We start from the raw sequence: 55703 nt of genomic DNA, 5'->3' as shown, positions 1-55703 counted from the left end.
ACTCTCACGAGATGTCACTCCTTGTGACGATGGAGCAGAAGGTGGCGGGCGTCACGCATGCTATTCAGCGCTTTGCGCAATGTCAAAGGATTTTCGAAACTTGGATGGTGCGTCGAGTATCGCCGTTGGTGTTGAATGGGAGGCATGGGAGCCAACACTCGAGCGCACGATGTGCTGAGCCGACTACGAAGCGACATTCTCAACGGGCGTCTGGCCCCCGGCACCAAGCTTGGCTTCACGGAGATGGGCCGCAGGTACCAGGTCTCGACCGGAGTGTTGCGCGAAGTGTTCACACGTCTCGCTGACCAGGGCCTGGCAACCTCGGAGGCCCAACTGGGGTTTCGCGTCGTCGATGTCTCGCTACCGGCACTGTCAGAGCTCACCGAAGCGCGCGTCTTCCTCGAGCGTGGGCTCATGCGGCAGGCAATCGATCGGGGCGACGTGGAATGGGAGACGTTGGTGGTCGCCACTCATCACACCCTGAGCCGCACACCGATGGTGCTCGATGGCGGCGAGACGAATCCGCGGTGGATCGAGGAGCATCAGGCCTTTCACGAGGCCCTGCTCAGCGGCGCCGGAAACCGCTACCTGTTCGATATCGCCTCGAGACTGCGGCTCATCTCCGAGGTGTACCGCTGCTGGACCCGGGCTCGTCGGCCCGAATCAAAACGCGACGTTGCCAGTGAGCATCGTGCCATCATGGAGTCGGCGATCGCCCGAGATCCCGACCACTGCGCCTCCTTGGTCGAGGCGCACATCCGGACCACGACAGCTCTCCTGGTCTCGACCCAGGCCGCGACCATCGATGCGTGACACGCGCGGCGACGACCAGCCCGCTGGCACCAACCGTTAGGTCGGCGCCGTCGATCGGCTGACAACGAGGGGCGGCCCGAGCACGAGGTGCCGATAGCGAGCGCTTTACTCCACCCGGGGAAGGTGGTGTCGAGCGCTTTGGCGCGGTTGGAGAAGCCTCGACCTCGCGGTGCGGGTTCGGGACTTCGCATCGGTCTCGGTTGTGTTGCGGGTCGATCGGAGGCGTTGTGGCGACGGATTCATCGGGGCTGTGTTCTCGGCGCTGGTTGAGCGTCGAGCACGCCTTGGTCTCGCCGTGACTGGCTCGGGGTGCGACCGAAGTGTTCATGGAATGCGGCGGTGAATGCGCTCGGGCTGGCGAACCCGTGGTCTCTGCCGATCTGCGCAATCGACACTGAGTTCGCGGAGGTGTCGTGAAGGACGGTTCTGGCCCTCTCCAGTCGCTCAGATCGAATGAGCGCCGTGACCGTAGTGCCTGCTCGTTGCATCTCGTGTTGTATGCGCCGCGGTGACCAGCCGAGTCGTCTGGCGATCTGGGTCGTGGCGAGATCGGTTTCGGCGAAGTGATGTGACACGTACTCACGAACGAGTTGCGCGAGTGTCGGCTCGGGACTGATTGCGCCGTCGTCATCGCCCAGCAGGCCGATGACATACCTGCAGGAAGAATCGAACTGCGTCACCGACAGTTCGAGGGCGTGATCGGCGAGCGCGTCGATCGTGCGGGATGCGACGGCGACTGCGGCTGTCGGAGACGCCCATGCGGTCGGCCGAAGCGCCCGGTCTGAGACGTCCGATCGGCGGATGGTGAGATAGGCCGCTTCGAAGCCATGCGAATTTTCGAGGACGACGGGTTCGTCGAGCCGGTAGATGAGGAGCGATCCTGCGGCGAACGTGCGCGATCGACGGCGGGTGGTCACGGTGCAGAAGCCGCGACGGATCACTTTGATCTCCCACGCCCCGGTGAGGTCCGACGAGATGTGGGGCTCAGTTCGGGTGATCCGCAGTGGCGAGCTCGCACATCGGGTGACGTGAAAGGCGGGTGTGGTCCGCTGTGCGATCGAGCCGACGAATCCAACGTCGATGTCGACGTCGAAGTCACCGTGGAGTTCTTTGGCTTGGTCGCTCCAGGATGCGAGTCCCGATGCACCCGTGTACGTCACGTTCTGCCGCACGACTCGAACTTAGCTCCACCCGGTCGGGTGAGTCGCGGCGATGTCGCAGAAACGACGGGAACTGTCGACGTTGCGCCCGACAGATCGACACAGCGGTATACATCCCGAACGTCGTTGCAGAGTGGGTGGATGCTCGACCCGCACGATCTGAAGACGATGGATGCCACCGAGATGGGTCGCCGACTCGCCACCCGGCAGCTCCGGTCAGAGGACCTGGCCGCGGCCCACCTCGCGCTCATCGAGGAAAGGAACCCGCCGATCAACGCATTCGCCCTTGTCCGACCGGAGGCGACGCTCGACCGCGCACGTCAGATGGACCACGAACTGGACAACGGCGTCCGTCGCAGCGCGTTCCACGGTGTTCCGTTCACCGTGAAGGACTCACTCGACACAGCCGGATGGAGAACGGCTCGCGGATCGCGCATCTTCGAAGACCGCGTGCCCGACGCCGATGCGACGGCCGTGGCGAGGATGCTTGACGCCGGCGCCGTTCTGCTTGCCAAGACGAACGTGCCCGAGTTCTCGTTCTGGACCGAGACGGACAACGACCTCGCCGGCCGGACGAACCACCCCGACGACGAATCTCGGACCGCGGGAGGATCAAGCGGTGGAGAGTCCGCAGCGATTGCGTCGCGAATGTCACCGGCAGGACTCGGCAGCGACGTCGCCATCTCCGTTCGCGGTCCCGCTCACTGCACCGGCATCGCTGCCCTGAAACCGAGCCGGTCGCGCATCCCAATCACCGGCCACTGGCCGCCCGTACCGGCGAAATTCTGGCATGTCGGCCCGATGGCGCGAACTGTCCGAGATGTCGCCGCGATGTTCGACATACTCCACGGCCGTGACGGCATCGACGAGAACGTAACCGAGCAGCGCCTCGCCCGAACCCCCACCGTCGACACGTCGAAGTTGAAGGTCGGCTGGACATCGCAACCCGCGTTCGGACCCGTCAGTCGACAAGTCGATCGGGTACTCGAGAACGCAGCAACTGCCGTCACCGACCACGTTGCCGTTGTCGAGCACACCAAACAGCTCGACTCGCTTGCCGAACTCGACGGCACGCGAATCAGCGCCATCCTGTTCATCGCCGAAGTGGTGCCCCTCTTCTCGAAGTACAGAGGCCAAGCCCACCTTCTGACCGACCGCGTGCGTCGCATGCTCGACCTCGACATCGCCTCGACTACCGAACAACAAGACGCTCTCGACTCGATCGACCTAATCGAGCGCATCCTCGACCGCTACTTCGGTGACTTCGACATCCTGTTGTGTCCGGTGTGCCCGACCACCGCACCACCGCACAACCGATCACATCTCCAGATCGACGAGGAGTCGGTCCCCGCTCGTGCCGTCATGCGCGCCACAGTCCCGTTCAACCTCACCGGACATCCTGCGGTCTCGCTCCCCTTCGGTACCGCCGACGACGGACTCCCGATCAACGTTCAGATCGTATCCCGGCCCAAGCACGATGAGGTCGCCCTCTCCTTCGCGGCCGCCCTCGAATCGAGGAGACCGACGTCAACGACGAGCGCGAATCGCGGGCTCGACTACGACGTTACGCCTATCCGCTCGAGATCGGTCGGTCGGAGGTCTCGAATGCGTATGCCGCGTCGACTGCGTCTTGGTGGGTCGAGTACTCGCCCACCTTGATCCGTCCGGACCCCAACACTGCCCAGCACGCTTTGCCACCGGCAATCCGCGGCAGAATCAGGACGACGTGGAAGCCGTTGACGTAGTCGGACATGGCAACTCCGTTCCTCAGCACAAGCCTGGGCTGGCGGAGGGCAGCGGACCGAATCAACGGAGGCGTGTGCGGCAGACGTACCCGTGTGAGTGGCTTAGCTATCCACAGTTGAGTGCCGGCCGGGCCGGGGTGGGGTCCGCCCGGCCGACTGTCGCGGGCCGCGGTGGGTGGAAAGCGGCCGCCGGGTGCTCACAACGCTATGCCCTCGGCGCTCCGGCGTCCAGAGCCGCCGCCGGCGGCGGGAGCCCCACGTACCCCCGTGCCGGCTGACGCTGCCGGTCCCCATCCACGGGGACACGGCTTGCGCTCAGCGAATCGTATGGCATTCTGTCATCCAGTTCATGTGATCGAAGCGAGCAGCTCGCCGGAGCGATGTGCCCAACGACACGCCGCCACGTCATACATGGCGAGCACTGACTGGCGCATGATTGGCCGTCGCCCTCGATCCGCGGTTCCCCGACCGATGCGAGTCAGGGCGACCAACCTCGCGGACACCGCACCAGCGGATGCGCCCATCAGCCGGTCATCCGCCCGGGTCAGTGCTCCTCGACGGTGGAAAGCCGGTACCAGATCGGAGAGCGGCGACCCCTGAGGACTGGCGCCGACGATTGATCCGTGACCCACACCTCGCTGTGGCCAGAGGTGAGGTTGACCCGGTCGACGGACGGGTTGGTTGCGCGGCGAGACGGTCGCCGTGCCGGTTGAAGATAGCTTCGAACTCGACGGGTGCGTTGTAGTCGATCGTCGAGTGCAGGCGGCGCTGGTTGTACCAGTGGGCCCATGACAGGGTGGCGAGCTCGAGCTCGTCGACGTCGTTCCAGGGCCGTGGGGCGTCGGGCCCGTAGACACACTCGGTCTTGTAGAGCCCGTTCGTCGTCTCGGCGAGGGCGTTGACGCCCCTATAGGTCAAGACCCTGGTTTCGGGCGCGTCGAAGCAGGCCGGCGGTGGTGTCCGGCCGGGCGCTGTCGGTCAGTGAGTGGTCAGGCGCTGCGCGTGGCGTGGTCGGTCATGACGCGTTGGTAGACCTCGCGGGCGAGGAACCGCTTGAGGCAACGGATGATGTCCTTCTTCGACAGCCCTTCGGCGGTTCGGCGGGCTGCGTAGTCGATGGTGGGCTGGTGGAACCGCATGCGCACGATCACGGTGCGGTGGAGCGCGGCGTTGGCCTCGCGGTGGCCGCCTCGGTAGAGCCTGTGCTTGTTGGTCATGCCCGATGACGCCGGGATCGGGCACACGCCGCAGAGCTTCGCGAACGCTGCCTCAGAGCGGATCCGGTCGGGGTTGTCGCCGAACACGATCAGCATCTCAGCGGCGGTATCGGCACCGATCCCATAGCCGTCACGAAGCGTCGGGGACGTCTGTGCGGTGAGCCCGTCGAGGAGCCGATCGTGACTGGTGATCTCGGCGTCGAGATCGAGCCAACGCTTCGCCAGCGAACGCAGCGCGTGCTTGGTCGAGCCAGTGGTGTCGGTGATTTCGCCGGGCCGGAAGCCGGCGCACCGATCGAGCAGCGCCTTGTCCGGCAGCCCGGAGAGGGACTCGCGCAGCTCTGCGGGAGCGTTCACGATGATCGCCTTCAACGTGATGATCGCTGAGGTGCGGCCCTTGCGGGCGGTGTCTCTGGCCACCTTGATCTGGCGGATCATCTCCACCGTGCCGTAACCGGTCTTCGGGACGATCGTGGAGGTCCCGGCCAGCACCGAACGGGCGGCCGCTTCGGCATCGACGGTGTCGGACTTGCCGTTGCGGCGACGAGCCCTTCGGTCCTCACGGTTGCACTCGACGACGCGATGACCGCAACGCCGCAGGAAGCTCGAGAGCCCGGCGCCGTAGCTGCCGGTGCCCTCGATGCCGAACCGGTCGATCCGACCGAGAGCTTGAGCCCACTGCTCGAGCTCGGTGTAGCCGCCCGTGTCGGCCGACACGGTGACATCGCCGAGACGGGCGCCGTGCTGGTCGATCGCAACTGCGACATGGATGTGCTTGTGGGTGTCGACACCGACGATGACCTTCCGCGTCGGCGCGTCGACTGTCATGCTGGACATTGCTGTTCTCCTTCGTTGGGATCGCAGCGCGCCAGCTGGTCGGGTGGGCGGACAGGACTGTGACGGGCCGATCTGTTGGAACGGGCAGGCCCCTATTCGGTCACTGCCCTCCCGACCAGCCAGCAGCACTCCGGATAACGGAGTCGACAGGCCAGGCCGACAGATCAACGCAAAGGCACGTCACGGCCTGTCGGAGCAAGAGTCAGACCCGACCCGCCGACCCCACCAACATCTCACAGTCGTAGCTGTCAGCGACGGTGCCGATCGATGGTCGGGCGCCGATCTCGTCGAGCCGTTCAGTGAATCTCACCGACGTGAATTGCGACCCCGCATCCGAGTCGGCAACGAGACCGACGAGACGGCGGCCACCGCGGGAGCGGCGGGCCATCTCCAAGGCGTCGAGGACCATGTCGGTGCGCATGTTCGACGCGACGCGCCAGCCGACGATGCGGCGGGAGAACGCGTCGACGATGAAACAGACATAGGCCATCCCGGTCCGTGCCGCCACGTAGGTCAGATCGGTGACCCACAACGCGTCAGGCCGATCCGCTGTGAAGTTGCGGTTCACGAGATCCGGCGCCCTCAGCGCGTCGGGATCGGCTCGGGTGGTGAACACCTTGCGCCGCTGCCGGCTCACACCCTCGATCTGCATCTGGCGCATCAGCCGGGCGACTTGATCCCGGCCGACGTCGTGACCGGCCTTGCGCGCCGCGATCCACAGCTTGTGAGCGCCGTAGACCTTGCGGTTGGCGACCCACAACACCATCAACGCCTGCATCATCACGACATCACGGACAGCCCGCGGCGACGGCGCGGTCTGGCGCCGCTTCGCGGCGTAGTAGGTGCTCGGAGCGATCTGCAACGCCCTGCAGATCGGCTCGACTCCGAGCTCACGATGATCGTCGATGAACCCGACGACCACATCTACGGGCGGTCGAGCTAATGGCAGACGTGGGGCCGGTCCGTCGGGCAGGCTCCACCCGGCGGCCATCGGGTCAGCACTCGGTCGAGTGGAACGTCGAGTTCTTGGCGGAGATCGTGCGCCCGAGGGCTGTCGGGAGACGTGAATGGCTGGTGGGATGACGTGCCGGTTCGAGCACTGGACCATTAGCAAGCCGCATCGTCTCTCCCGCCACCACCGTCGGAAGCAAGGAGCAACGCATGACGACCGTGTTCGTCGGACACGACTGGGCCGAGGACCACCATGACATCTACCTCGAGAACCTCGAGGGTCGACGCCTCTATCGCGGCCGCGTCGACGACGGCCTTGCCGGAGTCGCCGCGTTCCACGCGATCGTCGCGGCGCACGCGGATGATCCCGCCGATGTGCTGATCGCATCGGAAACTGATCGAGGACTGTTCATCACTGCGCTCGTCACCGCCGGCTACGCGGTCATCGCGATCAACCCGATGTCGACCGCGCGCTATCGCGAGCGGCTCTCGACATCGGGCGCGAAGTCCGACCAGGGCGACGCCCGGACACTCGCGGACGTCGCGCGACTCGATGGACACAACCACCGCCGGGTCGAGCCGGACAGCGCGCTCGCTGATGCGATCAAGATCACCGCACGCGCGCACCAGACGCTGATCTGGACCCGCCAACGGCAGCTCAATCAGCTCCGCTCGACGCTGCGCGAGTTCTACCCCGCTGCGCTCGAGACCTTCCCTGAACTGGCCCATCGCGACTGCCTCGCCACACTCGCAGTCGCCCCGCACCCCGCTGCCGCGCACGCGCTCACCGTCGACGAGCTCGCCATCGCCCTCAGCGAAAGCGGGCGCAAACGCAGCATCACGACCCGAGCCGCCGCGATCCTCGAGACGCTCACCGGTGACCAGCTCCGCGCACCACAACCGGTCGAGGCAGCAATGGGATCCCACACCGCTGCGATGATCGCGACCGCGACCGAGCTGACCCGGCAGATCGATCGGCTCGAGGTCGAGCTCGACGAACTCCTCGACGAACACCCGCACGCACCGATCATCCGATCGATCCCCGGCCTCGGCACCAAGCTCGGTGGCCGCGTTCTCGGCGAGTTCGGTGACGCGCCATCACGCTTCGCTGACGCCCGATGCCGCAAGAACTACGCCGGCACATCACCGATCACCAAAGCGTCCGGGCGAAGCCACGTCGTGCTCGCTCGCCGCACCCGCAACCTTCGTCTCGCTGACGCCTGCTACCAGTGGGCATTCACCTCGATCACCCACAGCCCCGGCGCTCGCGCGTTCTACGACCAACGGCGACAGCGCGGCGACAGCCACAGCCGCGCCCTGCGCGCGCTCGGCAACCGACTCGTCGGCATCCTCCACGGCTGCCTCACACACGGCACCCGCTACGACGAACGCACCGCTTGGGGACACCGCGCGACGAACGCCGCTTGACAACTACCTCGGGTGGGATGTCTCCGCCTGGGCGAAATACGCCGAGGCCTTCCGCAAGATCTCGTTCGCCCGCTTGAGCTCACGGTTCTCCTGCTCCAACCGTCGGATCCGCTCAGCATCATCGCTACTCAACCCCGCCCGGTCACCGGCATCCACCTCGGCCTGGTTCACCCAGTTCCGCAACGATTCCGTACCGATCCCGAGCTGATCAGCGACCCGCTTGACCGTCCCGTGATCGCTGCCGAGCTCCTTACGCAACTGGCGCACCGCCCGCACCGCCCGTTCCTTCTCCGCCTCGCCGTAACGACGCGCGTTCGGCTTCCCCGAAGGGCCCTCAATCGGCATGACTCCATCCTTGTTTCCAAGATCAGGAGCCTCCAACCAACCCAGGGCGATTCACACCATCGACGGCGCCGTGGTCCCGTTCCGCAATCACACCGTGCCGATACGGCTCGACCAGCCGGTCCCGACCCAGACCGCGCAACAGGTGCCCGGCCTTGCCACCTGGCCCGCCGGGGCGATGTTCGCCAAGAACAACGGCACCGCTGCTGACACCCGCTACCACCCGACCAGCGACCCGTTCCTCACGATCACCGCACACGACACGACATCGCTCGCAGCCATCGACAGCCACGGCCCCGTCCGCCTCAACGACGTCCGATTCCGCATGCTCACCGTCGACGAGATCCGCAAGACCATGGGCCACCCCGACGACTGAAGAGCCGTCGGCCCCGACCCCACCAGCACGCCATCCAAACGTGACCAGGTCCGCCTCCTCGGAGACGGCGTCACCCCACCAGTCCTCACCTGGTGCACCCGCCAAGCCCTCACGATCGCCGCCTGACGACACAAGCCGACGCCGCCACGCCCGACCCGAACCCGCAGGTCAACGCCCTGATCGGGTCACGCCCCTTCCCGCCGTTCGGCATCGCCACACTCGGCGGCCGGATGACCCGAACCCCCAGGTAGACGCCACGATCGGGTCAGACCCCTCAACCGGCCGGCACGGCACACGCGCCGGAGCCGGCCGACCCGAATCCCCAGGTCAACGCCCAGATCGGGTCCAGGGGCCCCGAAGCACACCGGTCGGCGACCCCTTCGCCGACCATCGATCCACTGCTCGGATGTCGCGTTCGATGCCTCGACCGGCGCTTTACACCGACATGAGCGACGCCTCCGACCTCGGGCTCGACCTCGGCGAGGTCCGACCCACCACCCGCCTGCAGCTGATCGCGATGCCGCGCACCGTCGAGCAACGCTGGTCGCTGCTCGACCCGTACGTCGAGCTGGTGTGGATCGAACCGCTCGGCGTGACCGCCGTCGCCGTCGCCCGTCGCCTCGCCCTGCTCGCCACGGCGACACCAAAGACGCATGCGACGTCGCTGTCGGCGTTGGCCACGCCGCTGCGGGTCCCGCCGGCCAAGGTGCTGCGCTCGCTGCGTCGCCTCCATCATCACGGTCTGATCGTGTGGCGCGAACGCGTCGGCGTGATCGGCCTGTCAGGGTTCGCCCGTGGCCTCGACGAAGCCGCCGTCGCCGGCCTGTCGCCCTACGGCGCCCGGCTCCATGCGGGGTTGACCGCCGGGCCGTCGCCGTCGCCGCTCTCACCCGGCGCCGTATCGCCCGTCGCCGGTGCCGAGATCGAGGTCGACGTCGAGGTCGAGCGATGAGCCGGCCCCCGGCGCCGCCGACCAGCGCTGTCGCCGGTCGCTGCCGCCGTCCCCGTCGCCGGCTCGGTGGCGGGACGGCGAGGCGCTCTTTGGTCGCCGTGGCGGGCGGGGAGGGGCTGCGGCGTGGCGGGTCCGAGGCCGTGTCCGGCGGTGTGGACTCTGGCCGCCTGGCGTCTGGCGGACCCGCGGTGTGCCGGCTCCGAGGGTTCGGGTCGACCCGTTTCTCCGAGCGAGGCACCTTTGCAGGTTCCCCTACGGGGAACCTGCAAGACGGGCGGGGCCTCCGGCACCCGGCGGGTACGACCGTTCGAGATCGGGTCGACGGTTCGGGCCAGGTGGCCGTGCAACGTCGGCCGACTTGAGGAACGTCGCCGGGTCGCGCTGAACGTCGTGGCCGCTTTCTCATTGACGATCCGCTATAGGATCGGCGAGATGGTTCACGAGGCTGCTGCCGTGCTTCGCGACGCGCGACGTCGCGCCCGGCTGTCGCAGACAGACCTCGCACGCCGCTCGGGAATCGCCCAGTCGGTCATCAGCGCCTACGAATCAGGCCGGAGAGAGCCCGCCGTCCCCACCCTTATGCGACTGATCCAAGCCACAGGACACCAACTCGTCCTCGAGATCACACCCACCGACGACCAGAGCTTGGGGTTGCCCGACACCCCGATGGGACGCCGGCTGCGTCGACGACGGCGAGCGATCATCGACGCCGCGTCGAAATGCGGCGCCCACAACATCCGCGTGTTCGGAAGCGCAGCTCGCGGTGACGACACCGAAGGCAGCGACGTGGACCTGCTCGTAGACCTCGACAGCGGCGTCGGGCTCGTCACCCTCGCAGGACTTCGCCGAGAACTCACCGAACTGCTCGGCGTCGACGTCGACATCGTCCCGGCCGACACACTCAAACCGCGCATCCGTGACCGCGTCCTCGCCGAAGCAGTCTCGCTGTGAGTCGCCGCGACGAGGAGCGCTTCACGGACATCATCGCCTCGGACGAGGCCATCACTACCCACCTCGAACGAGGCCCGCTCAACGATGGGCTGGTCTTCGATGCCGTCAGCGCCCGACTGATCGAGATCGGCGAGGCAGTCAGACACCGACCCGCGACTGCTCCACGGCGAGCCCGCCATCCTGGCGACGTCTGCCCTATGCTCGCCTCACAGCCCGGGCTGAACACGGCGGAGTCGTCGCTGGATGACGTAGCTGCCAAGTTCGCCGCAGCTGCCGCGGCGCTCCCTGACTACGGCTGACGCCAGGCGACGCCGCCTGGCGCTCGGCTAGGCACATCGGCGAACTCTCATGTGGCGGCAGACGCTTGGGCTGTCCGACATTTGTCGATCCGGAGCACGCATCGGCGCCCCGCAAGCCGGCTCGCTGCCGGGTCTGGACACAACCCGGCGGGCGCCAGTTCATTGCGGTTCGGCGTCACTGGGTGTGTGTTCGGTGTCTCCGCAGCGTGCCGTCGGCCACCGCGGGATGTCACGTCACGATGGTGGTAGGAATTCCGACCTGCGACGCCACCGGGGTCCACAGATCGGCGGTCTCGACCGGGGTTTCGATCGAGATGACGAGCGCGTACCTCACGCCAAGATCGCTTCGGTCTCGGGCAGGTCGTTCCTTCCACCAGCCCGTGACCGGAAACACAGCGGTGCGGCCCCGCGACGCCAGTTCGATGGCGGTGCCTTCCCAGAAGTCCGCGTGCAGCGAGCCGCGGCTGCGAGCCTGACTGCCGAGCAGCCACCCGGCCGTGTCGCCGCCTGTCGGTCGGCCTTCTTCCTCATCGAGTGCTCGCTTGTTGATCCTCTTGAGAAAGTCCTCGTTGGTCTCGCTGGGTTCCTTCAACTCGAACCGGAGGCCGTGCGACGCGTAGCGGTAGCGGAGCTTCCAGCCCTTACGGGCCGGGTATGGCTCGATGAAGTACGACAGCGTCACCCGGAGCCGGACGGGCGCATCGGCGAGATCTTCGAGTGCTTGCGTTGGCCATGGAAGATCGTGGGTGTGCATCTCGCGCAGGCGGCCGTCGTCGAACGGGTGGATCGTGTCTTGGAGCACGAGCGTGAGCGCGTCTCCGGCGCTACGAAGCGCGCGTTCCTCGCTGGGGACGCCGAACCCGTAGCGGCGCACGAGCGCCTCTCGTTCGCGTCGACCCACACCCGCCGCGGTGATTCGCGCTCTCATCGCCGGAGTCCACTCGGCGGAGTGCACAAGAAGTGCTCGGATCGTCTCTGGCCAAAAGCTCGGGTACTCCGCCGCAATGACGCCGGCAAGCTGGCTCGCCTGGGCTGTGGCCGCGCTGGTGGCGTTGGTCGTGGTCAGCATTCGTCGTGCGGGCTCGTGGTGGGCAGTGAGGAGTTGCAGCGAGTCGGGCCAGTCGATGTCACCGCCGGGTGAGCGGGCGGTGTTGCCGCCTTCCATAACGATCTCGGGCTTGATTGGCCACTGGCGCGGGAAGGTCACGGAGGTTCGGCTGTAGGGCGACAACTCGCCCGCCGCTGCCGTCGGCGTCCAATCGTCGAAGTCCGCGCCAGAGGCGCCGACATCAACGAGTTCGGTGTACGCGCCAACTGTCAACGCGTTCCATGATTGCGCCGGGTCCTCGATCGGTTCGAGGTCGCTGCGGTCAAGGTGCCCTTCGTCGCCGTCGAACTCGCGGATGTTGCCGGCTGAGACCAGGAACAGGCGGTGGTCATCCATACTGGATTCGTCGAGGTACTGCAGTTCGCCGTTGGTCGTCTCGAATGCTCGGCCGACCGCAAGTGCGTCGAGCGAAGCGGACCAGGATGTCGGTGTGCCACCCAGGCCGTTCGTGTCCGCCGTGATCGCCATTGAGAAGGAGCGGCGCCTCAGCGGTGCCTGAATCTCGACTCGATGCACGGCGTCGGCCGTCACCGCCCCGTACAGGTCGGGGTCGTTCGCCCGCGGCGGTGGCGGCAGCAGCTTCACCGATTCCAGGCGATGACGCAGGCGCACAGCACCGGGTGTCTCGAGCGCGGCGAGCAGGTCACCATAAAGCGCGAGGCCGGCCTGGCCGGTGCCGTGACCGTCGTGATCCGTGGCCCCCCAACTCGGTTCGCATGCGTGCGTGTCATCAGAGTCGAGTGAGGCGCTGAGCAATGGGTGCCCGCGATTGACGCCGGTGTCGAGCACGCACACTGCTGGTGCGCCGTCGCCGGCGGGTTCGGTGCGGTCTGCGAGATCGGTGACCCATTCGACTTGCTCGGCCGGCTCAGCCGCGGTGAAGAACTCGGCGGTAAGACGAGCACGGCGAACCTCCGCGAGGTCGTCCAATAGGTCGATCGCCGAGCCAAGCTGCGTGGCTGTCGCCCACGCGAGCACGATGGCGCGGTCGTCGAAGACGAGATGCCGCTCGCCGAGCCGGACGCCGAGTCGTTCGCTCAGGGCGGCGAGCCGATCGAGCTCCCCGCCGTCGCGGTGGCGGAGCCACAGCTCCCACCACAGGAACGCGTCGTCGGCGGGGAAATCGTTTGGGTCGTCGGTCCAGAGGGCCTCGATCGTCGCCAAGCGCACGGACGCGACACGGTCGACGAAGTTGGCATGCTTAGGTGCGCCAGTCGGCGTGTTCTCCGAGGCGTACTCCTCGAACCGCTTGACGAAGTAGCCGATCTTGCCGTCCGGAACGAACACGGTTGCTCGCTCAACAGCTTCGCCGCCGACTACCACTCGCTGGACTGCGACCAACTCGGGTTGGTCGCCGGCTATCTGCGGATCGAGTGTCGTGAGGACGAGGTCGAAGCCGGGAACGCTGTCGAACACCACGTACACGCCGTCGCTCGCCGGTGTCATGCCCAAAACCTCGCTGGTCTGGCGTCGACGCATCTGGCCCTCGCCGAGCGCCGACTCTGCAGCACGCGCGAGCGCGTTCCCGTGCCTAAGACGGTCGATCGGCGCTGCCGGACGCGGCGAATCGCGGCCCGAGACGTGTGACGTGTACGGGTCGGTCTCGGGCCGCCGAGCAACGACGATATGAGGGCGGTTGCGCGGCGCCATGAACGATGGAAGGACTCACCCGCCAGCGGCGTGACGGCGCCCCCTCAAAGCCGCCACGAGCATCCCGGTCGTCACCCGATCGAGCCCCGACAACAACGCCTCCTTCGCCGCGTGCTCGCACGCCAGCGTCAGCTCGGCATGGCTCAAACCCGCGGTCACCTCATCGATCTGCTTCCACACCACGCCCTTCGTCCCCAAGGTCGACAGGCGCTGTTTGATCACCTCACGCGCGATCTCCCGTGTCGGTAGCGGGTACTCGACAACAGCGTCGAACCGGCGGAACACCGCGCGGTCGAGCAATTGCGGATGGTTCGACGCTGCCACGATCAGGCTCGCCGAGTCGTCTGCGTCGAGGAACTGAAGGAATGAGTTGAGCACCCGCCGAATCTCCCCCACGTCGTTGGCCGACGACCGATCACCCGCCAGAGCGTCGACCTCGTCGAACAGATAGACGCCGCGGGTGGCCTCGACCGCGTCGAACACCATTCGGAGCTTTGCCGCCGTCTCGCCCATGAATTTCGTGATCAGCACCTCGAGCCGAATCAGAAAGAGCGGCAGTCGCAACTCGCCTGCCAGCACGCCCGCGGTCATCGTCTTGCCGGTTCCCGGCGAACCAACGAGCAACAGCCGGTGCATCGGCCGGAAGCCGTGCTCGCGCAGCCGCTCGGCCTGGTGCTGTTCGGTCAGCACGCGCTCGAGTCGCTCGCGCACCGTCGGCTCGACGGTGAGGTCCGACAGCCGCAGGTCGGGATAGCTCACCGCCAACAATCCGGCAAGTTCACCGCGTGGCTGAGTCACCGGCACCGGCCGCGCTGTCCGACTCGGCCTTCCGGCCGCCGATTTCGCTTCGTCGATGAGTTCGCGGAGCTCCTGAGCGAACTTGCTCTGTCCGCTCCGCGCGGCGCGCGCTGCAACTTGCAACGCGACCGAGTAGAAGCGACTCTCGTCGCCGGCGGCATGGCTACGCACCAACGCCTTCACTTGGTCTGCCGTAGCCATCGCACCTCCTCCCGTCGCGTCCGCCGTCATTCTTATCGGTCCTGCCGCAACACGTCCGACTCAAACCGTCCGCCGCTCACGCCGCACCAGCCTCGAGGAGCCGGCTGACGGATCATCGCGGCGCCGTCCCGTCCCGGGCTGCGTCAGCCGCCTCGCTTGGGAATCCGGTAGATATCCGGCCTCTGACCAGGCCCTAAGCCCTGGCCGCCCGGCAGGAGTGGAGCCTGCGCTCTGCGCTCTGCGGGGTTCCGAGCCTGACGACCAGACCTGAGGGTCTCGAGTCATCGGCGGACGCTCTCGACAGGCGAGCGGGCGTGGCTGTGCCAAGGGCCGGATCGCTTCCCCCGACGCACAACGCACCGAAGGCGGCGAGCCGCGACCCCGCCACGCCCGGTGTCGGGTCCGGCGTAAGCTGAAGCGGCCTGCCGGCGCTCACAAATGTGCATGAAAAGACGTGGTGCTCGGCCCGGACCAGACCGGCGTCTAGAGTCGCCGTCTTGCGGCCGAGTACCGAATGACAGGCGCCAAACGCCCCAGCCGGTCGAGCGCTGAGCCGGCGATCGGAGCGCCTAGAGGCTGTGGGCACGTGTCAGCGGGCGAGTACCGAATGACCAGCGTCGGTGCCGTTCCCGTCTACGCATCGAACAACTGAACCGGCGTTCGGTATCCCGAGGTCGCACGCCGACACCTCCGTGGCCACCCGCTCCGAGAGATGAACCAGGGCGTCCTTCGTGGTCGCTGGCACATGGAACGATCCTTGGAGACCCCGAACGTTGGCCGGCTCGCCGGCCGGCCTCAATCCGTGATGGTCGTGACGGTGAAGTCGGACCAGGTGCCGACAGCGCCCTGGCCGAAGAGCCGCTCGGTCAGCGGGATCGACACGCTGAGGTCGGGACGCTCGGGGTGCTGGTAGGGGAACACGTCGAGCAGGCTGAACAGCCCGTGGCCGATCGAGAACTCGTCCAGCTGATCCGCCAACTCCTCGCCGGCGCCCAGCGACGGCGCGTACCCGGCGAACGGCGCGTCCGCTTGCTTGTCGACGGGAATGCCGACGTGGTCGACACGGACGAAGAGCTCGCCGTCGAGCAGGTACTCCACGTACGACTCGCCCGGACGGCGCGTGTAGCGGATGCCGACGTTGTGCGTCTCCCCTGGCGTGACGTCGGCGACCTTGACGATCTGGGTGTAGGCCAAGTCGAGCCCCACCTCCCCAGCGCCCGTGACGTTCGACGGCAGACGTTCGATCAACGCGAACACCTGGTTGTCGGAGACGAACCAGTCGAAGAGCTGGCCGGTCGCGAAGCTGACCATGTTCAGAACCACGCCCGCCTGCTGGCCCTCGAGCACCTGATGGCTATATGGAGCGTCGCACGGGCTCGACGTCGTCTCGAAGCTGAGCGATTCTCCGTAGCAGCCACTGATGGCGCGATCCGGGTCGGTGCCGCTCGTGTCGGCGGTGATGTCGACCGAGAACTCGAGCGAGCCCGATTCGGGAGTCGCGAAGGTTTCGCTGCTGATGCGGATGTACTTCAGGTGGTCGAACACTGATTGGTCAGCCGCCGTCGTGAACGTGGTGGCGTCGACGGTCACCGAGTTGGAAGCAAGCGTTCGCGTCCCCTCACCCGGCCCGTACGGCGCGCTCCACAGAGCGTCATACGACGCATCGTCGCCGTCCCAGCCGTACCTCACGACATCGCCATCGCCGGGGTCTGACCCGGCCTCGACCGATATCGCTCCGAACGCGAGACACGACGTCGCAGCGAGGAGCGCGCACGAGGAAATCGTGCCAGTACCCATGAGATCTCCCATCCCTGCACCGGAACTCCCCCGAGGCGGTGCTGTTGCCCGGCAGCAGAGTACCCCAGGCGCGCCCGGCGCGACGCAACGGCTGTCCGCTCGGCGAGCGAGGCGCTCGCCCGCCGACGCGCCAGCCTCTTTGCGCGATCGATCGCGATCAGACGCCAATCGGCGCCGAGTTTCGTGCCACATTCGTGCCACAACGAGACAGAACGGGTCGACACGGATCGATAACGCTCGAACGGAATTCTGTGCTTACGCTGGGCCTTCGCGACGTAACGCCAGGTCCGAGCTCTGCCCGAGGCTGCTTCCCAAGCTGAGAACGGGGGTTCGATTCCCCTCATCCGCTCTCTGCGAAACACCTGGTAGTCCTCCAGGTTCGGTGGGTCGCACGCTCCGAGCGTCTCGATCTGAGCTCCGTTGTGCCACAACGGAGGCGCACGCCCGCCTGTTCGGACCCGGTTCATAGTGGACAGCGTGGCCCGGGACTGTCAGTTCCTGACAGACCCGTTGTCGGTGAAGCGGTGGGTGATGTGGATCATGACGGTGACCTCCCCCGTCGGGTACCTGGGTGCCTCCCGCCACAAGAACACGGGCCCTACTCACGACCGGTGCATGGTCACTCTCCGCGCACTCTCTCTCGCCGCGAGGACACCTCAGGGACGAACGGGAGGGTAAATACCCCACCGAAGCGTCCGGTATTTACCCTCCGGTTGGGACGGCGACCAGTGGACGGCCCTCCGCCTCCCACGCCCTTCCGCTCACCGGCCCGATGACCGCAACCAGACGCCGTCCGGTGCCACCGGGTGCAGGCCACACACGACGTCCGCCGCTACGGGCCGCAGGATCGGCGCGGGATCGGCACGTGAGCTGAGCGTGCTTCGGGCGGGACCCGCTCGATATCGCCTGGGCTGCGACACTTGTGTGATGCCGGAGATCACTGGCCGAATCGAGGTGACGCTGACCGTCCGCGACCCAGCGGCCAGCGCCGACTGGTACACGAATCTCCTCGGGATGCGCCCGACCTACGACCACACGTCCGACGATGCAGCGATGCGTTACGTCGGACTCGTCGAGCCCCGTAGTGGGTTCGTGCTGTGCCTCGTCGGGCATGCCGCGAACCCTGGCGACGAGTTCTGCGAGTTCCGGACCGGACTCGACCATCTGGAGTTTCTCGTGGAGCGGCACGACGATCTGGTCGAGTGGGCTGAGCGTCTCGACGAACTGGGTATCGCGCACTCGGGGGTCAAGAAGCTCGACTACACGCGCAACGCAATGCTCACGTTCCGCGATCCCGACAACATTCAACTCGAGTTCTTCTGGCGCTCACCGACGCGGTGAGCGCAGCGGTCGGAGTCAGCGCAGTGGCCGTACAGATCGCCGGGCTGTAGGTCGTACGGATCTCCAGCGCGACGATTTCATGCTCCTGTGGACGCGGAATCCGCCGTCTCGTGCGGCTCAACCGGCGTTCGTGGTTCGGTCGCGTCCGTCGTACTGACCGAAGATGGCGCTTCGTGCCACTGGAGTCATGCGGCGTCGCTCGGGTAGTAGCGGTGTCGTGCCCAGAGTGCGACATAGACGAGTCCGACGAGCACGGGGACTTCGATGAGCGGGCCGACGACACCGGCGAGCGCTTGTCCGGATGACACCCCGAAGACGCCGATGGCGACGGCGATGGCGAGTTCGAAGTTGTTGCCCGCCGCGGTGAACGCGATCGAGGTGTTGCGTTCGTAGTTGAGGTTCATGCGCAGTCCGACTGCGAACGAGCCGGCCCACATGATCGCGAAGTAGATGACGAGGGGGATGGCGATGCGGGCGACATCCCAGGGGGCGTCGATGATGCGGTCGCCTTGGAAAGCGAACAGGACCACGATCGTGAACAGCAGCCCGTAGAGGGCGATCGGGCCGATGCGGGGCAGGAAGCGTTCTTCGTACCACTGGGTGCCTTTGCGGCGTTCGCCGATGAGTCGAGTGAGGAACCCGGAGACGAGTGGGATGCCAAGGAAGATCAGAACGGACTTGGTGATCTCCCAGATGGTGACGTCGATTCCTTCGGAGTCGAGGCCGAGCCAGCCAGGGAGCAGTTCGAGGTAGAAGTAGCCGAGGAGCGAGTACGCGACGATTTGGAACAAGGAGTTGAGGGCGACGAGCACGGCGGCGAGCTCGCGGCTGCCGCAGGCGAGATCGTTCCAGATCAGCACCATCGCGATGCACCGGGCGAGGCCGACGATGATCAGCCCTGTCCGGTACTCGGGCAGGTCCGGGAGCAGCAGCCAGGCGAGCGTGAACATCAACGCCGGCCCGACGACCCAGTTCAGTGTCAGGGACGTGACGAGGGAGCGGCGGTCGAGCACCGAGCCGATCGCGCGGTACTTCACCTTGGCGAGCACCGGGTACATCATCGCCAGTAGGCCGATCGCGATCGGGAGCGAGACGGTGTCGATCTTGACCTCGTCGAGCGCGTCGTCGAGGTCGGGGACTGCTTTGCCGAGCGCGATCCCGAACGCCATCGCGGCGCCGATCCACACGGGCAAGAAGCGATCGAGCAGCGACAAACGCGCGACGACGGCGTCGGTCGGCGCGTCGCCACTGACGGTCGCCACGGGCCCGCCCGGGGGGTGTCGAGATGCGCTGGTGACGGGCGCAGCCGCGTCGACCGGCGGGTCTGCGGCCCGTCCAGCAAGCGATGTGCGCCTCGCCCCGTCGGTGCCGTCGGCTTGGGGGGTCACGCCGGTTCCGGGACGAGTTGCCGGACGAGTTCGTCGATCTGCATGCACACGAACAAGACCTCCGGACGCTGCGCTTCTCTGGGTGACGTCATTGGGCTGGCTCCTGGTCCTGTCGGCGGTGCGACGGTGTTTGGATGCCGGTTCAGCAGCAGCCCCCGTCGGACGAGGCGGCGACGGGCTCGGACTCGCAACCACCCTCGGGGGTCGCCGAACAGCCCAGCTGCGGGGCGTCTGCCAGGACCGCGTAGAACTCCCACGCGTTGTCCGGCCCCTGGATCCAGGTCTTGTCCTGCACTGCGAAGCAGCACGACACGTTCTCCTGGATCTCTTGGTCGAGCCCGTCGGAGTTGGCGCGCTGGATCGCCGCGCCGACCTCGGCGGGCGACTCCACCTCGACACCGATGTGATTCAACGTCCCCGGCTCACCCGCGCCGGCGAATAGCACCAGCTTCAGCGGCGGATCAGAGATCGCGAAGTTGGCGTACCCCTCGCGGACCTTCGCGGGCGGAGTCTTGAACAGTTTCGCGTAGAAGGCGATCGACTCGTCGAGATCGGCGACGTTCAACGCCAGCTGGACACGTGACATAGGTGGTTCTCCTTGGTGCTTGGCGTGACTACTTCGACGCCTGTCGATGTAGTTCATCATGCCAGCCGTTTCGACGAACGTCAATGTACTACTTCGATCGTTTTCGATACACTCTCGGACGTGGCTACCAAGACCGCCGCCGTCCCCGTGGTCGATCCGATTGCGTGCTGCGCTCCGGTGCGCTCACCACGCTTCAACGACGAGCAAGCCGAAGTGATCGCTGCGACGTTCGCCGCGCTCGCCGACCCGGTCCGGCTGCGTCTGCTCGCCCACGTCGCGTCAGCCGGCGACGAAGAAGTCTGCGCGTGCGATCTCGGTGCGGTCGTCGACCGCTCCCAGCCCACGATCAGTCACCACATGAAGATCCTCTACGAGGCCGGACTCATCACCCGGGAGAAGCGCGGCCTCTGGGTCTGGTATCGCATCGTCCCCGAGCGGCTCGAAGCACTCCGCGTCGTCCTCGGCTGACGCTCCGCCTCGAGCCATCATCCACAGGCTGTCGGTCGACCCGAGCGGCCGGTCGACGGGGCCGAGGTGGCGTGCGCCACATTGGTCGGCACCTGGTTCAAGGCGTTCACCTGTTCACGGACGCTTGCCGTAGCCGAGCGCCTCGACGATCCGACCGTCGCGCACCCGCATGAGGGTCACGCCGCGGAACTCCTGGTCGCCCGTGAGCCGCCAGCGGATGATCGCCCGATCGTCCCACACGTCGACGCCCTCGTGTTCGAACTGCATCATCGGCTCGGACGCCATCTCCTTCCAACCGGCGAGGCATTCGTCGTACCCCCTCCAGACGTTCCCATCGGGCGCCGGGCCCACGCCCTCCATCACGCAGTCGGTGGCGATGATCTCGTCGAGCTTCTCGGGCGCCCGCTCGAGGAACGCCGCTTGGAACTGGTCGATGACGGTTGCTGTGTCGTTCATGGCTCGCATCGTCGGCGCCATCCCGGCTCGCAGCAATTCCCTGCGGGGAATCGCCGGGGTGCTCGCAGTCGGCCAGGATGACGGTCGATGTTGGAGTTCACGACGGAGTTGCGGCGCTGGCGCAGGGTGCGGCGACTGAGCCAACTGGATCTTGCGTTGCGGGCCGGCACGACCCAGCGGCACGTCAGCTTCATCGAGCAGGGCCGGTCCCGTCCCGGACGGGAAATGGTGGTGCGATTGGCCGAATCGATGGAGCTCAGCCTGCGGGAAGGCAACGAGTTGCTGCTCGCCGCGGGGTTCGCGCCGGCGTTCCCCGAGTCGTCGATCGACGACGAGTCGCTCCGCCCCGTCCGCGATGCCCTCGACGTCATCCTCCAGGGCCACCTTCCGTATCCGGCGATCGTGGTTCGCCCCTTCGGCGTCCTCGTTGCGGCCAACCGGGCGTTCGACATCTTCAACGAGGGGGTCGATCCGGCGTTGCGATCACCGGGCGCCAACATGTTTCGCCACGCCCTTCATCCGCTAGGCCTCGCACCTCGCGTTCGCAACCTCCCCGAGTGGGGCCGGCACATCACCGGGAACCTGCGGGCCCTCCTCGCCCGGCACCCGGATCCCGGGCTGGAGGACCTCCTCGCCGAGCTCGAGTCCTACCTGCCCCCGCTGTCCGAGGACACCAAGGTGCTCGGCTTCGCCGTTCCCCTGGAGCTCGCCTCGGCCGACGGCGACCTCCGGCTGATCACGACGATCACCTCGTTCGCCACGGCCGCCGACGTGACCCTCTCCGAGCTGCAACTCGAAGCGTTCCTGCCCGCCGACGAAGCCACCGCCGAGATCCTGCGACGCCGCCACAACTGACCGCTGGACATGCGCCCGCCGGTCGAGCGGCTCACGCGACCAGGGGCGGGTCGAGGCGGGCGAACCCCGGCTGGCGCCAGTATGGAAAGTGCGGGTAGGGAGGTGTCCGTCGACTCGCCGCGTCCAGGCGAGCGAGCCGATCGTCGTCGAGTCGCCAGCCGACGGCGCCGAGGTTCTGGCGGAGTTGGCCCTCGTTGCGGGCACCGACGATGACCGACGACACGGTCGGGCGCGTGAGCAGCCAGTTGATGGCGATCTGCGGAACGAGCTTCCCCGTCTCGGCGGCGATCTGCTCGAGGACGTCGACGACGTCGAACAGCACACCGTCGTCCACCGGCGGGCCGAACGAGGCGGTGTCGTGGAGCCGGCTGTCGGGCGGCAGCGCCGACTCGCGGCGGATCCGCCCCGTCAGCCGCCCCCAGCCGAGCGGGCTCCACACGAGGGCGCCGACACCTTCGGCGGCGCCCAGGGGCATCAAGTCCCACTCGTAGTCCCGGCCGATCAGCGAGTAGTAGACCTGGTGGGCGACGTAGCGCGGCCAGCCGTGGCGGTCGGCGGCGGCCAGCGATCGCATCAGCTGCCACCCGGAGAAGTTCGACACCCCGATGTAGCGGATCTTGCCGGCGGCGACGAGGGAATCGAGGGTGCCGAGCACCTCCTCGACCGGGGTCGACGCGTCGTACGCGTGCAGCTGGAACACGTCGATGCGATCGGTTCGCAAACGGCTCAGGGCGGCGTCGACACCGGTGACGAGCCGCGCCCGCGAGGTGCCCGCCTCGTTCGGTCCGTCGCCCATCGGCAGCGCCAGCTTGGTGGAGATGAGGACCTCGTCGCGATGACCGGCCAGGGCCGCGCCGAGGACCTCCTCCGACGCCCCGTTGGAATAGACGTCGGCCGTGTCGAACATCGTCACGCCGGCCTCCAGGCACAGCTCGACCAAGCGGCGCGCCTCGTCGACGTCGGTGTTCCCCCACGCCCCGAACAGTTCGCCGCGGCCGCCGAACGTGCCGGCGCCGAGGCTCAGGGCGGGCACGTCGAGGCCGGATCGTCCCAAACGGCGGTGTTCCATCAGTCGTCTCCTAACGGGAAGATAGTTCCGACAAGGACCGTACCCGGTGCGGCCCTTAAGAGCAACTCGATCCCGTTAAGATCATCCCATGCCGCCGCCGAAGAGCCGCCCCGGTGGGCGCACGGCCCGCGTGCGCCGCGACGTGGTGCGCGCCGCGGGAGACGTCCTCGCCGAGAAGGGGCTCGACGGGCTGGATCTCGGGGACGTGGCAGCACGCGCCGGCGTCGGCAAGACCACCGTCTACCGGCGCTGGGGCAGCAGAGCGGCCGTCGTCTCGGACGTCCTCGCCGAGATGGCCGAGACATCATCGCCGCGCTCGATGCACGGCTCACTCGACGCCGACCTCGACGCCAATGCTACCCTGGTGCAGGCGACGCTCGACGACCCGCGACAGGGATCGCTGTTCCTCGCCCTGCTCGCCGCCGCCACGTGCGATGCCGACACGGCCCGGGCGCTCGAGCACTTCTACAACGTCCGCATCGCCGAGTGGGCACCGTGCGTCGCTGGAGCCGTCGACCGCGGGGAGCTTCCCGAGCGGACCGATGCCGACGCCGTCATCCGCGCCGTCTCGGCGCCTCTCTACTACCACCGTCTGACCCGCACCGAGCCGATCGGCCCCGACCGGGCTCGGCAAGCCGCTCGAGCCGCCGCCGCGGCGGCCCGGGCGGGCGTCTTCGTCGTCGGCTGATCCGTCCGTCTCGGCCGGGGTTGGCCTCCATCTCGGCGGTCGTCGCCGGCGGTCGTCGTGCCGACTCGCCGTCGAGCGCGGCCGTGGGTCAACATCGGGCATGAGCGATCAACGAGTGTCCGCCTCCCGCCGGATCAAGGCCTCAGCGCACACGCTGTTCGAGATCGTCTCGAGCCCCGACGGCCACGTCCGCATCGACGGGTCCGGCATGCTCGAACCGGCCGACGACGCCCAGCCGATCACCGCGGTCGGCGACATCTTCGACATGGCGATGGACCGGACGCCCCTCAACGACATCCCCGGCCTGGTGAAGTACCGGGTACGCAACACGGTCACCCAGTTCGTGCCCGATCACCTCGTCGAGTGGACGATCGGCGGCGTCGACCACCCTCCGCTCGGCCACGTGTACGGCTGGAAGCTCGATCCGGTGAGCGACGACGAGACCGACGTGACCAACTACTGCGACTGGACGAACATCACGCCCGAGCTGCGAGCCCGCCGTCCCGACTGGCCGATCGTCCCGGTGGCGATGCTCGAACAGTCGGTGGCCAACCTCGACAAGATCGCCACCGGCGCCTGACTCCGCACCGTTCGGGCCTGTCTCGTCAGCTTCCGGCGTCGCCGGTCACGAAGTCGAAGTACACCTGCACCACCGGTGTGTCGTCGGTGACCGGAGCGCCCACCGACGCCCAGTAGCGCGAGTGGCTCTCGCGGAAGTCCGCCGCGGTGAGGTCGCCTTCGGCCTCGGCCAGCGCGAACTCGTCGGGCACGTCGGCGAAGCGCGAGACGACGACGTCCGTCACGACGACGGTGGCAACGTGCCGGCCGTCGTCGTCCACGATGGCGAGCCGCTCGCCGACGTGCTCGAGCGGCTCACCCTCGTCCTCGTACTCGGTCAGGAGTCCCGCCGTAGCGCGCTTGTTGCCGTTGACGACGAGGTCGACCAGCAGCTGCCGCAAGGCGCCGGGTGTCCCGAACTCGATCGCCCGGAGCCCGTTCACGACAGGAAACGCCACGCCACCACTGTACGGGGGCCGGTCGAATCGCTCGGCCTCGCCGCGGTCACGCCGCGAGGCTGTCGAGTGAGGCGAACCGCAGATGGCTGTGGGCGGCCGGGCCGCGCACGAACGACTCGGTGCGCCACCACTCGCGGTAGGTGGACATCCCGACCAGCTCGATCAGACGCGCCGTTTGTGTGGTGTGGGCGGCGAGCGCCGCCATCTTCAGGTCGAGCAGGTCGTCCGGCAGCACCGCGTGGTGGACGAGGTCGCTGACCGAGGCTCTTGGCACATCCGGCTGGTTGGGATAGAAGAACCGGGCCGCGGTGTTGACGTCGGCCCATCGATCGTGGAACTCCGACGCGACGGTTGCGTACCACAGGTCGGCCTGCGGGCGGGCCGCGGCGCGCGCCGCCGTGGCCCACGCACTGACGGCGCGATGATCGGTGTGGCCGGTGAGGCCATCGGGTCCGAACGTGACGATCAGATCGGGGCGCACACGGTCGATGTGACCGGCGATGGCGTCGGTGTGGTCGAGGTCGTGACAGCCACCGTCGGGCGCTTCGAGCAGGTGGAACTCCTCGACGCCGAGCGCACCAAGGCTGGCGCCGAGCTCACGCTCCCGTCGGGCGGCCAGGCGATCGGGCGGCCACCTGGTCGGGTCGTCGGTTCCCGCCTCACCGCGGGTGGCGGTCACGATCACCACGCGTCCGCCACGCTTCACGAACTGAGCCATCAGGCCGGCGGACAGATAGGCCTCGTCGTCGGGATGGGCCCACACCCCGAGCATCGTCGGACGGTTCGCACCGAGTCGGGCCACGCGACGTTCACGAGTGCCACGCACGACGTCGCTCCATTCGGGATCGGCGAGACTCGCCGGCGACGAGCGGCGACGGGTGCTCGGCCCTGCGAGCACGTCGCACCTGCGTGAGCGCACGGTGTGTCTCGGCGAGGTGGTACTCGTGGGCCAGGCGATCGCGAGCGATGGCGGCGAGCATGTCGGGGTGCAGCATGAGGTTCTCCGTTCGAGTGCAGCCGGCGGTCGCCGGCCCGCCCATCGTGAACGAACGGCCGTCTCCCGACATCGGGAGCCGATCCCCATTTGCTCAGTCGAGGAGCCCCATCTCTCGAGCCGAACGCACGGCCTCGCGCCTGCTGGCCACGCCGAGCTTCGTGAGGATCGCCGACACGTGATGGTCGACGGTCTTGGCCGAGATGAACAGCGCGTCGGCCAGCTCGGCATTCGTGAGCCCGTGGCTGAGGTGACGCAGCACCTCCTCCTGACGCGCCGTCAGACCGGCAGGGTGGGCTCGCGTCGCCGCCCGCCGACGGGCGGGCACGGCGACGACACCCGCGGCACGTAGCAGGCTGCGCACTTTGGCGCCGACGGCATCGGCACCGAGTCGGTCGAGGAGGTCGACCGCTGTCCGGATGGCCTCGGGGTCAGGTGACTGAGCCAAGGCCAATGCCTGCTCGAACGGAGCGCCGAGTGCTCCCCACGCCTCCGCGGCCCCGACCGCGTCCCCGGCGAGCTCCAGCGCGTACGGCTCGGCGATGGTGACGTTGTCGGCGGTGACCGTTCCGGTCAGTCGGTGGAGCCACACGGCCAGGTCGCCCCGCGCCCACTCCTGGCCCGGCGCCGCCGGCGCCTCGAGCAGATCACTGCACGCTTGGACCCGATCGTCGTCGCGTCCGGTGAGCCAGGCCTGTTCGACGACCGCCGCTGCGACGTGGAGCAATCGGAGCCGCTCGCCGTAGCGGACGGCCAACGCCCACGCGGCGTCGAGCTCCGAGCCCGAGTCGCCGTGACGGCGCAGACCGATGATCGCCCGTTCCATGTGCGGCCAGAAGCACGCGAGCGGAGCGCTGCGACCGGCGAGCACCTCGTCGGCGTCGGTCAATGCACCGTCCCAATCCCCGGTCAGCATCTTGAGGCGACCCCGCGTGCCGAGCTGCCAGACCCGGCAGATCGGCAGGTCGCGCTCGACGGACATGGTGATGCTGCTGGCGAGCAGCCGTTCGGCGTCGGCGAATCGGCGTTGCTCGACGTCGAGGAAGCTGAGGTTGCTGTACCCACTCGAATAGACGTCGTCGTAGTCGTCGCCCGCGCGGTCGAGCAGGCCGACGACTCGCCGACGGCTGTCCGCGTCGCCCTCGACCACGCGCAGTAGCCCATCGATCAGCCTCACGCGCACCCCGACCGTCGGCTCGTCCGTGCCCGCCGCGGCCACCTGAGCGCGACCGATGTGGTCGCGGGCGGCGTCGAGATTGCTGGCGTGCAGCGAGAGGAAGGCCTGCATCGCGAACGCGTGACCGAGGACGGAGTGGTCCCGCTCGGCCGGCTGCGTTCCGGCGAACGCATCGACCGCCGCGCTGGCGTGCTCATCGGCCTTGCGACGCTCCGCGTTGTACCAGTGATACACGGCCAGCGCGTGATGGTTTGCGGACATGCCGACGTGGTCTGCGGCCTCCTCGCGCACGCGCATCGCACGGGCGCTGGCGGCGATCGCGTCCTCGAGACGGTCGATCAGGTAGTACTCGGTCGCCACCGCCTCCAGCAGTTCGGCGCGATCACTGGCCGGCGCGGCGACCGCGCGCTCGAGCGCGCGGGCGTAGAACTCGGCCGCCTGCGTGTGGGCCCCGGAACGCGCCGCCGCACGACCAGCGGCCGCGGCGTGCCGCAGGATCGCCGGGGCATCGCCGGCTCCGAGCGCGTGGTGCACCAGCACCGACGAGTCGGCCACCGGGAACGGCTCCAGGGCATCGAGCAGCCGCCGATGGAGTGCGGCTTCGCTCCCGGGCGGCAGCGTGCTCGCGATCGCCTGCCGGCTGAGATCGTGGCGGAAGGCGACGCCACGGTTCCCCCGCCGGATCAATCCCAGCTCGTGCAGCTCGCGCAGCGGCGCGAACCCGATGCCGAGCGCCGGCAGGAGCTGATCCGGGATGGACTCGGGGGCGCACACGAGGAGGTGGAGAACCTCCCAAGCACTCTCGGACAGGCCCGCGGTGCGCGCGAGGACGGCGTCGCGGATCGTGGCGGGCAGTTCGTCGCTGCTGTGTTCGAGCAGTTCGGTGACGAAGAAGGGATTGCCGCCCGTACGTTGATGCAGGCGGGCGGCGTCGACGGCGCGGCCGGCGGCAAGGGCGGCGATCCCGTCCACGCTGAGGGGCGCGACGGCAACGGCGCGGGCGCGGGGCGACCGGGCGGCGTCGCCGAGCAGGCTCCGCACCGGATGGTCGATACCGAGCTCGTCGTCGCGCATCGTGACGACCACGAGCGCTCGCGTCGACTCGAGCCGGCGCAGCAAGAACCGCAGCAGGTCGATCGTGCCCTGGTCGGCCCAGTGCAGGTCGTCGACGACGAGCAGTGCGGGGTCGGCGCAGAGCTCGGCGTACACCGCGGCGAAGATCTCGTGGGGTGCCCCCGCCTCACGAAGCTGGCGAGTGGTCGGCTCGCTCAGCTCGGCCGCCATGTCGTGGAACGGACCGAGCGGGCGGGGGGTGCTCAACGGATCGCACCCGCCCCACAACACGCGCGCCGCGTCGAGCCCGTCCGAGAAGTGCTGGACGAGCGTGGTCTTGCCGGCCCCGGCCTCACCGCTGACGACGACCATGCCCCCGCGACCGAGAGCCGCTTCGCTCCACGCGTCGTGCAGCGCAGCCAGCTCCCGATCGCGCTCGACGGGCGACATCGCGCCGATGCTAGGCATTCACTCCGGGAGGTCGACGCCGAAAATCGGCACCCCGGCCGGGCAGGGGCGGACGGCCGGATTCCAATCGGAGAACATCCCGGTCGGGTTCTCCTTCCACATCCACGTGTGCAGCACCCACAGGGGCAGCACCGGATGTTGATGGAAGTCCATGCCGAACAACTGCGGCGGCTCCGCCGACGTCCAGGCCTCGACCGGGACGATGTACTCGTGGGCGACGAGCCCGGCGACGGCGCCGGTGGCATCCAGCTCGTACACCAGCGCCTCTGGCTTGGCGATGTCGACCACGTCGTCCATCAGCGAGTCGTTGACGTAGTGCACGCCCATCCCGCCGCGGGCGTCGTCCTGGAAACAGCCCAACGTGTCGATCGAGCTGGCCCAGCCCTCGGCCTCGGCGATGGCGACGTCCTGATAGCGAGCGGTGGCCGCCATCGCCGCCGCCTGCTCCTCCACGGCCATCGTGTGCTCGCCGTCGTCACCGTGCGCTGCGGCCCCGGCCGGTCCCGCCGAGACGGCGGCGACGATGCCGAGGGTGATCGTGGCTGCGGCGACCACCACGCGGAAGCGGCGGGTCGATGAATTCCGATACATGTGCATGGGTCCCCTTCGGGTCCGATGGGATGAGCGGTTCTCACCCCAGCGACACTCTGAGAAGACGGGCCGGTCGCCACATCGGGAGGCGTTCCCCATCTTTCGGACGCCCCCACCGGACGGACAAATGGGTGGTGGCTCCCGATGCGCAGGGAGGCCGTTCGAGCGCAGGCTGATCGCGCCGCACACCGGCGGTCGATTCACCGGTTCATTCACCAGTTCATTCACAGAGGAGTACGTCAGTGCAGCGCTTCATCATCGAACGCAACATCCCCGGAGCCAGCGAGCTCACCGAGCAACAGCTCGCCGAGATCTCGCAGACCTCGAACGAGGCGGTCGGCTCGCTCGGGCTGCCCTACCACTGGGTCACCACGTACGTGGCCGGCGACAAGCTCTACTGCGTCCACGAGACCGACGACGACGAGACCGTTCGCGAGCACGCCCGCCGCGGTGGGTTCCCCGCCGACCTGGTCGTGCCGGTCGCCAGCGAGTTCGGACCACAGACCGCCGAGCTCCTGCGAAGGTGAGGCGGCGCGCTGGAGGAGTCAGCCGTCGCGGGCCGCCATCAGGCCGTGGAGCTCGGCGAGGGCCCGCGGAAGCTCGTCGACGATCTCGCGGGCGATGTAGCCCAGGGGCGCGATCGCCGCTGCGGCACGGTTCGCCGCGACGCGATGACCGAGCATCGCCCACGCCGCAGCCGTGAGGACATCGCCGGACCGGGCCGCCACACCACCGATCGCCCCCGCCAGGATGTCGCCGGCGCCGGACGTGCCCAGACCCATGACCGTGCCCCGATCCACGTAGCACCGTCCGTCCGGCCCGGCGATGCGGCCGAACGACACGACGGTCACGCCGTAGTCCTGAGCGACGACGCACTCGACCGGCACGTCCTCGGACTCACCGGTCGCGAGGCGGTCGAGCTCCTCGCGGTTCGGCGTCACGATGATCCGAGCGGCCGAGTCGGCCAGCCGATCGGACAGCGTGACCAGCGCGTCGAGCGCCATCGCGTCGACGACGACGACCGTGCCACTCGCGGCGTGCTCGAGCACGAGGCCGAGCAGATCCACAGCGTGGTCGGGGTCGCTGAGTCCGGGTCCGACGACCACGGCATCCGCCGTCGCCACCCGCTGAGACAGCCCAGGCGAGCCGAGGTCGTCCGGGATCACCAGCGCTTCCGGGATCGCCACACCGAGCTGAGCGAGTACCGGCGGCGCGCTGGCGATCTGGAGTCGGCCCGCTCCCATGCGCAGCGCCGCCACACCGGCGAGCAACGCTGCCCCGGGCGTCTCGACGGACCCACCGATGACGAGCACCGTGCCCCGGTGACGCTTGTCGTCCTGCTCGTCGTCGGGGAGCGGCAACGACCTCAGGGCCGTCGCATCGAGCGTCGTCTCAACGGGACGCGACCGGGGCATCGGGTTCCTCCGTGATCAATGTGTGCTCCTGACGCAGCGGGACGGTCCACGCGTCGAGTTCGAGACGGAGCCGGCGTTCCTCGTCGCGGACGAACGTGGTGAGCGAGCAGTTGGCCACGTGGCCGGCGGCGCTCAGGGCCAGCGCGTCCGCCTCGTCGAGCCGTTCCACCAGATACCTCGTGATGATGATCGGCACCTCGTGCGTCACCAGGAGGACACGCCGATCGGGATACTCCCGCACGATCGAGTCCCGAAGCGAGCGCAGGCGGAGGGCGACGTCGACCCAGCTCTCACCACCTGGTGGGCGGTAGTAGAACTTGCCGAGCCGGCTGCGCCGCTCCGCCTCCTCTGGGTACTTGGCCACGATGCCGCGATGGGTGAGGAGGTCCAGGATGCCGAACTCCCGCTCACGCAAGCGCTCGTCGAGCACGACCTCGATCGCCGCGTGCGCGGCCGCCAGCATGTGCCGGACCGTCTCGGCGGAGCGGAGATACGGGGAACACACCACCACATCGGGACGATCGGTCTCGGGCTTGGCGCCGAGCCACTTGCCGAACGCCCGCGACTGCTCGACGCCGAGGTCGGACAACGGCACGTCCATGTCGCGTTCGGCGAGATCGAGCCGATGCGTGTCGGTGTCGCGCGCCGCGTCGTTGGCGACGTTCCCCAGGCTCTGCCCGTGACGGAGCAGCCACAGCTCACTCAGCTCGGGATTCATCATCACATCAGTGGGCGGTCTCCATGCCGTGACGTCGCGCGGCGTCCTCTCTCCAAACCCGGACGAATTCGGCCAGCGCCCGCCGGTCGGTGTCGAAGCTGCCCACGGCCCGCTCGGCGGGCGGCCGGCACGGGCGATCCGGCACCGGCGACGAGACGTTGATGTCCGTCCTGCTCTCCGGGCGGGACGTGCGCCGGAGGTCGAGCACGGAGTCGTCACCGCCGAACCGGTTCGTCTCGTAGTCGTCGGCGGCCCAGTCGTTCTCCCAGCGGGAGCCGTTGAGCAGGTACTTGAAGCGATAGCGCCGTCCCGTCCGCAGCCGCATGGTCGCCGTGAAAACGTCGCCGCGAATCGTCATCGGCGTCGACGTCTCGGACCAGTCGTTGAAGTCGCCGACCACCGCGGCGGCCTCGATGTCACCCCGATCAGGAATGGTGAACGTGACGGTCACCTCGTCGTCGTCGCCCGTCCGCGCATGATCCGAGTCGCTCGCCCACACCTCGATCACGTTGCCCTCCTGGCCTGCGGGCACCGTGCCTCGCTCTCGGCACGGCCCTTGTACCCGCCCCGGCGACCGCCGAATCCTGTCTTTTGGAGAGGGCGTCTCGCCGCTGCTGCAACCACCGGTGGCGTCCAGCCCCATCGAGGAGTACCGTGGGGGGTGGTTGATGTTCCAGCCACGCCCGGTTGATCGCCCAGCTGAGCCCCATCCGAACGACGGCCGCAGTCGCGGCCAGGAACGGGAGTGCTGTGTGCGCCACATCAACCATCACATCAATCACCACGAGGCCTGCCTCAGCAAGCACCGTCGGACTCCAGAACGGGTCGTCATGGCTGATCATCCTCAGCGGCGATGTCGACGTCGCGTGCCGCGAGTGCCTGCGTGAGGAGTTCGAACGCGCCCGCAACGCCGGAGACCCGGTGGTGATCGACGCCAGCGGCGTGACGTTCCTCGACGGTGGCGGCCTCCGATCATTGCTCGCGGCCGCTGTCTGTTGCGACGAGGTCTGGCTTCGTTCGCCCTCGAACGCGTTCCGGAGGGTTGCCGAGATCACCGGACTGTGGGAGAAGTGGGGTTCCACGGTGTCCGGTGCAGGTCGACGAATCAGATGAGCGGGCGCGATGACCTGTCCAGTGTCGGGCAAATGCCGGACGAGATGCCGTGGCGGACACTGACGCCGGCTCGCCTCCGTGCCGGCTTGTCCCTGTGGGATCTGTATCTGCGGTACGTGGCGCTGGGTGGGTTGGCGACATCGAAGATGCTCTTCGGACACTTCTCGAAGGGCGCTGAGCTGGCTACGAACGAACACAACCTGATCGTGCTCGCGCTCAACGAGCGCTTCCTCGAGATCGACGCGCAGGAACGGCTTCCCTACATGGGCTGACGCGATCCAGAATGGGGCATGGCCGACGGGGACCATGCCGCGGAGCGCGATGAGCTGTACAGGCTTCGTGACGAGGAGGCCGACGCGCGGGAAGATGCGGCTGATCGCCGCGAGCAGGCGGACGACATACGAGAAGGCGTGCTCGATCGCTGGGAGCGCGAGCTGATCCTGCGGGCGACCGAGCTCGACGTCCTCGACGGGGCAGATGAGACCGTGCTCGAGCGCGGTCGCCGCCAGCGAGCGGAGGAGCGCCGACGCCGACGCGTCGAGGCCGACGAGCGACGCGAGGCCGCCGTACGACGCGGCATCGAGCGCCTCCGGCCCTCGACCGCGGACCCGGACGCCAGCGGAGCCATGTCGATCCTCCCGCAGGCTGGGGCGCTCGCCCGCCTCGCCGCGGTCGTGGACGGCAGCACGACGGTGACCGAGACCCTCGAGGCGATCCTCGACCTGGCAACCGACGTGTTTCCCGACGCCGATGCCGCGACCATCACTCTGGTCGTCGACGGACGCCTCGAGCCCGCCGTGGCCACGGCAACCTGGGCGGGCGACCTCGACGCGACCCAGGTACGAACCGGGGCCGGGCCGCTCGTGGATGCCGTCAGGACCGGAGCTGTCGCCCTGTCGGCCGATCTCGCTGGGGACGACCGGGGGCGGTTCGACGCCGGCACCGGGTCCGAAGGCGCACGCGGCGTCATCTCCGCGCCGATCTCCGTCGGCGACGACTCGAGCGGCGCCCTGACGATCTACACCGCTCCTGGTCGTCGCCTCGACGATCGCGCCGATCTCGTGGCGCTCATGCTCGCCGCCCAGGCGTCGGTTGCCGTCGGATGGAGCCTCGCTCGCCACACGTACCAGGCCCAGGCCGACGCCTGGGAGCGCGCGCTCGCGTCTCGGGACCTGATCGGGCAGGCCAAGGGCGTCCTCATGGCCCAGCGAGGGATCTCCGCGGACGAGGCGTTCGAGCTGATGCGAACGACGTCGCAACGGCAGAACGTCAAGGTTCGTGACATCGCCGACCATGTGACCACCCACCAGCGGCTTCCCGGCGAGTAGCCGCAGCGGTCACCCGAGCGCCACGTCGGCCCAGACGACCTTCCCCCCATCGACGCGCTCCCAACCCCACGCGCGGGTCATCTGGGTCACGATCTGAAGCCCGAATCCACCGTCTGCCCCACCGGACCGAGCAACGGGGCCGCGCTCGTCACCGTCGCGAACCGAGACGCGTACGGAGTCGGCCCGCCTCGTCATTTCCAGCTCGGGCGCCGAATCGGTGTGCTCGACCGAGTTCGTGACCAGCTCGGACACGACCAGTTCCACCGACTCGATGACGGCAGCGCCCACGCCGCGGGACGCGAGCCACTGCTTGACGTCGCGCCGCGCCACCCCTGGCGCCACCGTCGACGCAGGTAGGGCCAACACCAAGGAGTCCTCTGAGTCGTCCATACACCGTTGTCCTCTGCCGTGCGTACCCAGCAATCGCCGGCGCCAGTAGAAATCCTGCGTCGGCGCCCTCGGAGAGGGTAGACGGACATGCGCCGGCCAGGACGTCCACTCGTTCCGCTCCCCGACGTCGGCCACTGGTCAGGAATTCCTCGGGCTGTATCGTGCGTGGCGTGACGAGCTCCGAGTCGCAACTGCAGCGCAACGCGCGCATCACCGATGCGTCCTTGGCGCATCTCGCGGGCGACCAGCTCATCGGGGAGCTGTTGTCCCGGATCGAGGAGCTGCTGACCGTCGACATCGTGTCGCTCCTGGTGGTGGACGTCTCCGGCCGTCATCTCGTCGCCCACGCGGCACGGGGGATCGAAGACGAGGGGCGCCACGGAGTCCGGATCCCGATCGGCGCCGGCTTCAGCGGCCGCATCGCCCAGCTGGGAAAGCCGAACTCCACCCACGACGTGAATCCGACGACGGTGCTCAACCCATTGCTGCTGCGACGGGGGGTCAATTCGCTGCTCGGCGTCCCGCTGATCGCTTCCGGCCGCACCATGGGAGTGCTCACCGTCGGGTCGGTCACGTACCGGGAGTTCACCGAGATCGAGACCAATCTGCTGCAGCTGGCCGGCGACCGGATCGCCAACGAGCTCGCCGCATGGGAGCACCGGAACGAATCGTGGACGACTCGAATGCTCCAGCGGTCGCTCCTCCCCTCGCGCCTGCCCGAGCTCGACGACATGGAGTTCGCCGAACGGTTCGTCCCCGGTGGCGTCGAGCTCGTCGGCGGCGACTGGTACGACGTGTTCGAGCTCCCGTCCGGCCGCATCGGCATCGTGATCGGCGACGTCGTGGGCCACGGTCTCAGCGCGGCCGTCGTGATGGGTCGCCTCCGGAGTGTGCTGCGGTCCTATGCATTCATCGGTGACGATCCGGCGATCACGCTCGACCAGGTCGACGCCAAGTTCAGCCACTTCGAACCCGACGAGATGGCGACGATCGGCTACGCCGTCATCGAACCCGGCCACGACCGACTCGTCGTCGCCACCGCAGGGCACCCACCGCCCCTGCTCGTCGAGCCTGACGGCGATGCGCAGTTCGTCGCCGTGAAGCCGGGGCCCCCCATTGGCGCTGGCCTGCGGGTGCAGCGAACCTCCGTCGAGGTCGAACTGCCGCGCGGAGCGACGTTCATGGTCTACACCGACGGGCTGTTCGAACGACGGAGTCAGCCGTTCACCGAGTCGCTCGAGCGCCTTCGGCGCTCGCTGCGTCCCGGACCCGTCGAGACGGCGGTCGGTGATCTCATGGAGACGATGATCGGTGACGATGGGCTCGACGACGACACAGCGGTCCTGGCGCTGCGTCGTCTCGGCCCGCGACACGACTGACGTCGTAGGCCACCCAACCCTTCACGCGTGGCTGCGCCGGGTTGCCGGCGGGGGGCGCGAACCGGGCGGCCCCGCCAACAACCGGTGGAGGATGGCGAAGAAGCGGTCGGTCGTGGCGTGCCAGGTCGGCAGCTGCGCTCCGCGGCGGACCGCGCCGGACGTCAGGCGGTCGAGCTCGGCGCGGTCCGTGGCGAGGCGATCGATCGCGGGGGCCAGAGCTCGCGTGTCGCCCGCCGGGACGAGGAGGCCTTCGGCCCCGTCGGCGACCAGGGCGCGCAGGTGGGGCGTGTCCCATCCGACGACCGGGACTCCAGCCGCCAGCGCTTCACCGACCGAGCTGCCGTAGGCCTCGACCCGACTGGGAAAGACGAACAGATCGGCCGCGCCGTACAGCGACGACACCGCGGCGGCCGGGAGAGCGCCGTGAACGACGACGCGGTCGGCCAGATCCGGCCGGGCGATGCGCTCCCGAACGTGACGGGCGTACCGCAGGTCGGCGTCGGTCCGCCCGACGAGATGCAACGTCGCACGCTCGGCCGGCAGGAGGGCGACCGCGTCGAGCAGTTCGAGGATGCCCTTGTTGGGCAACCAGTTGGCGACGTTGAGCAGACCGAGAGCACGCGCGCCACGGAGCGGTTCGGTGGGTGGAGCCGCGGGGAGGTCGCACCCGGGCCGGACCAGTTCGATCCGTGTGGCCTGGAAGCCGTGCTCGCCGATGAGCGAATCCGCCACCGCCTGCCCTGGTGCGATCACGAGGTCGCACCGGCGATACACGGCCAGGTCGAGCGGCCGGCGGAGCCATCGCGTCGGACCGGCGCCGTCGACTCCACCCGGGTGCTGGTGGACGAGGGCGACCGTGGGAGCACCGCTTCTCAGGATGGCGCAGGCGAGCGCCCACGCGAAGAGGCTGTCCACCACGACGACGTCCGCCTTCGGCAGGCGGAGCCGCGGGCGGGGGCGAACCGTCTGCATGTCGAACCCCGCAGCGGGGGCCGCATCCATCAGCTGGCGGTGATAGCGATGCCCACCGGAGACGGCGTCGATCCCGGCGGTGACCAGGGCGACCCGGGGTCTCGCCGCGGCGGGCAACTCAGCCGACCGGCGCGGAGTACCCACCGAAGGCGTCGGCGTTCTCGTACACCCGCACGGTCACGCGATCGACCCCCGTGTCTGCGAGCCCGGCGGCGACCTGTCCGTGGGCCCACGTGGCGAACACCTCGACGGTGACCGCCTCGGCCTCGTGCGGGCGGATCTCGTCGAGGTTCTTGCCGGCGACCGTGTCGTGGATCTGCTGGAGCACGGCATCGAGGACGTCGAGGTCGCACACCATCCCGCGGTCGTCGAGTGCCTCGCGTTCGACGAGGACCTCAAGCCGGTAGTCGTGCGAGTGCAGGGCGCCCTCGGGCCCCTCGACTCCCGGCATCACGTGTTGGGCGGTGAACTGGACGGCGGTCCCAACTTGGTACATCGCTCACTGATACCCGAAGGCCATGTGGATGAGACGCGGTTCATGGGCGTCGACCTGCGCATAGCCGTCGGCGGCGTGCTCGAACGGCACAGTGTGGGTGGCGAGCCGGGCGAGTGGCAGCTCGCTCGCGAGTTGAACGGCCCGCCCGAAGCGCCGGCGGTGCGTCCACCGCCCCGAAAGTCCGGCGGGAATGGTCGACACCTGTGTGCTACGGATCGTGAGACGGCGCCGATGGAACGCCGAACCGAGGTCGAGACAGACCGGCTTGGTGCCGTACCACGACGCGACCAACGCCGTGCCTTCATGGGCAAGCAGGTCGAGAGCGGCGGCGAGCGCCCCCGGGTGCCCTGAGCACTCGATCACCAGGGGCACCTCGACCTGCCCCACGTGCGGCACGGTCGTGTCGGGCACCGCCGCGATGCCGAGCTCCGCCGCCAGCGCCCGGCGCTCGGGCTGAGGTTCGACGGCCACGACGTCGGCTCCGGCACGCGCCACCAGCAGCGCCACCAGCAGCCCGAGCGTGCCGAGCCCGCTCACCACGACCATCTCGCCCAGCACGGCGCCGGCGTCCAGGGTCACCTGCAGCGCGGTCTCGACGTACGGGAGGAGCACCGCAACTCGAGGGTCGAGCCCGTCGACGACCACCAGCTCGGAGGCGTCCACCAGCAGGCGCTCTTGATGAGGATGGAACGAGAAGACGAGGTCTCCGACGCTCACGTCCTCCACGCCTGGACCCGTCGCCTCCACCCGACCGACGCAGCTGTAGCCGTAGCGGAAGGGGTAGGTGAACGTTCCGCCCAGGGCGCCGAGCGTCTCGTCGACGGGGAGATCGGGCGGGAGCTCCCCCCGGTACGCGAGCATCTCCGTGCCCGCGCTGATGCCCGAATACAGCACCTCGACGAGGGCCTGACCCGACGCAGGCGGAGCAAGCTCGATCGGTCGCAGCTCGACCTGCCGGGGGGCGACGAACCACAACGCACGGTCCATCGCGCAATCATGCCCTCACCAGAGGCCGATTAAGCCTGCTCTGCCCGGGGTACTGAAGGCCCGCCATGACGATCGAAGAAGTACTTCCGGCGCCGCTGGCGGTGCGCCTCCCCACCCCCTACGGTTTCTTCACGGTTCACGCCTTCGAGCGTCCGTCGGGCCATGTGTACCTCGCCCTGACGAGCGGGGACGTGGAAGGCCACGACGACGTACTGGTGCGGGTGCATTCCGAGTGCCTCACCGGTGACGCCCTGGGTTCGTTGCGCTGCGACTGCGGCGTGCAGTTGCGCCAGAGTCTGCGGGTGATCACCGCCGCCGGCGCCGGCGTGCTGATCTACGCCACCGGGCACGAAGGCCGCGGCATCGGGCTGATGAACAAGCTCCGCGCCTACGTCGCTCAAGAGGAAGGCGCCGACACCGTCGAGGCGAACCATGTCCTCGGCCTGCCGGCCGACGCACGCGACTACGGCGACGCCGCCGCCGTCATCGACATGCTCGGGATCCGGTCGATCCGGCTCCTCACCAACAACCCCGACAAGGTGAGTGGACTGCGACGACATGGCATCGACGTCAATGGCGTCGTCGGAATCCCGACGGTCGCCCACCGACGCAACGCGACCTACCTCCGCACCAAGTCGGATCGGATGGGCCATGTCCGCCCGACCGGCGTGGCGCCGGAGTCCGACATCGATGTGGTCGACCCGAGTCTCCTCATCGGGGACGTCGAGCCGCAGCAGGATCGGCCCGGCATCGTGCTGAAGCTCGCCCAATCCCTCGACGGTCGCATCGCGACGCGGACGCGCGACTCGAAGTGGATCAGCGGGCCAGCCGAACGACGGGTCGCCCACAGCCTCCGAGCCACCTGCGACGCCGTCATCGTCGGCGCCGGCACGATCGTCGCCGACGATCCGCAGCTGACGGTACGAGACGTGCCGGGCGCCTCCCCGCTCCGTGTCGTCGTCGACACGGCTCTGCGTTCGCCGAGCGACGCCAAGGTGTTCACCGACGACGGCTCGACGCTCGTCCTCACGACATCGCGGAGCGACCCGGCCCACCGCGAGCAGCTGCGGCAACTCGGTGTCGCCGTCGAGGTGGTCGCCGAGCACGGGGGCCATGTCGACCTCGATGCGGGGCTACGCCGCCTCCGCGAGCTCGGGGTCGAAGTCGCCCTCGTCGAAGGGGGCGCGACGTTGGTCACGGCGATGCTGGAGGCCGGTGTGGCAGATCGCCTGATCGTCTCGGTCTCACCGCTCGTGCTGGGAGCGGGCATCGACGCCATCGGCGATCTCCGCACCCGCGCGGTGGCCGACGCAGTCACGTTGAGCGACCGCACGCTGGCGCTCGCCGGCGACGACGTGCTCATCGCCGGGAACATCGACACCGGAACCAGGCGTGCGCGGTCGGGGGTCGACCTTCAGTCGGCGTCCGTTTCCGAGTCGTCGTTCTCGTCGTCCTGAGGTTCCTCGGCTGCGGCCGGGCGCACGAACAGCGCCGGGCCGACACCCGCCGGAGCCGGGTTCTCGGATCGATCGACCTCCTCGTCGGCGGCCGTGTCGTCACGCTCGACGGACTCGGGATCGGGTGGCGGGAGCTGCGGATCAGACATGCCTCACGTGTACCCAGCCTCGCGTCCGCTAGGCGCCGGCGAGGGGGCGGCGGCCGCTCACAGGCCGCCCCGGTTGAACCACCGCACGACCGGGCCATCGTCGGTGATGTCGACGCGGCTGACGCCGGCGTCCTCGACGAAGAGCCGCCACGCCAACGTGCCCGTGATGCCGAGCGCCCACGCGAGCGCCGACTTGATCGGGCTCACGTGACTCACGACGATCACGACCGACGACGCCGCCTGGGCCGACAACTCCTCGCAGGCCGCATTCACCCGGCGCCTGATCGAGGACTCCGGCTCGATGCCGTCCGGGGTGAACGCCTCGTCGCATCGCCAGCGAGCCCACTCCTCGTCGGACAGCGCGTCGGGCGGGCCGTCGTCATAGGGCCCGTAGTCCCGCTCGATCCATCGTTCGTCAACGGTGACGGGGCGGCCGAAGACGGCAGCTGTCTGCCGGGCGCGCATCAGCGGGCTCGACACCACGACGTCGGCGGGCGGCAACCACATGGCCATCGCGTCGGCCTGACGCTGTCCGGTCGGGCTCAGCGGTGGATCGGCGCGACCCAGCAAGTGACCGCGAGCGTTGGAGGCCGTCTCACCATGGCGTACGAGCAGCAGCATCCCTGCACCGTACGGCGCGGTGGGGACTGGTCGGTCTGACCGGAAAGGTGTGTGGGTAGTGAGGTCTCCCCACCGTCCGCCCGACCCTCGCTGCGGACTTGCGACAGGAGACGACATGCCCAGGAAGCGCACCGCATCCATCGAGTCGACCGACAGCGTCAGCGAATCCGCTGCTGACGCCGCCGACGCCGCCGCCGACGCCGCGGTCGACGACCAGACCAGCGAGACGGTCACGCTCCGCACGGCCCCGGCGGAATGGGCGCAGAACGCGGTCGTCGTCGGCGAGTTCAACGACTGGTCCACCGAGGCCACGCCGATGACCCGGGTCGGCGATCACTTCGAGACCACCGTCTCGTTGGCGCCCGGCCGCGAGTACCGCTACCGGTTCCTCTTCGACGGGCAGCACTGGGACAACGATCCCGAGGCCGACGACTACGTGCCGAACGAGTTCGGCAGCGACGATTCCGTGCGCCGCCGTTGACCAACGACGGACATCCCAGGGCGTGGCCGGGTTCGCCCTATCCCCTCGGCGCCACGTTCGACGGTCGAGGCACGAACTTCGCCGTGTTCAGCGAGTCGGCTGATGCCGTCCATCTCTGCCTCCTCGACGCCGACCGCCACGAGGTCCGCGTCGAGCTCGTCGACGTCGACGCCGGCGTGTGGCACGCCTACCTGCCCGACGTGCAGCCGGGACAGCGCTACGGGTACCGGGTCACGGGGCCCAACGACCCGGCCCGCGGTCTGCGGGCCAACCCCAACAAGCTCCTGCTCGACCCGTACGCCAAGGCGGTGGAAGGCGGAGTCGACTGGGACCCGTCGCTGTTCGCCTATCAGCTCGGCGATCCCGACACGCCCAACGACGACGACTCCGCCGGCCACATGATGCTCGGCGTCGTCACCAACCCGTACTTCGACTGGGGTGATGACCGACCGCCTTCGACGAGCTACGCCGACACGATCGTCTACGAGGCCCATGTCAAGGGCCTCACGCACCTGCACCCCGACATCGACGAGGCGATCCGGGGCACGTATGCGGCGATCGCCCACCCCGCGATGATCGACCACTACCGGCGCATCGGGGTGACGGCGATCGAGCTGATGCCGGTCCATCAGTTCGTCCACGACAGCGTCCTGCTGGACCGCGGATTGCGGAACTACTGGGGGTACAACACGATCGGGTTCTTCGCCCCACACAACGAATACGCCGCAGCGGGACAGCGTGGCGAACAGGTGCAGGAGTTCAAGGCGATGGTGAGGGCTCTGCACGAGGCGGGGCTCGAAGTCATCTTGGACGTCGTTTACAACCACACCGCCGAGGGCAACCATCTCGGTCCGACGCTGAGCTTCCGTGGGCTCGACAACGCGGCGTACTACCGCCTCGTCGACGACGATCCCCGCTACTACATGGACTACACGGGCACGGGCAACTCGCTGAACGTTCGCCACCCGCACACCATGCAACTGATCATGGACTCGTTGCGCTACTGGGTGCTCGAGATGCACGTCGACGGGTTCCGCTTCGACCTCGCGTCCACGCTCGCACGCGAGTTCTTCGACGTCGACCGCTTGTCGACGTTCTTCGAGATGGTCCAGCAGGACCCGACGATCTCGCAGGTGAAGCTGATCGCCGAGCCGTGGGACGTCGGCCCGGGCGGTTACCAGGTCGGCGGCTTCCCGCCGCAGTGGTCGGAATGGAACGGCAAGTACCGCGACACGGTCCGCGACTTCTGGCGCGGTGAGCCGGGCACGCTCGGCGAGCTCGCCGCTCGCCTGACCGGCTCGGCCGACCTCTACGAGCACAGCGGGCGTCGACCGGTCGCGTCGATCAACTTCGTGACCGCCCACGACGGTTTCACGCTCGCCGACCTCGTCTCGTACAACGACAAGCACAACGAGGACAACGGTGAAGGCGGCAACGACGGAGAGTCGCACAACCGGTCGTGGAACTGCGGCGTGGAGGGTCCGACCGACGATCGGGAGGTGCTCACGCTGCGGGCCCGCCAGCAGCGCAATCTGCTCGCCACGCTGTTCCTCTCCCAGGGCGTGCCCATGCTCGTCCACGGTGACGAGCTGGGTCGAACACAGCGAGGCAACAACAACACGTATGCCCAGGACTCCGAGCTGTCGTGGGTCGCATGGGACCGGGTGGACGAGGCCCTCGTCGACTTCGTCGCCCACGTCGTGGCGCTGCGCAAGGCGCACCCGACGTTCCGCCGGTCGCGGTTCTTCGACGGGCGCCCGGTGCCGCGTGGTGAGGGAGAGCCGCTACCGGACGTCCGGTGGTTCCAGCCCGACGGCAACGAGATGTCGCCGGAGGACTGGGACACCGGTGTCGCCCGCTCGGTGGGGATGTTCGTCAACGGCCGAGGCATGAACGAGCGGAACCGGCAGGGAGAGCCCATCGACGACGTGAACGTCGTGCTCCTCCTCAACGCGCACGACGACACGGTGACGTTCCGCCTTCCCGATGAACATCACGGCGAGCGCTGGGAGGTCGTCGTCGACACCTCGGGCACCGACGGAGGTGAACCCCTCGACGCGGCCGCCCACATCCACGTGGCCGCCAAGTCGATGGTGGTGGCGCTCGAGCTGACCGCTGCCCAGCCGGAGCCCGACCTCACGGTCGACTCTTCGGTCGAGTTCATGCAGACGAGGCATGACGGTACGGCCACGCCGGGTAGTTGACAGCGCACTCGAACGAAGGATTGGTGTGGGCGAAGACAGTGGAGGCCAGGGCTCGACGAACCGGCGCGTCGGGGCGACGTATCGCGTCCAGGTACATGCCGACCACACCCTGGAGGCGGTGGCCGCGCAAGCCACCTACCTCGCCGATCTGGGTGTCACGCACGTGTACACGTCACCGTTGTCGCAAGCGACGGAGGGATCGACGCACGGCTACGACGCCGTCGATCCGACGATCGTGAGCCGCTCGCTCGGCGGGGCCACGGCCCACCGGGCGCTCGTCGATTCCCTGGCCGCCCGCGGCCTGGGCCTCGTCGTCGACGTCGTGCCGAACCATCTCGCGGCCGACCCGGTGGACAACCTGTGGTGGCGCGACGTCTTGCGCCTCGGACGAGCCAGCCGCTTCGCTGCGTTCTTCGACATCGACTGGAACGGGGCCGACGCCGAGTTCCACGGGAGAGTGGTCCTGCCGGTGCTGGACGGAACGCTCGACGAGGCCGTGGCCGCCGGGCACGTGATGGTGCGCCCCGGTGAGGAATGGGTGGTCGAGGCGGCCGGCACGCACTATCCGCTCGATCCGGCCACCGTCCCCGCCGACGGCTCGGTCCCGGAAGGGGCAGAGCTCGTCGACCTGCTGTCTCGCCAGCACTACGCCCTCGTCGACTGGCAGTCGCAGGGCGGGCAGCTCAACTACCGCCGGTTCTTCGACGTGTCGCAGCTGGTCGGTGTGAGGGTCGAGGACCCCGACGTGTTCGACGAGATGCACCGCTTGGTGCTGGGCTGGGTGGAGGACGGCGCGGTCGACGGGCTGCGCATCGATCATCCCGACGGGCTGGCCGATCCCGTGGGCTACCTCCAGCGGTTGCGCGAGGTTGCGCCGAACACCTGGATCGTCGCCGAGAAGGTGCTCGTGGACGACGAAGCGCTTCCCGACGACTGGCCGGTCGACGGCACCACAGGTTACGAGGCGCTCGCGCTACTGACGGGACTCCTCGTGGATCCCCAGGGCGAGCCGGCATTGACCCAGGTGTACGAGTCGGCGATCGGCCGCCACCAGACGTTCGCCGACCTCACCCGCGCGACACGTGTCCAGGTGATGGACGAGGTGCTGGTCCCCGAGATCACGCGGGCGGCGCGAGCCCTCGTCGCCGCCGCGACCGACCTCGGGCTACGGCCCTCGTTGTCCGAGGCGGAGACCGTCGTCAAGGCCTACCTCGCCGAGATGCCGGTGTACCGCACCTACACCTGGCCGGCCCGGCCGGTGAGTGCGCACGACCGCCACGTCATCGACGAGACGGCCAAGCAGGCGATCCGGCACCACCCGGGGGTGTCGTCGATCCTGCTCGAGCTCCTCGCCGCGACCGTCGCCGACAGCGGCCGCCAAGCCCTGGCACCGCAGTTCGCCGAGCTCGCCCGGATCGTCCAGCAGACGAGCGGGCCGGTCATGGCCAAGGGGATCGAGGACACGGCGTTGTACCGCTTCACGCGGTTCGTCGCGCTCAACGACGTCGGGTGCGATCCGGCACGGTTCGGCGTCGGGGTCGACGCGTTCCACCAGAACGCCGCCGACCGGTCCGCGCTCCGCCCTCGCTCGATGATCACCACGTCGACCCACGACACCAAGCGCTCCGAGGACGTCCGGGCTCGCCTCGCGGTGCTGTCCGAGCTCGCCGACGAATGGGCGGCGTGGACGAGCGAGTGGCTCGAGCGGGGGGCCCAACTGTGGCCGAGCACAGCACCCCGCGACCCGGCCGCCGAGCTCCTCGTGCACCAGACGCTCGTCGGGTCGTACCCCATCGAGCCCGACCGCCTGCACGAGTACCTCACGAAGTCCACCCGCGAAGCCAAGCGCCGCACGCGGTGGCTGGACACCGACGAGACGTTCGAGGGAGCCGTGCACCAGTTTGTCGACGTACTGCTCGCCAACGAGGAGTACGCCGGTCAGCTCGAGGCGTGGTGGCACCGCCTGCTCGTCCCGGGTCGTGTCAACTCGCTCGTGCAGAAGCTGCTGGCGCTGACCATGCCGGGCGTGCCCGACGTGTACCAGGGCACCGAGTTGTGGGCCCTCGATCTCGTCGACCCTGACAACCGGCGACCGGTGGACTACGACCTGCGCCGGGCCCTGCTCACGGAGCTGTCGTCGGCGAACCCGCTCGACGGGGAGGCGCTCGCCGCCACGCTCGACGATCCGGCCGATCCCGGCCTCGCCAAACTGGCCGTGGTTCACTCCGCCCTCGACGCCAGACGAACGCACGCCCAGTGCTTCGGGGGGCCCGACGCCGGCTACACACCGCTGGTCGCGTCCGGACCGGCATCCGACCACGTCGTCGCCTTCGCCCGCGGGGACGACGTCGTCGTTGCCGTGCCGCGTCTCGCGGTCCGTCGCGAGCGCGAGGGCGGCTGGCGCGACACCGCCCTGGCGCTGCCACCGGGCACGTGGCGCCACGTCTTCCATTCGACCACCGTGTGCGGCCCCGCTCGGGTCGCCGGCCTGTTCGACCCATTCCCGGTCGCCCTGCTCGTCCGGACATGATCCCGATCGCGCTGTGGGCGCCACGCGCCGGTCTCGTGCTCGTCGAGCAGTCCGGACGCCAGGCCCCGCTCGAGCAGCACGCCGACGGGTGGTGGCGTGGCGACATCGACGACGGAGACGACTACTGGTTCGTGGTCGACGGGACCCGCATCCCCGACCCCCGCTCGACGTGGCAGCCCCACGGACTGGACGGGCCGTCGCGACCGGACCGCCCCGATCGATTCGTCTGGACCGATGCCGACTGGAAGGGCCTCGACCTCGAGGCGGCCGTGATCTACGAACTCCACGTCGGGACGTTCAGCCCCTCCGGCACCTACGCGGGCGTTGTCGAGCGTCTCGACCACCTCGTCGACCTCGGCGTGACGGCCATCGAGCTGATGCCGTTGGCGACGTTCCCGGGCGAGCACGGGTGGGGCTACGACGGGGCATTGCTGTGGGCGCCCCATCATCGCTACGGCGCTCCGGACGATTTCCGGCGGCTCGTGGACGCCTGTCATGCACGCGGACTCGGTGTGATCGTCGACGTCGTCTACAACCACCTCGGCCCCACCGGCAACCACCTCGACCGTCTCGGTCCGTACTTCACCGACGCCGTCCCCACGCCGTGGGGCGCGGCGGTCAACTTCGACGGACCGGACTCCGACGAGGTGCGGGCCTTCGTCGTCGGCAACGCCCGGCACTGGATCACCGCGTACCACGTCGACGGGCTGCGGCTCGACGCCGTTCATGCCATCTTCGACCGGTCGGCCACGCACATCCTCGAGGAGATCGCGGACGTGGTCCACCGGGCGGCCGCCGAGCAGGGCCGGCAGGCGCTGGTGATCGCCGAGAGCGATCTCAACGACCCTCGACTGGTCGCCGGCGTGGAGGTCGGCGGCTACGGCCTCGACGGCGCGTGGAGCGACGACTTCCATCACTCGCTCCACACGGCGTTGACCGGCGAGCGTCACGAGTTCCTCGCCGACTTCGACGGCTGGGCGGATGTCGCGCGTTCACTCGAGAAGGTGTTCGTCCACGACGGCACGCATTCGTCGTTCCGCCGACGCCGGCACGGACGTCCGGTCGGCGAGCTCCCCCGGCACCGGTTCCTCGGCTACGTCCAGAACCACGACCAGATCGGCAACCGAGCCACCGGTGAACGCCTCGCGCATCTCGTCGGTCGCCGCGGGGCCGAAGCAGCCGGGGCGTTGGTGCTCACCGCGCCGTTCACGCCCATGCTGTTCCAGGGTGAGGAGTGGGCGGCGTCGGCGCCGTTCCTCTACTTCACCGATCACACCGATCCCGACGTGGCGGCGGCCGTGCGCGACGGGCGCCGTGCCGAGTTCTCGTTCAGCGCCACCGAGGTGCCCGACCCGCAATCCGCTGACACCTTCCGCCGATCGCAGCTGGACTGGGACGAGTTGTCCGGGCCGGAGCACGCGGCGATGCTCGACTGGTACCGCCACCTGGTGGCACTGCGCCGCGCCTGGCCGGCCTTGCGATCCGACGGGCCGGCGGACACCCGAGCATCGCTGGACACCCCCAGCGGCGTTCTTCAGGTTCGACGCGGCGATGATGCGCTGCTCGTCGTGAACACGGCATCCACCGTCGTGACGTCTGGCGTCCACGGTGGTCTGGCCGAAGTCGTCCTGACCAACGACGCCGAAGCGGCGGCGGACGGTCGCGGCGTCGTGCTCGGTCCGCGAGCGACTGCGCTGTGCCGGCTCAGCGGGCCAGAGCGATGATCCCCGGACGTCACTCGCCCGGTGACGACTCGTTGCGTCGGGGCCCGACGATGTCGTTGCGCGACGTGTCGTTGATCGACGCCGCGGCGGCGGTGGCCTGGGCCTCGTCGCGGTGACGGCTCACCACGTGTCGGCGGCCATCGACGTTGCGCACGACGCACCACCCGCCGTCTCGATCGGGTTCCACTCGAAGGTTGAACGGGTCTGCACCGCTGGGAGCGGCCCCCGTTGCTCGCTCGCTGCTCACACCGTCGGGTACCCACGGTGCACGTTCACAGACCCGCACCGCGCCGGGGGTGGGCCTGGCGCCCCGCCCCGGGGCGGCACACCGCGGCACCATCTGAATCCGCCCGCTCGTGGGTACGGGCGAGGCATGGCATTCATCGAACTACACGGACGTCCGGCGTGATGGAGATCGGCTACTTCCTGTCGTCCGAGGAGCACGGCCCTCTCGAGCTGGTCGATCAGGCCCGCATGGCGGCCGATGCCGGCATGCAGTCGGTGTGGATCTCGGACCACTACCACCCCTGGGTCGACGAGCAGGGCCACAGCGCGTTCGTCTGGTCCGTCATCGGGGGGATCGCCGTCGGCACCGATCTCCGCGTCACGACGGCCGTCACCTGCCCGACCATGCGGATCCACCCGGCGGTGATCGCCCAGGCCGCGGCCACGTGTGCGGTCATGCTCGAGGGTCGGTTCGAGCTCGGCGTCGGCTCAGGCGAGAACCTCAACGAGCACATCCTCGGTGACCACTGGCCCATCACCGACGATCGCCTCGACATGCTCGAGGAAGCCGTCGACGTGATGCGGCGCCTGTGGACCGGCGACGAGGTCACGCATCGCGGCACCCACTACCGCGTCGACAACGCCCGCATCTACACGCTCCCGGAGGAACCGCCCGACGTGCACGTGAGCGGGTTCGGCCCCAAGGCGACGGCGCTCGCCGCCCGTATCGCCGACGGCTACGTGTCGACCTCGCCTGATGGCGACCTGGTCGACCAGTATCGGGCCGAGGGCGGCCGGGGACCGGCCAGCGCCGGTCTCAAGGTGTGCTGGGGCCCCGACGAGCGGGAGTGCGCCGAGCTCGCCCATCGACTGTGGCGAACGAGCGGCGTGCCTGGCGAGCTGTCCCAGGAACTGCGTTCGCCTGCCCACTTCGACCAGGCGGCGTCACTCGTGACGGTCGACGCAGTCGCCGAGTCGATGCCGTGTGGCCCTGACATCGATCGCATCGTCGAAGCGGCCCGCGCGTACGCCGACGCCGGCTTCGATCGCCTCTACGTCAGCCAGGTCGGGCCCGACCAGCGCGGCTTCTTCGACATCTACAAGAGCGAGCTGGCGGACCGGCTCGCCGAGCTCTCATGAGGACCGTCCGCCGCGGCGACGCCGACGAGTCGCGTCTCCTTGCCATCTACCTCAGGGACCACTGGGCCGGTTCGACCGCCGGACTCGCGCTCGCCGCGAGGTGCCGTCGCAACAACGCTGGGACCGCCTACGAAGCGACGCTCGCCGACGTGGAACGGGAGATCGGTGAGGACCGCGAGGAGCTGCGGGCGATCATGAGCCGTCTCGGGGTGACACCGAGTCGTACCAAAGCCGCGCTGGGTGCGGTTTCCGAGGCGTTCGCCAGGCTCAAGGCCAACGGACGGATCGTCACGTACTCACCATCGAGCCGCGTCGTCGAGCTCGAGACCCTCGCCGCCGGGGTCTCGACCAAAGGCCACCTCTGGCGTACGCTCCGGGTCTCCACGCCTCGTGGAGACGTCACCTCGTCGGAGACCGAGCTGGACGAGCTCGAGCAACGGACGGCGAACCAGCTGTTCCGGCTCATGGAGCTGCACGAGCGGGCGACCGCCGAAGCGTTCGGACCGGCACGCACCGACTGACTCGGTTGCCCGGCGACCACATCGGGTACGCGGGGCCACGTCCGGCGTGGACCGCCGAAGCGTCAGGGACGAAGGAGGCCGGAGATGCAAGCAGTGGTATGGCACGGACGCCGTGACGTGCGGACCGAGACGGTCCCCGATCCCCGGATCGAGCAGCCCAACGATGCGGTGATCCGCGTGACGAGCAGCGGACTGTGCGGATCGGACCTCCACCTCTACACCGTCCTGGCGCCATTCATGACGTCGGGAGACGTGCTCGGCCACGAGCCGATGGGCATCGTCGAGGAGGTCGGGCCGGACGTCGGCAACCTGAAGGTGGGCGACCGCGTGGTCGTGCCCTTCAACATCTCCTGCGGCCGGTGCCTGATGTGCCGGTCCGGTCTGCAGTCGCAATGCGAGACCACCCAGGTGCACGACCACGGGACCGGAGCATGCCTCTTCGGCTACACCAAGCTCTACGGCCAGGTCCCCGGCGGACAGGCCGAACTGCTGCGGGTCCCCCACGCCGACTACGGACCGATCGTCGTGCCCGAGGGACCACCCGATGATCGGTTCCTCTTCCTGTCGGACGTGCTCCCCACGGCGTGGCAGGCGGTGGACTACGCGGCGATTCCCACCGGCGGTTCCGTCGCCGTCCTCGGGCTGGGTCCGATCGGCGACATGTGCGCACGGGTCGCCGCCCAGCGCGGTGCCGGCACGGTGATCGGCATCGACCTCGTCGACGAGCGCCTCGACCGTGCCCGCGAGCGAGGAGTTCACGCCCTCGACCTCCGCGACTTCGACGGCGACGAGGATCTCGCGCTGGCCGTGCGGGAGCTCACCGACGGGCGCGGGCCGGATGCGGTCATCGACGCCGTCGGCATGGAGGCCCACGGGTCGCCGGCTGCATCGGCTGCCCAGAAGCTCACCGCGCTGATGCCCAACGCGCTCAGTGAGAAGCTGATGATGAAGGCCGGCGTCGACCGCCTCGCCGCGCTCCACACGGCGATCGAGCTCGTCCGCCGGGGCGGCACCGTGTCGATCATCGGGGTCTACGGCGGCATGACCGACCCGCTTCCGATGATGACGATGTTCGACAAGCAGGTCACGCTCCGGATGGGCCAGGCCAACGTGCGTCGCTGGGTCGACGACATCCTGCCGCTGCTCACCGACGCCGATCCCCTCGGCGTCGACGGGTTCGCCACGCACCACCTCCCACTCGACGAGGCGTCCAGTGCGTACGAGATGTTCCAGGCCAAGAAGGACGGCGCCGTGAAGGTCGTCTTCCGCCCGGGATCGAGCTGACCGGCCGTTGTCCCGCCGACGGATTGGGTAGTTGAACGCCGACGAAAGGCGCTCCCATGGACAACTCGAATCTCGCAGAATCGGTGCCGGGCGACGAGGGTTCGACCCTGACCGACATCATCACCGCGTACGCACGTGAGGGCTTCGATGCCAGCTTCGGCGCGACCCCCGACGGTCAGCTCGAGTGCGGGTCGTGTCACACGCACCTCGATCCGTCGGAGGTGACGATGTCGTCGCTCCGCCGCCTCGAAGGCGCTTCCGACCCCGACGACATGCTGGCCGTGGTCGCCCTGACATGTCCGGAGTGCGGGAGCCGGGGCACGGTCGCCCTCGGGTACGGTCCGGCGTCGGCCGCAGAGGACAGCGACATCCTCCGAGCGCTTCGCGATCGCCGGGGCGACGACGATCTGCCGGCGCACATGGCCCCGGGTGAGACATCCGACGACGCGCCGCCGGTTGCCCGGTGACGAGGCCGGGTACGTCCGCGACGTGACACCCGAACAGGTACAGCCACCAGACAGCTCGAACGAGACGGACACGAGCCCCACGCCGGAGGGCGATGATCGCCGGGAGCGTTCGCGCCGCGTCGACCCCGATGCACCCGGCAACTACGTCGACGACGAGACGTCTGCCGAAGTCCCCGAGCCCAACGAGCCCGGCTGATCGAGCTCGTCGTGACGACACCCCCGATCACGCGGGTCGACGCACTGGAGGCCGAACGCTTGATCGCGGCCGGGATCACGGTGTTCGACGCCTTGCCCGAGTCGATCTGGCGCCAGGAGCGCCTGCCCGGCGCTCGATCGCAACCACTCGAGAGCTTCTCGCCCGGGGAGGTCGCCGACATCGCGCGAGACGAGCAGCTGCTCGTGTACTGCTTCGACCAGCATTGTGATCTCAGCGCCCGGATGTGCCGCCGTCTCGTCCAGCTCGGCTTCACCCACGTGCACGACCTCATCGGGGGACGCGCTGCGTGGACGGCTCAGGGCCTGCCCACCGAGGGCACCGTCGGGGACCGGCGCCGGCTCTCCCACTACCTCCGGCCGGCCGCCACCGTAGGTGTCGACGACACGATCGCCCAGGTGTCCCGGCTCGCAGACGACGGGTTGCCGACCGCGGTGGTGAGCGACGACGGCGTGTTGCTCGGGGCGCTCCAACCCACGGCCCGCACGCTCGCACCCGACACTCCGGTTGCCGACGTGATGATCCCGGCGCCCGCGACGATCCGGCCCGAGCTCCGTGTCGAGGAGGCCGTCCGGCAACTCGAGGACGACGGTCTGGCCCACGTCTTCGTCACCGCAGTCAACGGCACGCTGCTCGGACTCGCCGTCGTGGCCGAGCTGCATGTCTAGTCAGCGCGTTCGCCTCGGTTGGTGGCTGTCCAGCGAGGAACGCAGCCCACGCGAGCTCGTCGCGGACGCCGAGCTCGCCGAGCGAGCCGGCTTCACGACGGCGATGATCTCCGACCACCTCCAGCCCTGGGCGGTCTCGCAGGGGCACGCCGGACACGTCTGGACGACGATCGGGGCCATCGCGGCGTCGACCGATCGCCTCGAGGTCGGTACCGGCGTCACCGCGATGGTGCACCGATCCCACCCCGTGATGGTGGCTCACGCAGCGGCGACCGCTGCCATCCTCCTCGAAGGCCGGTTCTTCCTCGGGGTCGGAACCGGCGAACGGCTCAACGAGCAAGCGTTCGGCGGCCACTGGCCGCGCCCGGGCGAGCGGCGCCGGCGATTGCAGGATGCCATCGAGATCGTCCGTGAGGTCTGGAAGGGAGGTCAGGTCAACATCGAGAACCGCTCGTGGACGGTCGAGCGGTTCGAGCTGCAGGAGCGTCCCGCCACTCCGCCGCCCATCTACGTGGCGGCCGCAGGTCCGCGGTCCGCTCGCGTCGCCAGCACACTCGGCGACGGGTTGATCTCGGTGTCGGCCGATGCATCACTCGTCGACGTCTACCGTGGCACGGGGGGCACCGGTCCGGCGATCGCCCAGGTCCACGTGAGCCTGGCCGACAGTGTCGAGGCCGCCCGCTCCCAAGCGTGGCATTACTGGCCGAACGGCGCCGTCGCCACCCCGCTCCTCACCGAGTTGGCTCGTCCGGAGCACATCGAGGCCGCGGCGCAGGGTCTCAGGCCGGAGGCGATCGAACGGACCGTCGTGTGCGCGACCGGTGCGACACCCGTCGTCGCCGCGATCGATCGATTCGTCGCTGCTGGATACGACACGGTGTACCTGCACCAGATCGGCCCCGACCAGGCGCGTCTCGCGGCTCTCGCCGCCGACGAACTGCTGCCCCATTTCGAGCGATGAGCCTCGTGGCACTCCGTCAGTCGTCGGCGGATGACGGTGCGAGGATCCGGCCGAACCCCTCGACGAGCTGATCGAACATCGCGTGGTCGGCGCCGCCGGCACCGGCGTGCTGCAGCGTGACGTAACCGTGCACGGTCTGTCGAGCGCGGCGCGCGGCAGTCTCGGCGTCGGCGCCGACGAGACCGGCGCCCTTGTACACACTCACGAAGACCTCATGCAGCCGGGCGTTCGCGCGGTCGAGCTCGCCTGTCGACGGCGACGAGCGCAGCAGGGCGGAGTACTGACCTGGATGGTCGACGGCAAACGCCCGGTACGCCTCGGCCACGGCCCGCATGGCGGCGAGCCCGGCGACCCCCATCGCTGCCGTGCTGATCGCGTCGGTCAACCGCTCGGTCGCCGTGACCGCGACACGACTGCGGAGATCGTCGAGCGATTCGACGTGGTTGTACAGCGCGGACGGGCGTACGCCGAGCACCGCGGCGACCGCCGACAGACTCAGGGCCTCGAAACCCTGCTCGTCGATGAGCTCGACGGCGGCATCGACGACGCTTCCAGCCGGCACACGGACTTTGCCCATGGCTCTCAACCATACACCTGCCAAGACAGTCCGTCACATGTATTGACAATGACTTCACGAATGGTGAATACTTGTCACCGAGAGGTTGTGTAGCACCAAATCCCTCAGGAGGTGACCATGATGCTGCTACAGAACGACTCGTTCCGTGACATCAACGCCTGGTTCGACCAGCTCGCCGGTCGATCGTCCGGACAGCGGCCGATGCCGATGGATGCCTACAAGCGGGGCGACGATCTCTGGGTCCACATCGACCTGCCGGGCGTCGCCGCCGACAGCATCGACATCGACGTCGAGCGCAACGTGCTGACCGTGACGGCCGAGCGCAGCTGGCATCGCCAAGACGGCGACCAGATCTACCTCAGCGAACGGCACCGGGGCGCATTCCGTCGCCAGGTCCACCTGGGCGACGGGCTCGATTCCGACCGGATCGAAGCCGACTATCACGACGGCGTCCTCACGCTACGAATCCCTGTTGCCGAGATCGCCAAGCCCCGCAAGATCGCCATCAACACGGCGGGCCGGGCTGCCATCGAAGCGGAGTCGGCCGACAGCGAATCCGTGGCGACCGGGTAGCCGGCCCCGCCCGTAGCCCGCCTGGCTACGGGAACGCGGAATCGGTTGGTGCCCGGACTGGCCGACGCACACCCGGCGGTACATGCCCGGTCGTTCCCACACGACCGGGCACGGCGGCGGTCCGGGCACCAACTCACACATGTTGGGTGATCGGGCAGCACGCGCTGCCCCTACGCTCTCGCCGTGCCCGTGCCGAGCGACCTGGCGATCGAGCTACGAGCCGGCCTCGCTCGACTCGGTGATCCCCAACGTGCGCCGCAGATGCAGGCGTACATGAAGTCGGTGATGCCGTTCCGGGGCGTCCCCAGCCCACTGCGCCGCGCCCTCGTCCGCGAGACACTGAGCGGGCGCACGTGGAGCAGCATCGACGACTGGGAACACGTCGTCGCGACCCTCTGGGACGGCGCCCACTACCGTGAGGAGCGATACCTCGCCCTCGACATCGCGGCCCACCGAACGGCCCGGCCATTCCAGACGCTCGACCGCATGCCGCTGTACGACCACTTCGTCGTGACCGGGGCGTGGTGGGATCACGTCGACACCGTGGCCGGCACGCTCATCGAACCATTGCTGGCCGCGCACCGGGAGGACCTCACTCCGACGATGCGCGCCTGGAGCGTGGACGCCGACCTGTGGCGCCGGCGGACGTCGATCATCTGCCAGCTCCACGCCAATGCCGCCACCGACACCGGCCTGCTCGCCGAGACGATCGTCGCCAATCTCACCGATCGCGACTTCTTCATCCGCAAGGCGATCGGCTGGGCCCTGCGCCAGTACGCACGCACCGATCCCGGCTGGGTCCGGGAGTTCGTCGCCGCCCACGAGCGCGCGATGTCCGGGCTCTCGCGTCGCGAGGCCCTCAAGCACCTCGGGTAGCCGCCCTGCTCGCCCCGCGTATCGTGAGGGCGTGCGGGACAGCTCGCGATGACCACCACAGGCGATACCGACGACGCCCGCGTCGACGAGATCCTCAGCCGGCTGAAGGGCAGTAGTGGCCGGCTCACCACCGGTCGCCGGGCGATCGTCCAGGCGCTGTTGGCTGCCGGCGACCACCACTTGAACGCCGACGAGTTGGCGGCGGCGGTGCAGGCCCAGCACCCGCACATCCACCTGTCGACCGTGTACCGCACGCTGGACGCGCTCGAGGTCGCCGGTGTACTCGACCGCATGGCCCTCGGCACCGGTGGCGCCGTGTACCACTTCACCGACCACGTCCATCACCATCTGGTGTGCAAGGACTGCGGAGCGGTCGTCGACATCCCGCCCGACCTCGTGTCATCGCTCACCGGCGAGCTGCAACGACGGTTCGGCTACGACCTCGACCAGGCGCGTCTGGCGGTGTCGGGCCGGTGCGAACGGTGCCGGGCCGCGCTGCCCACCACCTCAACCTCGCGTTGATGCATCTCCTGGGCGTTAATGCATCTCCTTCGCAATTAGCTCTTCTTCGCAGTAATGTTCGGCGATGCACCGCTTTGTCGCCACCGCCGCCTTCGCCGTCGCCGCAGCGGTCGTGCCCGTCACGGTCACCGGCGGCGCATCCGCCGAGACCACCGAGCCGACCGCTCGCCTGCTCGTCGCCACGACCGTGGCCCCGATCACGAGCATCGTCGCCAACATCGTGGGTGACCGCGCCGACGTTCGCGGGATCGTTCCCGAGGGGACGAACTCCCACACGTTCGAGCCCCGTCCCAGCGTCGCAGAACTGCTGTCGGAGGCCGACGTCGTGTACCTCAACGGGCTGATGCTCGAGGAGCCGACCCGGCAACTCGCCGAGGAGCACCTGCGCGACGGCGCGGGCCTCGTCGAGCTCGGTGATCGGACGATCACCGAGGACGAGTACATCTTCGACTTCTCGTTCCCCGAGCGCGACGGCAAGCCCAACCCCCATCTGTGGACCGATCCCCTGCTCGCCGTCCGCTACGCCGAGATCGTCGCCGCCGACATGGCTGAACGCGACCCGGCCAACGCCGACTACTACGCCGCCAACTACGACGCCTTCGCCGACGTGATCGACGAGCTCGACGCGGCGATGCGGGAGGCATTCGCGACCGTGCCGGTGCGCAAGCTCATCACCTACCACGACGCCTACGCCTACTTCGCCGCCGACTACGACTGGGAGATCGTGGGCGCCATCCAGGTGTCCGACTTCGAGGACCCGACGCCACGCGAGGTCGCCGATCTCATCGAGCAGATCCGAGCCGAGCAGGTGCCGGCCATCTTCGGGTCCGAGGTCTTCCCGAGTCCCGTCCTCGAACAGATCGGCGAGGAGGCCGGCGTCGAGTACGTCGACGTCCTCCGCGACGACGACCTTCCGGGCGAGCCGGGCGACGCCGA

The 55703-nt window shown here is 68.6% G+C and carries 58 protein-coding genes, 3 pseudogenes and 1 other annotated feature (2 of these 62 cut by a window edge); of the genes and pseudogenes, 32 read left to right on the top strand and 29 right to left on the bottom strand.

The window, feature by feature from the left end; genetic code table 11:
* Positions 1-8: the beginning of a fumarylacetoacetate hydrolase family protein gene (locus DN771_RS01120; RefSeq protein WP_116995476.1), read on the bottom strand. The gene continues 862 nt to the left of window position 1, outside the view; 8 of the gene's 870 nt are visible here — the first part of the coding sequence; the start codon lies at positions 6-8; its stop codon lies beyond the left edge, outside the window.
* 136 nt (positions 9-144) lie between these two features.
* Between DN771_RS01120 and DN771_RS01115 the strand changes: the two genes are divergently transcribed.
* Positions 145-813 carry a GntR family transcriptional regulator gene (locus DN771_RS01115; protein ID WP_162941403.1) on the top strand — a complete coding sequence of 223 codons (669 nt, stop codon included), beginning with the start codon at positions 145-147 and terminating at the stop codon, positions 811-813.
* 239 nt (positions 814-1052) lie between these two features.
* Here DN771_RS01115 and DN771_RS29100 read toward each other — a convergent pair whose 3' ends face one another.
* Positions 1053-1754 (bottom strand): helix-turn-helix transcriptional regulator, encoded by a 702-nt coding sequence (locus DN771_RS29100; RefSeq protein ID WP_162941402.1) that lies wholly within the window; start codon positions 1752-1754, stop codon positions 1053-1055.
* A gap of 87 nt (positions 1755-1841) precedes the next feature.
* Here DN771_RS29100 and DN771_RS01105 point away from each other — a divergent pair, with 87 nt between their 5' ends.
* The gene (locus DN771_RS01105) at positions 1842-3632 is read left to right on the top strand and encodes an amidase (protein WP_162941401.1); all 1791 of its coding nucleotides are present in this window, start codon (positions 1842-1844) and stop codon (positions 3630-3632) included.
* A 617-nt stretch (positions 3633-4249) separates the two neighbouring features.
* On the opposite strand, the gene DN771_RS30785 is transcribed toward DN771_RS01105, so the two are convergent.
* The 3 genes and pseudogenes from DN771_RS30785 to DN771_RS01090 all read right to left on the bottom strand — a co-directional run.
* Complete coding sequence (locus DN771_RS30785; protein ID WP_116995472.1) at positions 4250-4636, bottom strand: integrase core domain-containing protein; 387 nt, start codon at positions 4634-4636, stop codon at positions 4250-4252.
* Positions 4637-4707: 71 nt separating this feature from the next.
* Positions 4708-5772 (bottom strand): IS110 family RNA-guided transposase, encoded by a 1065-nt coding sequence (locus DN771_RS01095; RefSeq protein WP_116995471.1) that lies wholly within the window; start codon positions 5770-5772, stop codon positions 4708-4710.
* A gap of 238 nt (positions 5773-6010) precedes the next feature.
* A pseudogene (locus DN771_RS01090) lies at positions 6011-6712 on the bottom strand (IS3 family transposase); the annotation flags it as partial.
* Positions 6620-6726 (bottom strand) — a sequence feature (AL1L pseudoknot). It overlaps the preceding pseudogene by 93 nt.
* A gap of 207 nt (positions 6727-6933) precedes the next feature.
* Between DN771_RS01090 and DN771_RS01085 the strand changes: the two are divergent.
* Entirely contained in the window at positions 6934-8151 is a 1218-nt protein-coding gene (locus DN771_RS01085; RefSeq protein WP_116995469.1) for an IS110 family RNA-guided transposase, read from the top strand.
* Positions 8152-8187: 36 nt separating this feature from the next.
* Here the strand turns inward: DN771_RS01085 and DN771_RS01080 are convergent.
* Positions 8188-8496 (bottom strand): annotated as a pseudogene (locus DN771_RS01080) (transposase); the annotation flags it as partial.
* Between DN771_RS01080 and DN771_RS01075 the strand changes: the two are divergent.
* The 4 genes and pseudogenes from DN771_RS01075 to DN771_RS30780 all read left to right on the top strand — a co-directional run.
* Positions 8495-8869: a hypothetical protein gene (locus tag DN771_RS01075; protein ID WP_162941399.1), complete on the top strand. Its 375-nt coding sequence runs from the start codon at positions 8495-8497 to the stop codon at positions 8867-8869. The pseudogene DN771_RS01080 and the gene DN771_RS01075 overlap by 2 nt on opposite strands.
* Positions 8870-9314: 445 nt before the next feature.
* Positions 9315-9821: a hypothetical protein gene (locus DN771_RS01070; protein ID WP_162941398.1), complete on the top strand. Its 507-nt coding sequence runs from the start codon at positions 9315-9317 to the stop codon at positions 9819-9821.
* A 432-nt stretch (positions 9822-10253) separates the two neighbouring features.
* Positions 10254-10772 carry a nucleotidyltransferase domain-containing protein gene (locus DN771_RS01065; RefSeq protein WP_205528355.1) on the top strand — a complete coding sequence of 173 codons (519 nt, stop codon included), beginning with the start codon at positions 10254-10256 and terminating at the stop codon, positions 10770-10772.
* Between the two features lie 185 nt (positions 10773-10957).
* A pseudogene (locus tag DN771_RS30780) lies at positions 10958-11071 on the top strand (toll/interleukin-1 receptor domain-containing protein); the annotation flags it as partial.
* A 229-nt stretch (positions 11072-11300) separates the two neighbouring features.
* Here DN771_RS30780 and DN771_RS01055 read toward each other — a convergent pair.
* From DN771_RS01055 to DN771_RS01045, 3 genes are all read right to left on the bottom strand, one after another.
* The gene (locus tag DN771_RS01055; RefSeq protein ID WP_205528354.1) at positions 11301-13658 is read right to left on the bottom strand and encodes a S8 family peptidase; all 2358 of its coding nucleotides are present in this window, start codon (positions 13656-13658) and stop codon (positions 11301-11303) included.
* Between the two features lie 186 nt (positions 13659-13844).
* Positions 13845-14828, bottom strand: a complete 984-nt coding sequence (locus DN771_RS01050) for an AAA family ATPase (RefSeq protein ID WP_116995463.1) — start codon at positions 14826-14828, stop codon at positions 13845-13847.
* Between the two features lie 795 nt (positions 14829-15623).
* On the bottom strand, positions 15624-16517 hold the full coding sequence (locus tag DN771_RS01045; protein WP_116995462.1) for a DUF6081 family protein: 894 nt from the start codon (positions 16515-16517) through the stop codon (positions 15624-15626).
* 1035 nt (positions 16518-17552) lie between these two features.
* Between DN771_RS01045 and DN771_RS01040 the strand changes: the two genes are divergently transcribed.
* The gene (locus DN771_RS01040) at positions 17553-17966 is read left to right on the top strand and encodes a VOC family protein (protein ID WP_116995461.1); all 414 of its coding nucleotides are present in this window, start codon (positions 17553-17555) and stop codon (positions 17964-17966) included.
* 185 nt (positions 17967-18151) lie between these two features.
* Here DN771_RS01040 and arsB read toward each other — a convergent pair whose 3' ends face one another.
* Positions 18152-19228 carry an ACR3 family arsenite efflux transporter gene (gene arsB, locus DN771_RS01035; protein WP_227462237.1) on the bottom strand — a complete coding sequence of 359 codons (1077 nt, stop codon included), beginning with the start codon at positions 19226-19228 and terminating at the stop codon, positions 18152-18154.
* A gap of 268 nt (positions 19229-19496) precedes the next feature.
* The gene (locus tag DN771_RS01030; protein ID WP_116995460.1) at positions 19497-19940 is read right to left on the bottom strand and encodes an ArsI/CadI family heavy metal resistance metalloenzyme; all 444 of its coding nucleotides are present in this window, start codon (positions 19938-19940) and stop codon (positions 19497-19499) included.
* Positions 19941-20060: 120 nt separating this feature from the next.
* Here DN771_RS01030 and DN771_RS01025 point away from each other — a divergent pair, with 120 nt between their 5' ends.
* Complete coding sequence (locus DN771_RS01025; RefSeq protein WP_193615333.1) at positions 20061-20408, top strand: ArsR/SmtB family transcription factor; 348 nt, start codon at positions 20061-20063, stop codon at positions 20406-20408.
* A 114-nt stretch (positions 20409-20522) separates the two neighbouring features.
* Here DN771_RS01025 and DN771_RS01020 read toward each other — a convergent pair whose 3' ends face one another.
* A complete protein-coding gene (locus DN771_RS01020; protein ID WP_116995756.1) occupies positions 20523-20864 on the bottom strand; it encodes a nuclear transport factor 2 family protein in 342 nt (113 codons plus the stop codon).
* Between the two features lie 87 nt (positions 20865-20951).
* On the opposite strand from DN771_RS01020, the gene DN771_RS01015 reads away from it, so the two are divergent.
* Complete coding sequence (locus tag DN771_RS01015) at positions 20952-21719, top strand: helix-turn-helix domain-containing protein (RefSeq protein WP_116995459.1); 768 nt, start codon at positions 20952-20954, stop codon at positions 21717-21719.
* Between the two features lie 31 nt (positions 21720-21750).
* On the opposite strand, the gene DN771_RS01010 is transcribed toward DN771_RS01015, so the two are convergent.
* Positions 21751-22788, bottom strand: a complete 1038-nt coding sequence (locus DN771_RS01010) for an aldo/keto reductase (RefSeq protein ID WP_116995458.1) — start codon at positions 22786-22788, stop codon at positions 21751-21753.
* Positions 22789-22876: 88 nt separating this feature from the next.
* Here DN771_RS01010 and DN771_RS01005 point away from each other — a divergent pair, with 88 nt between their 5' ends.
* A complete protein-coding gene (locus DN771_RS01005) occupies positions 22877-23476 on the top strand; it encodes a TetR/AcrR family transcriptional regulator (RefSeq protein ID WP_116995457.1) in 600 nt (199 codons plus the stop codon).
* A 100-nt stretch (positions 23477-23576) separates the two neighbouring features.
* A complete protein-coding gene (locus DN771_RS01000; RefSeq protein WP_116995456.1) occupies positions 23577-24056 on the top strand; it encodes an SRPBCC family protein in 480 nt (159 codons plus the stop codon).
* Positions 24057-24081: 25 nt separating this feature from the next.
* On the opposite strand, the gene DN771_RS00995 is transcribed toward DN771_RS01000, so the two are convergent.
* The 5 genes from DN771_RS00995 to DN771_RS00975 all read right to left on the bottom strand — a co-directional run bounded on the left by DN771_RS00995 (position 24082) and on the right by DN771_RS00975 (position 28775).
* Positions 24082-24492, bottom strand: coding sequence for an ASCH domain-containing protein (locus DN771_RS00995; RefSeq protein WP_116995455.1), 411 nt, complete (start codon positions 24490-24492; stop codon positions 24082-24084).
* Between the two features lie 46 nt (positions 24493-24538).
* Positions 24539-25264, bottom strand: coding sequence for a PIG-L deacetylase family protein (locus DN771_RS00990; RefSeq protein WP_116995755.1), 726 nt, complete (start codon positions 25262-25264; stop codon positions 24539-24541).
* Between the two features lie 37 nt (positions 25265-25301).
* Positions 25302-25487: a hypothetical protein gene (locus DN771_RS00985; RefSeq protein WP_162941397.1), complete on the bottom strand. Its 186-nt coding sequence runs from the start codon at positions 25485-25487 to the stop codon at positions 25302-25304.
* Between the two features lie 93 nt (positions 25488-25580).
* Positions 25581-28166 carry a helix-turn-helix transcriptional regulator gene (locus DN771_RS00980; RefSeq protein WP_116995453.1) on the bottom strand — a complete coding sequence of 862 codons (2586 nt, stop codon included), beginning with the start codon at positions 28164-28166 and terminating at the stop codon, positions 25581-25583.
* Positions 28167-28184: 18 nt separating this feature from the next.
* A complete protein-coding gene (locus tag DN771_RS00975) occupies positions 28185-28775 on the bottom strand; it encodes a hypothetical protein (protein ID WP_162941396.1) in 591 nt (196 codons plus the stop codon).
* Between the two features lie 242 nt (positions 28776-29017).
* Here DN771_RS00975 and DN771_RS00970 point away from each other — a divergent pair, with 242 nt between their 5' ends.
* A complete protein-coding gene (locus DN771_RS00970) occupies positions 29018-29302 on the top strand; it encodes a DUF4242 domain-containing protein (protein WP_116995451.1) in 285 nt (94 codons plus the stop codon).
* 18 nt (positions 29303-29320) lie between these two features.
* Here the strand turns inward: DN771_RS00970 and DN771_RS00965 are convergent, their stop codons facing one another.
* The 3 genes from DN771_RS00965 to DN771_RS29925 are packed head-to-tail and all read right to left on the bottom strand — an operon-like array spanning position 29321 to position 31440.
* Entirely contained in the window at positions 29321-30190 is an 870-nt protein-coding gene (locus tag DN771_RS00965; RefSeq protein WP_116995450.1) for an ADP-dependent NAD(P)H-hydrate dehydratase, read from the bottom strand.
* Positions 30168-30908 (bottom strand): histidine phosphatase family protein, encoded by a 741-nt coding sequence (locus DN771_RS00960; RefSeq protein WP_205528353.1) that lies wholly within the window; start codon positions 30906-30908, stop codon positions 30168-30170. Before DN771_RS00960 ends, DN771_RS00965 begins: the two co-directional genes overlap by 23 nt.
* Before the next feature lie 7 nt (positions 30909-30915).
* Complete coding sequence (locus DN771_RS29925; protein WP_193615332.1) at positions 30916-31440, bottom strand: isoamylase early set domain-containing protein; 525 nt, start codon at positions 31438-31440, stop codon at positions 30916-30918.
* A 155-nt stretch (positions 31441-31595) separates the two neighbouring features.
* Here DN771_RS29925 and DN771_RS00950 point away from each other — a divergent pair, with 155 nt between their 5' ends.
* From DN771_RS00950 to DN771_RS00940, 3 genes are read left to right on the top strand one after another with little or no spacing between them, the layout of a single operon-like run.
* Positions 31596-32021 (top strand): STAS domain-containing protein, encoded by a 426-nt coding sequence (locus tag DN771_RS00950; protein WP_116995449.1) that lies wholly within the window; start codon positions 31596-31598, stop codon positions 32019-32021.
* Positions 32022-32053: 32 nt separating this feature from the next.
* Positions 32054-32293: a hypothetical protein gene (locus DN771_RS00945; RefSeq protein WP_116995448.1), complete on the top strand. Its 240-nt coding sequence runs from the start codon at positions 32054-32056 to the stop codon at positions 32291-32293.
* Between the two features lie 18 nt (positions 32294-32311).
* Positions 32312-33349 carry a GAF and ANTAR domain-containing protein gene (locus tag DN771_RS00940; protein WP_116995447.1) on the top strand — a complete coding sequence of 346 codons (1038 nt, stop codon included), beginning with the start codon at positions 32312-32314 and terminating at the stop codon, positions 33347-33349.
* A gap of 9 nt (positions 33350-33358) precedes the next feature.
* On the opposite strand, the gene DN771_RS00935 is transcribed toward DN771_RS00940, so the two are convergent.
* Complete coding sequence (locus DN771_RS00935; RefSeq protein WP_116995446.1) at positions 33359-33739, bottom strand: ATP-binding protein; 381 nt, start codon at positions 33737-33739, stop codon at positions 33359-33361.
* 170 nt (positions 33740-33909) lie between these two features.
* Between DN771_RS00935 and DN771_RS00930 the strand changes: the two genes are divergently transcribed.
* Entirely contained in the window at positions 33910-35118 is a 1209-nt protein-coding gene (locus DN771_RS00930; RefSeq protein WP_162941395.1) for a PP2C family protein-serine/threonine phosphatase, read from the top strand.
* A gap of 21 nt (positions 35119-35139) precedes the next feature.
* On the opposite strand, the gene DN771_RS00925 is transcribed toward DN771_RS00930, so the two are convergent.
* Genes DN771_RS00925 through DN771_RS00915 form a run of 3 tightly spaced genes read right to left on the bottom strand, consistent with a single transcriptional unit; the run spans position 35140 to position 37573 of the window.
* Positions 35140-36234 carry a glycosyltransferase family 4 protein gene (locus DN771_RS00925; protein ID WP_116995444.1) on the bottom strand — a complete coding sequence of 365 codons (1095 nt, stop codon included), beginning with the start codon at positions 36232-36234 and terminating at the stop codon, positions 35140-35142.
* Entirely contained in the window at positions 36209-36586 is a 378-nt protein-coding gene (locus tag DN771_RS00920) for a 6-pyruvoyl trahydropterin synthase family protein (protein WP_116995443.1), read from the bottom strand. Before DN771_RS00920 ends, DN771_RS00925 begins: the two co-directional genes overlap by 26 nt.
* Positions 36587-36589: 3 nt before the next feature.
* Positions 36590-37573 carry a zinc-binding dehydrogenase gene (locus DN771_RS00915; RefSeq protein WP_116995442.1) on the bottom strand — a complete coding sequence of 328 codons (984 nt, stop codon included), beginning with the start codon at positions 37571-37573 and terminating at the stop codon, positions 36590-36592.
* A gap of 65 nt (positions 37574-37638) precedes the next feature.
* Here DN771_RS00915 and ribA point away from each other — a divergent pair, with 65 nt between their 5' ends.
* Positions 37639-39030, top strand: a complete 1392-nt coding sequence (ribA, locus tag DN771_RS00910; protein ID WP_116995441.1) for a GTP cyclohydrolase II — start codon at positions 37639-37641, stop codon at positions 39028-39030.
* On the opposite strand, the gene DN771_RS00905 is transcribed toward ribA, so the two are convergent.
* Both DN771_RS00905 and DN771_RS00900 read right to left on the bottom strand, forming a co-directional pair.
* A complete protein-coding gene (locus DN771_RS00905) occupies positions 38988-39179 on the bottom strand; it encodes a hypothetical protein (RefSeq protein ID WP_116995440.1) in 192 nt (63 codons plus the stop codon). The two genes, ribA and DN771_RS00905, sit on opposite strands and share 43 nt — an antisense overlap.
* A gap of 57 nt (positions 39180-39236) precedes the next feature.
* Entirely contained in the window at positions 39237-39800 is a 564-nt protein-coding gene (locus DN771_RS00900) for a histidine phosphatase family protein (protein ID WP_162941394.1), read from the bottom strand.
* A 115-nt stretch (positions 39801-39915) separates the two neighbouring features.
* Between DN771_RS00900 and DN771_RS00895 the strand changes: the two genes are divergently transcribed.
* Genes DN771_RS00895 through treZ form a run of 4 tightly spaced genes read left to right on the top strand, consistent with a single transcriptional unit; the run spans position 39916 to position 46739 of the window.
* Positions 39916-40281 carry an isoamylase early set domain-containing protein gene (locus DN771_RS00895; RefSeq protein ID WP_116995438.1) on the top strand — a complete coding sequence of 122 codons (366 nt, stop codon included), beginning with the start codon at positions 39916-39918 and terminating at the stop codon, positions 40279-40281.
* Positions 40278-42485 carry a glycogen debranching protein GlgX gene (gene glgX, locus DN771_RS00890; protein WP_116995437.1) on the top strand — a complete coding sequence of 736 codons (2208 nt, stop codon included), beginning with the start codon at positions 40278-40280 and terminating at the stop codon, positions 42483-42485. Before DN771_RS00895 ends, glgX begins: the two co-directional genes overlap by 4 nt.
* Positions 42486-42510: 25 nt before the next feature.
* Entirely contained in the window at positions 42511-45015 is a 2505-nt protein-coding gene (treY, locus tag DN771_RS00885) for a malto-oligosyltrehalose synthase (protein ID WP_205528352.1), read from the top strand.
* The gene (treZ, locus tag DN771_RS00880) at positions 45012-46739 is read left to right on the top strand and encodes a malto-oligosyltrehalose trehalohydrolase (protein ID WP_116995435.1); all 1728 of its coding nucleotides are present in this window, start codon (positions 45012-45014) and stop codon (positions 46737-46739) included. The genes treY and treZ overlap by 4 nt, the downstream gene beginning before the upstream one ends.
* Before the next feature lie 10 nt (positions 46740-46749).
* Here treZ and DN771_RS29095 read toward each other — a convergent pair whose 3' ends face one another.
* Positions 46750-46893: a hypothetical protein gene (locus tag DN771_RS29095; RefSeq protein WP_162941393.1), complete on the bottom strand. Its 144-nt coding sequence runs from the start codon at positions 46891-46893 to the stop codon at positions 46750-46752.
* Between the two features lie 251 nt (positions 46894-47144).
* On the opposite strand from DN771_RS29095, the gene DN771_RS00875 reads away from it, so the two are divergent.
* From DN771_RS00875 to DN771_RS00845, 6 genes are all read left to right on the top strand, one after another.
* The gene (locus tag DN771_RS00875) at positions 47145-48104 is read left to right on the top strand and encodes a TIGR03557 family F420-dependent LLM class oxidoreductase (RefSeq protein WP_116995434.1); all 960 of its coding nucleotides are present in this window, start codon (positions 47145-47147) and stop codon (positions 48102-48104) included.
* Complete coding sequence (locus DN771_RS00870; protein ID WP_116995433.1) at positions 48101-48625, top strand: hypothetical protein; 525 nt, start codon at positions 48101-48103, stop codon at positions 48623-48625. The genes DN771_RS00875 and DN771_RS00870 overlap by 4 nt, the downstream gene beginning before the upstream one ends.
* A gap of 84 nt (positions 48626-48709) precedes the next feature.
* Positions 48710-49909, top strand: coding sequence for a zinc-dependent alcohol dehydrogenase (locus DN771_RS00865; RefSeq protein ID WP_116995432.1), 1200 nt, complete (start codon positions 48710-48712; stop codon positions 49907-49909).
* A 56-nt stretch (positions 49910-49965) separates the two neighbouring features.
* Complete coding sequence (locus DN771_RS00860; RefSeq protein ID WP_116995431.1) at positions 49966-50376, top strand: hypothetical protein; 411 nt, start codon at positions 49966-49968, stop codon at positions 50374-50376.
* Between the two features lie 207 nt (positions 50377-50583).
* A complete protein-coding gene (locus DN771_RS00850; protein WP_116995429.1) occupies positions 50584-51258 on the top strand; it encodes a CBS domain-containing protein in 675 nt (224 codons plus the stop codon).
* Positions 51251-52219, top strand: coding sequence for a TIGR03557 family F420-dependent LLM class oxidoreductase (locus DN771_RS00845; RefSeq protein WP_116995428.1), 969 nt, complete (start codon positions 51251-51253; stop codon positions 52217-52219). Before DN771_RS00850 ends, DN771_RS00845 begins: the two co-directional genes overlap by 8 nt.
* 16 nt (positions 52220-52235) lie before the next feature.
* Here DN771_RS00845 and DN771_RS00840 read toward each other — a convergent pair whose 3' ends face one another.
* Complete coding sequence (locus DN771_RS00840; protein ID WP_116995427.1) at positions 52236-52796, bottom strand: TetR/AcrR family transcriptional regulator; 561 nt, start codon at positions 52794-52796, stop codon at positions 52236-52238.
* 117 nt (positions 52797-52913) lie between these two features.
* Between DN771_RS00840 and DN771_RS00835 the strand changes: the two genes are divergently transcribed.
* The 4 genes from DN771_RS00835 to DN771_RS00820 form a co-directional block, all read left to right on the top strand.
* On the top strand, positions 52914-53369 hold the full coding sequence (locus tag DN771_RS00835) for an Hsp20/alpha crystallin family protein (protein ID WP_116995753.1): 456 nt from the start codon (positions 52914-52916) through the stop codon (positions 53367-53369).
* 183 nt (positions 53370-53552) lie between these two features.
* Complete coding sequence (locus DN771_RS00830) at positions 53553-54245, top strand: DNA alkylation repair protein (RefSeq protein WP_205528351.1); 693 nt, start codon at positions 53553-53555, stop codon at positions 54243-54245.
* 48 nt (positions 54246-54293) lie between these two features.
* A complete protein-coding gene (locus DN771_RS00825; protein ID WP_116995426.1) occupies positions 54294-54767 on the top strand; it encodes a Fur family transcriptional regulator in 474 nt (157 codons plus the stop codon).
* A gap of 64 nt (positions 54768-54831) precedes the next feature.
* On the top strand, positions 54832-55703 hold the 5' portion of the coding sequence (locus DN771_RS00820; protein ID WP_116995425.1) for a metal ABC transporter substrate-binding protein. The gene runs 130 nt beyond the window's last position; only the first 872 of its 1002 coding nucleotides appear in the window; its start codon is at positions 54832-54834; its stop codon lies off the right edge, out of view.

Source organism: Desertimonas flava (genome assembly GCF_003426815.1).
In the GTDB taxonomy this organism is placed as follows: Bacteria; Actinomycetota; Acidimicrobiia; order Acidimicrobiales; family Ilumatobacteraceae; genus Desertimonas; species Desertimonas flava.
This window is presented reverse-complemented; position numbering and strand designations above follow the sequence as displayed.

Excerpts from the sequence above, each read along its gene's own strand:
- DN771_RS01005 (WP_116995457.1), top strand. The coding sequence starts at position 22,877 with ATGCCGCCGCCGAAGAGCCGCCCCGGTGGGCGCACGGCCCGCGTGCGC.
- DN771_RS00945 (WP_116995448.1), top strand. The coding sequence starts at position 32,054 with ATGCCGGACGAGATGCCGTGGCGGACACTGACGCCGGCTCGCCTCCGT.
- DN771_RS00905 (WP_116995440.1), bottom strand. The coding sequence starts at position 39,179 with ATGTCTGATCCGCAGCTCCCGCCACCCGATCCCGAGTCCGTCGAGCGT.
- DN771_RS01075 (WP_162941399.1), top strand. The coding sequence starts at position 8,495 with ATGACTCCATCCTTGTTTCCAAGATCAGGAGCCTCCAACCAACCCAGG.
- DN771_RS00920 (WP_116995443.1), bottom strand. The coding sequence starts at position 36,586 with ATGTACCAAGTTGGGACCGCCGTCCAGTTCACCGCCCAACACGTGATG.
- DN771_RS01010 (WP_116995458.1), bottom strand. The coding sequence starts at position 22,788 with ATGGAACACCGCCGTTTGGGACGATCCGGCCTCGACGTGCCCGCCCTG.
- treZ (WP_116995435.1), top strand. The coding sequence starts at position 45,012 with ATGATCCCGATCGCGCTGTGGGCGCCACGCGCCGGTCTCGTGCTCGTC.
- DN771_RS00895 (WP_116995438.1), top strand. The coding sequence starts at position 39,916 with ATGCCCAGGAAGCGCACCGCATCCATCGAGTCGACCGACAGCGTCAGC.
- DN771_RS00860 (WP_116995431.1), top strand. The coding sequence starts at position 49,966 with ATGGACAACTCGAATCTCGCAGAATCGGTGCCGGGCGACGAGGGTTCG.
- DN771_RS01085 (WP_116995469.1), top strand. The coding sequence starts at position 6,934 with ATGACGACCGTGTTCGTCGGACACGACTGGGCCGAGGACCACCATGAC.
- DN771_RS00865 (WP_116995432.1), top strand. The coding sequence starts at position 48,710 with ATGCAAGCAGTGGTATGGCACGGACGCCGTGACGTGCGGACCGAGACG.
- DN771_RS00980 (WP_116995453.1), bottom strand. The coding sequence starts at position 28,166 with ATGTCGCCCGTCGAGCGCGATCGGGAGCTGGCTGCGCTGCACGACGCG.
- DN771_RS01050 (WP_116995463.1), bottom strand. The coding sequence starts at position 14,828 with ATGGCTACGGCAGACCAAGTGAAGGCGTTGGTGCGTAGCCATGCCGCC.
- DN771_RS01095 (WP_116995471.1), bottom strand. The coding sequence starts at position 5,772 with ATGTCCAGCATGACAGTCGACGCGCCGACGCGGAAGGTCATCGTCGGT.
- DN771_RS00915 (WP_116995442.1), bottom strand. The coding sequence starts at position 37,573 with ATGGACCGTGCGTTGTGGTTCGTCGCCCCCCGGCAGGTCGAGCTGCGA.
- DN771_RS00845 (WP_116995428.1), top strand. The coding sequence starts at position 51,251 with ATGTCTAGTCAGCGCGTTCGCCTCGGTTGGTGGCTGTCCAGCGAGGAA.
- DN771_RS00935 (WP_116995446.1), bottom strand. The coding sequence starts at position 33,739 with ATGGACGACTCAGAGGACTCCTTGGTGTTGGCCCTACCTGCGTCGACG.
- DN771_RS00985 (WP_162941397.1), bottom strand. The coding sequence starts at position 25,487 with ATGCTGCACCCCGACATGCTCGCCGCCATCGCTCGCGATCGCCTGGCC.
- DN771_RS00960 (WP_205528353.1), bottom strand. The coding sequence starts at position 30,908 with ATGAATCCCGAGCTGAGTGAGCTGTGGCTGCTCCGTCACGGGCAGAGC.
- DN771_RS00825 (WP_116995426.1), top strand. The coding sequence starts at position 54,294 with ATGACCACCACAGGCGATACCGACGACGCCCGCGTCGACGAGATCCTC.
- DN771_RS00870 (WP_116995433.1), top strand. The coding sequence starts at position 48,101 with ATGAGGACCGTCCGCCGCGGCGACGCCGACGAGTCGCGTCTCCTTGCC.
- DN771_RS00965 (WP_116995450.1), bottom strand. The coding sequence starts at position 30,190 with ATGCCCCGGTCGCGTCCCGTTGAGACGACGCTCGATGCGACGGCCCTG.
- DN771_RS01055 (WP_205528354.1), bottom strand. The coding sequence starts at position 13,658 with ATGCGTCGACGCCAGACCAGCGAGGTTTTGGGCATGACACCGGCGAGC.
- DN771_RS01030 (WP_116995460.1), bottom strand. The coding sequence starts at position 19,940 with ATGTCACGTGTCCAGCTGGCGTTGAACGTCGCCGATCTCGACGAGTCG.
- DN771_RS00975 (WP_162941396.1), bottom strand. The coding sequence starts at position 28,775 with ATGTATCGGAATTCATCGACCCGCCGCTTCCGCGTGGTGGTCGCCGCA.
- DN771_RS01115 (WP_162941403.1), top strand. The coding sequence starts at position 145 with ATGGGAGCCAACACTCGAGCGCACGATGTGCTGAGCCGACTACGAAGC.
- DN771_RS00990 (WP_116995755.1), bottom strand. The coding sequence starts at position 25,264 with ATGCTCGGGGTGTGGGCCCATCCCGACGACGAGGCCTATCTGTCCGCC.
- DN771_RS01040 (WP_116995461.1), top strand. The coding sequence starts at position 17,553 with ATGCCGGAGATCACTGGCCGAATCGAGGTGACGCTGACCGTCCGCGAC.
- DN771_RS00840 (WP_116995427.1), bottom strand. The coding sequence starts at position 52,796 with ATGGGCAAAGTCCGTGTGCCGGCTGGAAGCGTCGTCGATGCCGCCGTC.
- DN771_RS00940 (WP_116995447.1), top strand. The coding sequence starts at position 32,312 with ATGGCCGACGGGGACCATGCCGCGGAGCGCGATGAGCTGTACAGGCTT.
- DN771_RS01000 (WP_116995456.1), top strand. The coding sequence starts at position 23,577 with ATGAGCGATCAACGAGTGTCCGCCTCCCGCCGGATCAAGGCCTCAGCG.
- DN771_RS00900 (WP_162941394.1), bottom strand. The coding sequence starts at position 39,800 with ATGCTGCTGCTCGTACGCCATGGTGAGACGGCCTCCAACGCTCGCGGT.
- ribA (WP_116995441.1), top strand. The coding sequence starts at position 37,639 with ATGACGATCGAAGAAGTACTTCCGGCGCCGCTGGCGGTGCGCCTCCCC.
- DN771_RS01070 (WP_162941398.1), top strand. The coding sequence starts at position 9,315 with ATGAGCGACGCCTCCGACCTCGGGCTCGACCTCGGCGAGGTCCGACCC.
- DN771_RS01020 (WP_116995756.1), bottom strand. The coding sequence starts at position 20,864 with ATGAACGACACAGCAACCGTCATCGACCAGTTCCAAGCGGCGTTCCTC.
- DN771_RS01065 (WP_205528355.1), top strand. The coding sequence starts at position 10,254 with ATGGTTCACGAGGCTGCTGCCGTGCTTCGCGACGCGCGACGTCGCGCC.
- DN771_RS01015 (WP_116995459.1), top strand. The coding sequence starts at position 20,952 with ATGTTGGAGTTCACGACGGAGTTGCGGCGCTGGCGCAGGGTGCGGCGA.
- DN771_RS00835 (WP_116995753.1), top strand. The coding sequence starts at position 52,914 with ATGATGCTGCTACAGAACGACTCGTTCCGTGACATCAACGCCTGGTTC.